The organism is Marinovum sp. J2-8 (genome assembly GCF_055808435.1).
In genome coordinates, this window is record NZ_JBVVRZ010000009.1 from 1 (window position 1) to 56,277 (window position 56,277).

Sequence of the window (56,277 nt, forward strand, 5' to 3'; positions counted from 1 at the left end):
CGCGCTCGCTCATCAAAACCCATCCCATGCCCACACTCTCTGCCTGTTCTCATCGGGGCAGAGTGTGACACTTCTACTTTGCAGATGTGGGACACTTTAACTTTGCGGGTACATGCGCATATCCCATAATTAGGGTTATGTTAAGTGCGCCCAAAGCCAGACATGCGTCATCTCGGCGAACGCTTACCCCGCGCGCCGCATAAGATAGATATCCATCACCCAACCATGCCGGGCGCGCAGGTCTTCTCGGGTTTTGATGATCTGGGCCCCGACCGCATCCAGTTGACCGGCGACCAGCTTCTCTTGCGGCATTGCCACGCAGCCGCCCCACCAGATCGAAATCCCCTCCGGGTCGAGCGTCTCAAACGCGCCACCGCTGTCCAGCACGACAACCACGGTCTCGGCCTCGGGCGGCCACCCTTGCGCGCGCAGTTGACGCCCGGTGAGGATCGTGACCGACCCACCCACCGTATTGAGCGGGATCGCATGTGCGGCGCATAACGCCTGAATCGAGGTAATGCCGGGGATCACACGTGGCTCTAGCGGCATCCGCCGCCCCAGCCGTTCGGCTATCCGCAGGCTGCTGTCATACAACATCGGATCGCCCCAGATCAGCAAGGCAACCCGCCCGTTTGGATTTTCCCCCAGCACTGTGCGGATCTGCTGTTCCCAGGATGCGGCAATGGCGTCATGCCACTGTGACACCCCGGTGCGATACGACGGATTGTCGACATCACGCTGCGGCAGGTCGAATTCCACCACCTGTGTCTGTGCGTTGTCCAAATGGCGCGCCAAAAGATCGCGCCGCAAACCGGCGAGGTCGGTCTTTTCAGGCCCTTTCAACGGGATCAGGATCAGGTCAGCGGCATTCATCGCCTGCACGGCCTGCGCCGTGACGTGATCCGGGTTGCCGGTTCCAATGCCGATCAGATCAAGTTCGATCATCGCAGTGTTTCCAATGCCCGTACTCCCGAAAAAGGGGGCCGAAGCCCCCTTGGTGTCGTCTCAATCACATCTGGTGCTCAGGCAAAAAGCCGCGGGGTCACCCAGGCAGAGCCGTTCAGCCCTTGCAGCCGTTTTGCAGCGGCCAGAACGGCCAGATCGACCAGCGGCTCCAGCAGGATCACCAGCATGTAAGCCGCGCCAAATGCCATTACCTGGCCAACTTCGGCAAAGCCCTGACCATAGACGGCCCAGAACGCCACCCAGGCCACAATACCACCTTGGTATGCGGTCGAAAGAGCCAGCGCCTGGCTGTACTTCAGGTCAACATATGCGGTGCCCGGCGCGATCAGACGCCGCGCGAGATACTGCAAGCCGAACAGCGGCACCAGCAGTGTGGTCACGTTCATTCCGTATTGCGGCAGGTCAAACTGGGCAAACACAATGCCCTGAATCAACAGCCCCAGCGCCAGGCCGATCGCGGCTGGTGCGGCGCCCAACATCAGGAACAGGGTCGAGCCAAGGATCAGGTGCACTTCTGACACGCCAACCGGATAATGCGGCAGGATCTGGAAAAACACCAACACTGCCGCCGTCGCCACAACCGTGCGCAACGCGAGCGAGCCCAGCCCCTGCTGGCGCACCGCGTCAAAGGCGGTCTTGAGCGTATAAAGCCCCGCGGTTGTCGCGGTTGCGTAGCTGAGGATGAGTTTGGCGCCCGTAACGACGCCGGGTTCGATATGCATGTCTTTGATCTCCTTGCCGTCACACCCGACGGCGGGTTGAAATAATCCGATGGCCGGTTTCCTGGCTCGCGGGTCGAGGCAACGCTCTACCTTCCCAGAGGGCATCTCCCCCAGTGGTCTTTCAGAACGCGCTCTCCGCATACAGTCGCGGGGGCGGCCGGGGCTTTGGGTGCCGCAACTTGGTCCACCCTTCCCCGTTCCCGATTGAGCCCTGCGCTTTGCGTATGTCTGGGCACCAAACAGGGGTTCAGATAGACGTGAGCCGGCCCGCCAAGTCAAGCCCCGCATGTCGTCAACGCCGCTTTCGTTTCCGCCAATGGGCCATAAAGGATCACCGCCGGCTGGTCGGGACGCGCCTGGGCAAGCTGCTTGGCCAGTGTCGCAATCGTGCTGCGATGCAGGCGTTGTTCGGGATGGCCGACGGCCTCGGCCAGCAGGGCAGGCGTTTCCGGCGACAGACCGTGGGCAATCAGACCGGCCGCCAGTTTGGGAAAGGTGCGTTTCCCCATGTAAACCACTGTTGTGGCTTCGGAATCTGCCAGCGCGGGCCAATTCAGCGTCTCGGGCAATTCGCCCGTCACATCCGCCCCGGTCACAAATTGCACCCGCCGCGCGGTCAACCGCCGGGTCAATGGCAACCCCGCCGCCGCCGCCGCCGCACAGGCCGACGGCACGCCGGGAATGATTTCATAGGCTATTTCCGCAGCCTCCAGCGCAATCATCTCTTCTTCGAGACGCCCAAAAATTCCGCTATCCCCGGATTTCAACCGCACGACCCGCGCGCCGGTTCGGGCATGATCCACCAACAGACGGTTGACATGATCCTGCTTGACCGAGGGGCGGCGCGCCCGTTTGCCAACGGCAATCAGCTCGGCATTGGCCCCCGCATGGCTTAGGACCGGCCCCGAAGCCAGATCATCAAACAGCACCACATCGGCGCGTTGCAACCGGTCCACCGCCTTGAGGGTCAGCAGGTCCGGGTCGCCCGCACCGGACGACACAAAAGAGACAAATGCGCTCATTGGCTGGCCTCGGCGATAAGATGAAAGAAGGTTCCGCTGACCTGACCACCGCCCGCGGCATGGCCCGAAGCCGCGCTTTTGCGTTGCGATCCGGTTTGCGCCACGACAAGCCCGTTAGCATCACGCACTTCGGCAAGCGGGGCATCCGGCTGGCTCAGGATACGGGCATAATGGAACTCATGCCCGCGCAGGCGTGTGCCCACCTCGAACCCCGGCATCGGCGCAGAAAGCTCTGCCAGACGATAGCCCAGGTTCATTTTGCGCTTGGCAAAACTGGTCTCAAGCCCCAGCAACCCCAGCATCTGGTGCCGCTGCCCCTGAGCATCGACCAACCCGGCCCCCAGTGCCATATAGCCCCCGCATTCACCGTGAACGGCGCGGGTCTGGGCAAAACGGTGCAGACCGGACCGTAGCCGGTCATTGCCCGCCAGCCGCCCGGCGTGCAGTTCGGGATAGCCGCCCGGCAGCCAACAACAATCCGCGCTGTCATCCGGGCCCTCATCCGCCAGCGGGGAAAACGGCAGGATCGTCGCGCCGGCGCTGCGCCAGCCCTCTATCAGATGCGGATAGACAAAGGAAAAAGCCGCATCCCGCGCCAGGGCAATACGTGCCCCGGGTGGGCGCGTTGGCGGCGGCGGCGCGCTGGCATGGCCCGCCCCGTCCCGTGCCGCCGCAACAATCGCGTCCAGATCGCAATACTGCGACACGGCCTTGCCTGCCTCGCTCAGCAATCTTTCAAGATCTGCGGTTTCTTCGGCCTGCACCAGCCCAAGATGGCGCGAGGGCAGCTCGATCCCGACCTGACGCGGCAAGGCGCCCAGAACGGCAATTCCGGCCTGCGCAAAGCGGCCCGCACCAGCGTATCATGGCGCGGCGAGGCAACATTGTTCAACACCACCCCGGCGATGGGCACATCCGCGCGAAACCGCGCCAGGCCCTGCGCCACGGCGGCGGCGCTCTGGGCCTGTCCGGTCACATCAATTACCAGGATCACCGGCCAGCCCATCAGCGCCGCGATGTCGGCACTGGCCCCTGCGCCGGTTTCACCCGGCACCGCCACGCCGTCAAACAGCCCCATGGACCCTTCGGCCAACGCAATATCGGCTGTCCGATCCGCCAGCGCATGCATGCGCTCTGCTGACATCGCCCAGCCATCCAGATTGAACGAGGCCCGCCCAGACGCCACGGTGTGAAAGGCCGGATCAATATAGTCGGGACCACATTTGAACGGCTGCACCGCCATGTCGCGCGCCCGCAGCGCCGCCATCAGCCCCAGCGTGAACGTGGTTTTCCCCACGCCCGACGCCGCGCCGGAAATCACCAGACCGGGCGTCATGCGCCGGTCTCCGGAAAGCGGGGATCGGTGCCCACAGGACGGTAGCGGCGATCATAATCCCCGGCATAAAGACGGCTCTCGGCAAAGTCCTCTGCCCCGATCGACCGGCCAACCAGGATCAGCGCGGTGCGCGCCATTTCGGCGCCGACGGCGGTTTCCAACGTGGACAGGGTGGCATGCACCACCCGCTCATCCGGCCAGCTTGCGCGCCAGACCACCGCAACGGGACAGTCTGCGCCGTAATGCGGGCGCAATGTGGCGACCACCTTGTCCAGCACATGCACCGACAGATGGATCGCCAGCACAGCCCCGGTGCGGGCAAAGTTTTCCAGGCTCTCTGCGGCGGGCATTGCGCTGGCTCGCCCCGATACCCGCGTCAACACCACCGATTGCACCACGCCCGGCAGGGTCAGCTCTGCGCCAAGCGTCGCCGCGGCGGCGGCAAAGCTGGGCACGCCGGGGGTCACGTCATAGGGGATGTCCAACCGGCGCAAGCGGCGCAATTGTTCGCCCATTGCTGACCAGACCGACAGATCCCCGGAATGCAGCCGCGCCACATCCTGACCCGCGCGATGCGCCTCGGCGATCAGATCTATGATCTCGTCCAGCGACAGCGGCGCGGTGTTGACGATCCGCGCGCCCGGCGGGCAATGCGCCAACAGCGCCTCGGGCACCAGCGACCCGGCATAAAGACAAACCGGGCTGGCCGCGATCAGATCGCGCCCCCGCAGGGTGATCAGATCCGCCGCCCCCGGTCCAGCCCCGATGAAATGCACCGTCATGTTGTCTCTCCTTGTGCGATTGCGACGCTGACGCCGCCAATAATCCTGCGTGTTTGACACAGCCGTGCGCCCGGTCCCGCCGCGATCAACGCCGCCGCTTCGGCCACGGACCCGGTGCCATAGGCGGCCAGCGCGGCCGATGATTGCGTGGGGGTTGCAACGCCGGCCACATCAACGCCGATCACCGGCGCATCGGGCAGAAGGGCGGCGAGTGTCTGTGCCTTGGCCTTGGCTGTGGCGACGCCATCGACCGGTCTGGCCTGATCTGCCGGTCCGGCCTGTGCCCCGACCTCGGCCAAAGCCGCAGCCAGGGCCGCAGTCAAAGCCGTTGTCAGGGCCTCGGCACTTACGGATTTGCGAAACCCAAGCCCAACGAACAAACCCGGCCCTGTCATCGCGTCACCGCCCATTGCACCAGCGGACGTGCATTGACCCAGCCACGCAACCGCCCCAAGGGCGCGGCCTGGGCAATGTCAATCCGGGTCAACGTCCCGCCATGTTGTGCCTGCATTGCCAGCAACAGGGTTTCGGTTTCCAGCGTGACCGCATTGACGACAAGCCGGGCACCGGGCATCAAATAGCCCCAAAGCGCGGCAAACAGATCCGCCGAGCCGCCACCGCCGACAAAAATCGCATCCGGTGTCGGCAGATCGTGGCTCAGCGCCTCTGGCGCGCGGCCCTGAAGCAGGGTGATCTGCCGCGACAAGGCAAAAGTCGCAATATTGGCACGGATGTTGGCACACCGTTCGGCGCGCGGCTCAATCGTGAGCGCATGACCGCCCGCCAGCGCCCATTCGACCGACACCGACCCGGAACCACCGCCGATGTCCCACAGCATTTCGCCGGGTCTTGGGGCAAGCGCTGCAAGGGTCAGCGCACGTTGCGGTGATTTTGTAATCTGCCCGTCATGGTGAAACAGATGCTCGCCCCGACCCGGCACACCGGACAGCCCGATCCCACGCGCAAGATCGGCCCCATCCAGCGCAACAGCCACCGGCGCGGCGATCCCGTCGAGCTGAAAGTCATCTGCGCGGGTCTGGCGGTGGCGTTCTTTTGGACCGCCAAGCCGTTCGAGCACATGCATCCGCACCGCGCCAAACCCCGCCGCTGTCAGCCATTGCGCCAATGCGTCTGGCGCCGCCTCATCCCGCAGGGTGGCCAGGATCTTTGCACCGCGATGCAGCACCGTAGAAAGGGCCGTGAACTCTGCCGCATGCAGGGCCAGCGCACGGGTCTCTTCGACCCGCCAACCCAGACGCGCACAGGCCAGCGACACCACACCCGCCACCGGATGGGCGCGCCATTCGTCGGGGGCCAGCCGCTGCGCGAGCATACTGCCGGCGCCAAACCAGAACGGATCCCCCGAGGCCAGCACCACCACAGGCTGTCCGCGCAATGCCAGCACCGGCGCCAGATCAAACGGCACCGGCCAGGGCCGACCGCGCGTGCCGGCCTGCACCAGATCAAGATGGCGCGGCCCGCCAAAGATCACCTGCGCCTGCGCGATTGCATCGCGGCTTGCATCCGACAGCCCGCACAGGCCATCTTCGCCCAGACCGATCACATTCAGCCAAGGATCAGACATGACCCGCCTCTTGCTGCTTGGCGGCACCAGCGAAGCGAGCCAGCTGGCCCGCCGTCTTGCCGACACGCCGATCCCGGCGACCTTCTCTTATGCCGGACGTACATTGGCCCCGGCGGCCCAACCGCTGCCGACGCGCATTGGCGGATTTGGTGGCAGCGCCGGGCTGGCCGCCTATATCCGCGCCCAGAACATCAGCCATGTGATCGACGCGACCCATCCTTTTGCCGCCCGGATCAGCCAGAATGCGATTGCCGCCTGTGCCGAGACCGGCACGCCTTTGCTGGGTTTTGAACGTGCGCCGTGGCAACCGGGTGCCGGGGATCGCTGGCGGCATGTCCAAAGCGTGCAGGACGCGCCAAGCGCCCTGCCGCCGCCACAGACACAGCCCGCCGCGCGGGTGTTCCTTGCCATCGGCAAGCAGCAGCTTGATCTGTTTGCCGCGCAGACGCATCACCACTACCTCGTGCGGTTGGTGGATCCACCCGCCGCGCCCCTGCCCCTGCGCCATGCCGAGGTTGTCATCGCCCGCGGCCCCTTTACCGAGGCTGACGACAGCGCCCTGTTGCGCCGTCATGCGATCAGTCACATCGTGGCAAAGAATTCCGGCGGCACCGGGGCCGAGGCCAAGTTGTTGGCGGCGCGGGTGCTGGGGATCGAGGTCATCATGATAGACCGCCCCGACCTGCCTGCGCGCGCCACCTGCGACACGACGGGTGGGGTCTTTGAGTGGTTGCGCGATCATGGGGTGACCCCGGACAATGTGGCCCCGCGCGGCGTATAGACCCAATCGCCGGTGCGGCGCGTGGCGCTGTTGCCGACAAGAACCACCGTGCGCATATCCGCCATCTCCGGCGTCGCCTGATCGAGGGTGACAACCTGCACCGCCTCCTGTGCGGTCGACACCGCCCGCGCAAAGATGATCAGCCGATCCGGCCCGCATTCCTCGCGCAGGATGTCCAGCACCCGGGCAAATTGATGCGGGCGGGCCTTGGATCGCGGGTTGTAGAACGCCATCGCGAAATCACCACGCGCCGCATGGCGCAGGCGATGTTCAACCAGCGCAAATGGCTTGAGGTTGTCGCTGAGGTTGATTGCACAGAAGTCATGGCCCAGCGGTGCCCCGACCCGCGCCGCCGCCGCCAGCATTGCGGTGATGCCCGGCAGAATACGGATCTCGGTCTGCGCGGCCTCCGGGCTGGCCTCCACCTGTTCGAACAGCGCCGAGGCCATGGCAAACACCCCCGGATCACCCGAAGACACAATCACCACGCGCAGCCCCTGTGCCGCCATCTCCAGCGCATGACGGGCGCGGTCCAGCTCGACCCGGTTGTCCGAGCTGTGCAACCGCAACCCCGGACGTGGCGCGATGCGGGCGACATAGGGAATATAACCCACAATATCCGTGGCTTGATCCAGCGCGGCGCGCACCTCTGGCGTCACCAGATCCTCTGCCCCCGGTCCCAGCCCGGCCACAACCACCCAGCCGCTCATTGCGCGGCCTCGACCAGGGTCGGACGGCGGCCATGACCATGCACCAACACAATTGCAAAATACGGGCAATCGCCATCGTCGGTGTCGATCAGCCGCGCGATGCGTTGATCGGGCATTGTGCCGCGCTCGACCAGCCAAGCCTGTGACAGCCGCCCGGCGCGGTCCAGCGCGCGCTTGATCTTGGGCAGATTGCGCCCGGTTTTCATCACCACCACTGCATCGGCCCCCTGCATCTGGGCGGCCAATTGATCTTCTGACATCGACCCCATGAGCACGGACATCACGTCGTCGCCCCATGTCATCGGCTCGCCAATCGCGGTCCAACAGCCCGTCATGCCCGTGATGCCGGGGATCACTTCGATCTCCAGCCGGTCGCGCAGGCGGGTGTAAAGATGCATGAACGAGCCGTAGAAAAACGGATCACCCTCACATAACACCACCACATCGCGGTCTTGCGCCAGCGCGGTCAGCCGCGCCGCCCAGTCATCATAAAACCTTGCCAGCAGCTGGTTGTATTCCGGGCTGTCAAACGGGATTTCGGTGGTGACAGGGTATTCCATCGCATGTTCACGAACAGCGGTGTGCAGCATCCCCTCGACAATCCGGCGGGCCTGACCAAATCGCCCTTTCTTGCGAAAATAGGCGATATCGCTGGCGCCACGCACCGCGCGGTCGGCGCGGCGTGACATCAGGTCGGGATCGCCCGGCCCAAGACCGGCACAGATAATACGTCCCATGTCGCTTACTCCTTGCGCGAGGCCAGCGCATTCAGCGCCGCCACCGTGATCGCTGAACCGCCAAGCCGCCCCTGCACAATCACCGCAGGCACCGGCGGGGCCGCGATCAATGCGGCCTTGGATTCCGCCGCGCCGACAAACCCGACCGGACAGCCGATGATCGCCGCCGGACGTGGACACGCCGGATCTTCCAGCATGTTGAGCAGATGAAACAGCGCCGTCGGGGCATTGCCGATGGCCACCACCGCCCCCGCCAGATGCGGGCGCCACAGCTCCAGCGCGGCGGCCGACCGGGTATTGCCCATGTCGCGCGCACGTGTGGGCACCTCTGGGTCATGCAGTGTACAGATCACCGGGTTGTCGGCAGGCAGGCGCGCGCGCGTGATCCCCTCGCTGACCATACGGGCGTCGCACAGGATCGGCGCCCCACGTTCCAGCGCGGCACGAGCCGCACTCGCCATGCCGGGGCTGAACCGCACATCACGTTCCAATCCGACCAGCCCCGCCGCATGGATCATGCGCACGACCACCGGCTCTTCTTCGGGCGTGAACCGGGCCAGATCGGCCTCGGCGCGGATGGTGGCAAAGGATTGCGCATAGATCGTTGCGCCATCCGTTTCATAAACATGGGCCATCACGAAAACTCCGGTAATTGCAGGATATCAGGGGTCGTCAGCCCACGTCGGACCGGCGCGTCACCCGCGCGCCCGCCCCGGACCAGATCAACCCCCGCAGGGGTAGCAACAAGCGTCAGGTCGGCGTGCCCCGGCCCGGCACAGCCTTTGGTGCAACCAGACAGATGCAGAACCTTGTCCGGGGCCAGATCGGGCGCAAGGCGGCGGGCCAGCGCACGCACATCGCCCTGCCCCTGCAAACACCCCGGCGCGCCGGTACAGGCAAAGACACGCAGCCGCGGATCGCCCGGATCGGTGATCAGACCGCCCAGATCGGGGCACAGTGGCATTGCGCACAAGCCCTCGATCAGCAGCATCCGCCACGGCGTCAGACGCAGCGGGCCAAGCGCCGCCAGTCGGTCCAGCGTGTCGGCATGCAGCAGGCCAAATTCCAATCCCACCAATGCGCCCTGCGGGACCAGCCCCGGCACAACAGGCGCATTCGCAATCGTTGGCTCCGGCGCGGGGGTGTGGGTGGGACGCAGCGCCGCGTCGGGGCGCGCGCCGCGCGCGATCACCTGTGCCATACGGCCCCTGCCGTCACAAAGCCCCCCGACCTCGACAAACCAGCGCGCCAAATCGCACATCGCTTCTGGCGCTTGCGCCTCGGTGACGGCTGCGCCCTGCTCCAGCCCGGTTGCACGCAGGATCAAACCGCCATCGGCAGCACGTTCAAGCCGGATATCAGCCGAAATATCGCGCATGACCGGGGCAGGCCCGGAATCCAGCATGAAGCCGAATTTATGCGACAGATCCGGCACCGTGACCAATGCGCGCCGCAGCGCGTCAGCCAGCGCATAGGTCGCCGCATCCGCGAAAGGCGTGACAAGGATGTTGCGCGGCACCAGCGTGCCTTCGGAACCCTCTGGTTCGATCAGCCCCAGTGGCACCAGCGCGTCAATCAACGCCGCATGGCTTTCTGTGCGCACCCCGCGCAGTTGCAGATTGGCGCGGGCGGGCAAGTCGATCATGCCGTTGCCAAAACGCCGCGCCGCCGCCGCAATGGCATGCGCCTGATCGCGGCTTAACCGATTGTTCCGTGGTCGCAGCCGCACCACCAACCCATCACCGCTGACCATTGGATGCCGCGCGCTGGGACAGCGGCCATAGATGCGCGCGGTCATGTGGCGCTCTCCAGCCGGGCGATGATCGAATTGCTCTGGGTGACCCAAAGACCCGCTTCGCGCAGACGGCGAAACAGATCCTGCAGCGCGGCCAGCGCTTCGGGTGCGTCACGCGCCATGAACTCGACCACGGCGTCACGTCCCAACGTCGCCTCGAAATAGAGGTCAAACAGATGCGCCGGCACGGTCTGTGCCAGATGCGCAAAAGCGGCAAGGTGATCCAGCGTCGCCGCAATCTCGGCCCCGCCGCGAAACCCGTGCCGCATCATGCCCTCGGCCCAGGCTGGATCAGCGGCACGGGCGCGGACAACGCGGGCGATCTCTTCGCTTTGGTTGCGGGCGCGTGGGCTGTCGGGGCGGGTGGCATCCAGATGATAAAGCGCCGGACGCGCCTGCCCGAGATTGGCCAGAGCGGCGGCAAAACCGCCCTCATGCGCGGCATAATCCGACGCCAGAAGCAGATCGGTTTCCGCCAGATCCTGCACATGCACGAAACTGTCCGCACCGCGCAAACGGGTCTCAAGCGCGTCACGATCGGGGCGCAGGCTGCCATCCTTGGCAATTGCATGGCTGGAGGCCGCGATCCATGCCTCGCCCGCCGCCAAACGCGCCTCTGGCGTGAAATCATCCAGCGCCGCCCCCATGTTCAGACCGTATTGGCCGGGGCGGGGCGCAAAGACACGGGCAATCCGCGTGGCATAGGGATTGTCCGCGCCGCTTTCCTCGCCCGCGACCAAACGGGCGGTCAGCGCCTCGGCCCCGGTTTCGAACAATTGCGCCAATCCGGGGAAAATATCGCGAAACAGCCCCGACACGCGGAGGGTGACGTCAATGCGCGGCCGCCCAAGCAAGGCCAGCGGGATCACCTCGACCCCGGTCACCCGCGCCGCCGCATCGTCCCAGACCGGCTTGAGCCCGGCAAGATGCAGCGCCATGGCGAATTCCTCGCCTGCGGTGCGCATCGTTGCCGACCCCCAAAGATCAACCACCAACCCCTGAGGCCAATCCCCGTGGTCCTGCAAATGTTTGCGCAGCAGCTCTTCGGCCAGTTTCACGCCCTGGGCATGGGCCGCACGGGACGGCACGGCCCGTGGATCGACGGAATACATGTTGCGCCCGGTCGGCAGCACCTCGCGGCGTCCACGCGCGGGACTGCCCGAAGGGCAGGCGGCCACCCGCCGCCCTGCCAGTGCGGCGAACACCCCGGCGAGTTCTTCTGTGCCACATTCCCCCTGGCCAAAGACATGCAGCCCGTCGCCGAACTGGCTCTCCTTGATGTCACAGACAAACCGGTCGACGCGGGTGATCACCTCGGCCGGGCTGGCGGCGGCAGGAATGCCAAGATCGGCGCTGACACCGCTGGCATCCGCCTCGTCACGGATGGCCCCGATCAGCCGCGTGCGCCGCGCCGGATCCAGCCCGTCGGCGGTGGAATATTCATCCAGCAGGCGTTCAAGCCGCGCCATCCCGACCGGCAGCTGCGCGGCACGCATCGGCGGCGGCATATGGCCCAATGTCACCGCGCCAATGCGCCGCTTGGCCTGTGCGGCCTCGCCGGGGTCATTCACGATAAACGGATAGACAACCGGCAAGGCCCCGATCAGCGCCTCTGGCCAACAGGTTGCCGACAGCGCCACCGACTTCCCCGGCAGCCATTCCAACGTGCCATGTGCCCCCATATGGATCAGCGCGTCGATCCCCATGGCGCGCAGCCAGAGGTAAAAGGCGACATAGCCATGGCGCGGCGTGCGGGCGAGATCGTGATAGATCTCTTGGCGATTGTCCTGCGCCCCGCGTTCGGGTTGCAGCGCCAACAGGACGCCCCCCCGGTCAATCGCCGCAAAACGAAAGGCCCCCGCGACACAGGCGGGGTCGTCCTCGGGCGCGCCCCAGACCGCGGTCAGGTCGTCCCGCAATGCGCTTGGCAAAGCGTCCAGCGCGGCGCGATAGGCGGCCAGCGGCCAGCTGATCTGCGCCGTGTCCAGATCCCGCGCCGCGGCGCCGGGGGCCACGGAATACCCCTGATCCGCCAGCGCGGTCAGCATCCCGTCGCTTGAGGCCAGCGCATCCAGACCCACCGCATGCGCCATCTGCCAATCGCGCCCCGGATAGGTCGACAACACCAGCGCCAGTTTGCGCTGCGCCATCGGAGTTTGCCCCAGCCGATGCCAGGCGCAGATCCGATCCAGCGCGGCCGAAATCCGCGCGGGATCGGCACGATGGGCAAAGCGCGAATATTGCAGATCCGGGTCCCGCGCGCCGGGGGCCTTGAACGACACGACGCCCGCATGCAGCCGCCCGTCAACCTCGGGCAGGACAACATGCATCGCCAGATCAGACGGCGACAACCCGCGTTCCGACTGTGCCCAGTCCTTGCGTTGCGCGGTCGAGAGTGCAACCTGAAACACAGGACAGGCATAACGATCAAACGGCGTTGCGCCATCGGCCCCCTGCATCGAAAATGCGGTGGCATTCACCACCAGATCCGGCTGGCGTGGCCCCAGCGCCGCATGCAGCCAATCCGCCATACCCGCCGCCTTTAGCGAGGTCGCGAAAACCCCATAGGCCTGAAACCCGCGCTGGTCCAAACCCGCGATCAAACCATCGACCGGCGCCATATCCGCCGCACTCAAGTAAGACCGATAGAAACTGACCAGCGCCAACGGTCGTTTGTCCTTGCCCCGGGGCTCCAACGTGTCGAGCGGGCCAAGATCGGGATGATAAAACCCCTGAGCCGGCAGGCGTTTGTCGCCAGACACCGGCCCTGCATAAAACCCGGAGGCCAATGCCATTTGCGCCAGCGCCGCCTGCGCCGCCACCGCGCCCCCCGCATCGCACAGCGTCTTGAGCCGCCGCAGGGTCGATACCGGGAGGGTCGACAGCGCATCAAGACGTGGATCGTCGCGGCCATCGGCGGGCAAAACCGCCAGCGCAATCCCCTTACGCCGCGCCAGATCCTGAAGCGAGGCCAAGCCATAGGGCCAATAGGCCTCGCCACCGATCAGACGCACCAGAATACCCTTGGCCCCGGCCAGCGTGGACTCGACATAGGTGTCCACCGAAACCGGATGCCGCAGCGCCACCAGATTGGCCAGCCGCAAACTGGGCAAGCCCCCATTGGCGCGATGCCAGCCCGCCGCGAAAGCCCCAAGATCACTGTCCGAAAAGGACAGCGCCACCAGATCGGCGGGGGTTTGCCCCAGATCCATGGGCGTCTCGGTCTCTTCCAGACCGTGGCTTTCGCGAAAGACGATATGCATCAGGCAGGCAGAGCCTGGCCCAGGGCCGTGCGGATCGCATCCGGGTCAAGATCGTCATGTTCGGCGATCACCACCAGCGCCGACCGGCGCGGATCGCTGCCCCAGGGGCGGTCGAACTGATGACGGACCCGCGCGCCGACAGCCTGCACCAACAGCCGCATCGGCTTGCCCGCCACCGCCACATGGCCCTTGACGCGTAAAATCTTCTGCTCCTGCGCCAGACGTGCGATTGCCGCGACGAGGTGCTCTGGATCTTCGATCTCGCCCAGCTCGATCACCACGGTGTCGAAATCTTCGTGCTCGTGGTCATCGGTGCCATCATGGTGGCTGGGCCGCGCCGCCAGATCATCCTCGGCGGCGGCACCCAGACCCAGCACGACGTCGGGATCAATCACCCCTTCGGTCAGCGCCAACATCGGCAACTTGCGCGGCGCCTCGGCCTCGATCACGGCGCGGGCTGCGGCCAAACCGGCCTCTCCGGCCAGATCGGCCTTGGACAACAACACAAGATCGGCGCAATTGATCTGATCCTCGAACACTTCTGACAATGGCGTTTCGTGATCCAGACTGTCGTCAGCTTGCCGCTGCGCATCCACCGCCGCCACATCCGGTGCGAAACGCCCGCTTGCCACAGCTTCGGCATCGGCCAGGGCAATCACGCCGTCGACCGTGATCTGCGACCGGATCGCAGGCCAGTCAAACGCCTTGAGCAAAGGTTTGGGCAACGCCAGACCAGAGGTCTCGATCAGGATATGATCCGGCTTCTGCGGCCGCGCCATCAGCGCCCCGATTGTGGGAATAAATTCATCCGCGACGGTGCAGCAGATACAGCCATTGGCCAACTCAACGATGTTTTCGTCGGGGCAATTTTCATCAGCACATTGGCGCAAGATATCGCCATCGACGCCAACGGTGCCAAATTCATTGACCAGAACGGCCAGCTTGCGCCCGCCCGCATTGGCCATCAGATGACGGATCAACGTGGTTTTCCCCGCGCCGAGAAAACCGGTGATGACTGTGACGGGAATCTTGGTCAGATCGGACATGATCTACTCCTGTGGATCGGGCTGTGCCAAAAGCGGCGGAATACGTGCGAGACTTTGTTTGCGAAAGATCACCGGGCGCTCACGCCAGGGCACCAAACCGTCGGCCGCGGCCGCATAGGCGGCGGATCCTTCCAGAATGTCGGCGGCGTTTTCGGGGCTCATATGGCTATAGACATAGCTCCACTTGCCCGGCGCCGAGAGCGCGACAGCACAGCCGTTCTTGCAGGCAGACAGGCATTCCACCGCGCGGATCTCTACCCCTTCGGGGCATTCAAGCGCCTCAAGCCTGTCGCGCAAATGCGCGCCCGGGCGGATGCCGTCCTCGGGGTCGGACCCTGCCTCTCGGCAGGTCACACAGACACTTAGAATGGCCGTCATCGCAACTTTCCTTCTGTAGGGCATCAGGGGAAAGTCCAGAGGATAAAACCGAGCGCACAAGACACGCGACCAGAGTCACCCATCCGGTCGCAGAAACACCCCGTCTGCCCGTAAACATCAACGCTGGCAGGTCTCCCGGCTTGCGGATATCGGGGGGAACCCCCATGGTCATCCACCTTCCCGGCCTGTGTGGGCCAGTGGCTTGGATGACCTCTCCGGTCACGGTCGCGGGGGCGGCTGCGCTTGGACGGGCGATCTTTCAAATCGCAAACCCTGTCGCATTCCCTCTTCGCCTGCCATAAGGACAGGAACCAACGTGCGCCCTGAGTGCGCGAGCGCATCCCTTTTGTCAAGCACGAGGACAGACCGTCATGCCCGACCAGACCGACAGCCCCGAAACTCTTGCCCGCCACAGCGCCAAAATGGCCAAGAAAAAGGCCGCGCGTGACAAGATCATGGCAAAGAAAGAAGGTGAGAAAGGGCTGATAATTGTCCACACCGGACCGGGAAAGGGCAAGTCTTCGTCCGGGTTTGGCATGATTCTGCGTTGTATCGCGCATGGCATGCCCTGCGCTGTTGTCCAATTCATCAAGGGCGCGTGGGACACCGGCGAGCGCAGCCTGATCACCGGGCATTTTGGCGATCTCTGCCAGTTTTACGCAATGGGCGAAGGCTTCACCTGGGAAACCCAGGACCGCGCCCGCGACATCGCCGCCGCACAGGCCGGTTGGGAAAAAGCCAAGGAACTGATCCGCGACCCGGAAATCCGCATGGTGCTGTTGGACGAAATCAACATCGCGCTGCGCTATGACTATCTGTCGATCGACGAGGTCCTGACGTTCCTGCGCACAGAGAAACCGGAAATGACCCACGTTGTTTTGACCGGCCGCAACGCTGCGGAACCCCTGATCGAGGCAGCCGATCTGGTGACTGAAATGACCCTCGTCAAACACCCGTTTCGATCCGGGATCAAAGCGCAGGCCGGCGTGGAATTCTAGGCGAAATATGGGGGCTCTGCCCCCGGCGCCCTGCGCCTCCCCGGGATATTTTCACCAAGAAGAAAGTAAGGGTTTCTTAAGGATGAAATGCTCAAATGTCTCTGCGGTACAGGGAGGGATCCCGATGACCGCCCAAGGAGAAAGCACCGCGTCTCCCCCGGTTGTCCGGCCCGAGGCGCGGTGCCACACTTTGGCTTTCTTCTTGGAAAAAAATATCCCCGCCGGAGGCAATCCCGGCCTCTCCAGATGTCGCGGCGGGATCTGATGGGCGCGCTGATGCTGCAGGGCACGGGATCAAACGTCGGCAAATCCATGCTGGTCGCGGGATTGTGTCGTGCGGCCCTGCGGCGCGGATTTTCGGTCGCTCCGTTCAAGCCGCAAAACATGTCCAACAACGCCGCCGTAACTGCGGATGGCGGCGAGATAGGGCGTGCGCAGGCCTTGCAGGCCCTGGCCTGCGGGATCGAACCCCTGACGGATATGAACCCGGTTCTGCTCAAACCCGAAAGTGACACGGGCGCGCAGGTGGTGGTTCAGGGGCGACATCTGACCACGGCACGGGCCCGCGATTACAGCGCGTTGAAGCCACAGTTGATGGGGGCGGTGCTGGAGAGTTTTGCCCGGTTGACGGCGCGCCATGATCTGGTGATCGTGGAAGGCGCAGGCTCGCCCGCCGAGGTGAATTTGCGTGCCAATGACATCGCCAACATGGGCTTTGCCTGTGCCGCGGGGGTGCCTGTCGTTTTGGCTGGTGATATAGATCGCGGCGGGGTGATTGCACAGCTTGTCGGCACCCAGGCGATATTGGACCCCGGCGACGCCGCGATGATCGCGGGATTTCTGATCAACAAATTTCGCGGCGATCCGACCCTGTTCGATGATGGCTATCGTCTGATCGCGGCGCGCACCGGGTGGCGCGGGTATGGCGTGCTGCCCTGGTTTTCGCAAGCGCATGTGTTGCCCGCCGAAGATGCTTTGGATCTGGCCCGTGCGCCAAAGCAGGGCGGGGTGAAAATTGCCTGTCTTATGCTGTCCCGGATCGCCAATTTTGATGATCTTGATCCGCTTGCCGGTGAGGCTGGGATCGATCTGGTGATGGTCCCACCGGGCAGTGCAATTCCGGGCGACGCCCAACTGGTGATCCTGCCCGGCACGAAATCGACCCGTGCCGATCTGACATTTCTCCGCGCTCAGGGGTGGGATATTGATCTGATGGCCCATTACCGGCGTGGCGGGCATGTGTTGGGGATTTGTGGCGGTTATCAAATGCTGGGGCATGCCATCCGCGATCCCGAAGGGATCGAAGGGGCCCCCGGCGCGACCGAAGGCTTGGGTCTGTTGGATATCGAAACCGAGATGCAGCCCAACAAGCAATTGTCGCAGGTCACGGCGCGTCATGCGGCCTCGGGCCTTGCGGTTGAGGGGTATGAGATTCATATCGGCCGTTCGGACGGCCCGGATCGCGCCCGGCCATTTGTCCATATCAACGGTGCGCCCGAAGGGGCGATTTCATCCTGCGGTCGGGTGACCGGCACCTATTTGCACGGGCTGTTTGTCGCGGATGCGTTTCGCGCGGCCTACCTTGGTGCCATTGGTATCGCCACCTCGGGTGACAGCCATCAGGGGCGGGTTGAGGCCGCGTTGGATGCGCTGGCCGATCATCTGGAGACGCATTTGGATGTTGCGGGGCTGTTGGATCTGGCGCGCTGAACCGGTCAGGGCCCTGTTCGGGCCTTACAGGGTCAAAGCCTGTTCCAGCCGCGCCCATTCCACCGGCGTTCCCGGCAGGCCAAGGCGAATCCATTGCGGCGCATAGGGAAAGATCCGGCTCCAGATCCCGGCGCGGGCAAGGTGGTCGCGGGCGGTCTCGGCGTCTGGCGTAACGTAGGTACGAAACAGATGCGTCCCGCCCAGCAGGGTCCAACCCGCGCCCGCCGCCAGGGTATCAAGCCGACCGGTTTCCTGTGCCAGCCGCGCCACCGTGGCACGATGCCAGTCGTGATCGCCCAAGGCCGCGCGCCCGATTTCCAGCGCCGCCCCCGAAACCGGCCAGGGGCCAGCCAATTCGGACAACCGTGCCACGGTGGCGCGATCCCCGAAGGCAAAGCCAAGCCGCAGCCCCGCAAGCCCCCAGAACTTGCCGAAGGAGCGCAGCACAATCAACTGACCGCCGTGGGCAAGCGATCCAGCCTGCGCCGCCAGGGACAGCTCTGGCACCGGATCGGCAAAGCTTTCATCGACGACGAGTTGGCCGACATCGCGGGCCAAATCACAAAGCGTCTGGCGGTCGTGATGGCGCCCGTCGGGGTTGTTGGGATTGACCACAACCGCCAGATCCGCCCCAGCCAGATCCGCCAGTGCAGAGACCTCCTGCACCAGCCACCCATTGGCCGCCAGTGCCGCGCCATGTTCATTATACGTCGGGCCAAGGATGCGCGCCCGCCCCCGCGCCGCCCCCGGCGCCGTGAGCTGCGGCACCAATTGGATCGCCTGTTGTGCGCCCGACAGGGCAACACAGGGGGCATCGCTGCCAAAGGCGCGGGCGGCCTCCGCCAGCAGGGCCGACTTCGCCGCTTGGGTGGGCAGATCGGTCCAGACCGATGCGGGCAGCGCGGGCACCGGCCAAGGCTGGCGGTTGATGCCGGTGGACAGGTCAATCCAATCGCTGCGGCCCCAATGTGCCTGTGCAAAATCGATATTGCCGCCGTGATCGCGCATCAGAAACTCCAGATTATCAGCGCAGAACACGCCAGCCCAAGCGCCCCCAATCCCATGGCCCGCCGATAAAGCGCAAGCCCCCGGCGCAGGTCGTCCCCTTTTGGATCGCGGGCATCGGCATTCAGCCAGGGTTCCCGGGCGATATGATCGCCATAGATTCGCGGCCCGGACAGGCGGACATCCAGCGCGCCTGCCATGGCCGCCTCGGGCCAGCCGGCATTGGGCGACCGATGGGCCCGCGCATCCGCCCCCATCACCCGCAGCGCCCGCAGACCAAAACGCCCCGCAGCCAGTGCAAACAATCCGCCACACAGACGCGCCGGGATCAGATTCACCAGATCGTCGATCCGCGCCGCCGCCCAGCCAAACGCCTCATACCTTTCGGTACGGTGGCCAATCATCGAATCCAGCGTGTTGATCGCCTTGTACGCGGCAATGCCGGGCAGCCCGGCCACGGCCCCCCAAAACAGCGGCGCGACAATCCCGTCCGAACTGTTCTCGGCCAGACTTTCCAACGCCGCGCGGCTAATCCCAGCGGTGTCCAATTGTGCGGGATCGCGTCCGACGATCATTGACAGCGCGTAACGCGCCTCGGCCAGTGCGTCTGCGTCCGGGGGGGCGGTGCTCAGGGCGGTATTCAGCGGGTCGGCGACGGCAACAACATGTTCATGCATCGCGCGCAGGGCCACCAACGGCCATGCCAGCACACCGCCGATCACGATCCCAAGCCAGCCCGAGGGCAGCAGGCTTTGCAGCAGCGCGCCGCAAAGCGCCGCCAAGGCAATCACCAGCAGCGCGGCCAGCGTGCCGCGCGCGCGCCGCCCTGCGCCCGGATGGTTCAACCGCCGTTCAAGGCCGGAAATCGCAGCGCCAAGCCATGTCACCGGGTGGCCGATCCTTTGGAACACCGGCTTTGGCCAGCCGATCGCCACATCCAGCGCCATCGCAATCAACATCATCGCGGCAAAGTTCATCACGCGCCTCCACGAAATTGCAGCACATGGCGCAACCCTGCGGCACGCAGGGTCTCTGCCCCGGTCGACGGCACGGTGCCGGGCGAGAAGATCAGCCCCCGCGCACAGCCGGTATGGGCGCGCAGCCAGCCAAGCGCGCCCAAGTCGCGCGCCAAATCCGGGGTTGGATCGCCCACCGGACCGCGCATCGCCTGACACCGCGCGGCGCTTTCGCTGGCCAGGGCCGCGATATCAGGCAGGTTACGCGCCAGCCTCCATGGTGCGATCAGGTCGGAAATATCGGGAAAGGCCTGATCCTGTGGCTCGGTCCAGCGCGCACCACCCCAAAACCCACCCAGAATCTCATATCGGGGTTGGCCCGGCAGATCAGCCAGACAATCGCCCACCCGCGACGCCCATAGCAGACGCGACGGGGCGGCAAAGGCCAGCGGATCCGATGCACCTTCAAATCGGACGCAGGCCCGCGCCAGATCCAATGGCCGGCCCGCCACCCGGCAAGCTGCGCCAGCGCCACCAGTCGCGCGCTGGACACACCGGTGCCAAAGCCAAGTTGCGCCAATGCACGCATGCGGACCGTCCCCCGCAAGCGCAGCCCAAGCGGCGTCAGGAACCGACGCACCTGTTGTGCCGTCAGACCCACCCCATATAGCCGCAGACCCTGCGCCGCCGGATAATGCCACAGCCGCACGCCAAGTGCCGGACAGGGCAAGGTGACCAGCGCAACCGGCCCATCGCGGCCAATCCGCCCCTGCATCCATTCGCCGAAATGGCCCGCGACACATAGATCTGTCATTGCGCGCCCGGATTGACGTCAGCCACAGAATTGACGCAAGCCACGGACCAGCCCGCCGCGCCCGGCGGCACGACAAGCCGCGTGATCGACAACGGCGCCACCTGAAACGCCAACGCAGCCGGGATCGAGCCCAGGGCATGGGCCAGCCCGGCGCGCACCACCCCGGCATGGGCGACCACCGCGATCCGCCCGCCCTGCCCGGCCAAGTCTGTCAGCGCGGGTTGAACCCGGGCACAGAGATCGGCGAAACTTTCGCCCTGCGGCGGGCGATGCCGGGCCAATTCAGACGCCGCAAGCGGGCCAAGATCGGGCAGATCGCCATAGGCCACGCCCTCCCATGATCCGAAATCCTGCTCCCATAGGCGGGCATCCTGCGCTGGTGTTTGATCGGGCCAAAGCGCCGCGGCGGTTTGCAAACAGCGCAATGCCGGACTGGCCACCAGCCGCGCCGCGCCAATGCGCAGACGCAGATCGGCCAGAACCCTGTCGGGCGGAATGCGGGCGCTGACATCACGCCGCCCGGCCAGACAACCGCCGTCACAGGCCTGGCGCATGGCGGATCAAAATCAATTCGGTCCCGGCGCTGGCATCCATCACGATATTGTCCCTTTCTCACTCCGGCTGTTTCTGCTTTATCGACCGGCGGGGAACAAGAGGCAGGATGCAGATCACCAATGGCGCGCATAGTTCTGATCACCGGCGGGGCGCGGTCCGGCAAAAGCGTCCTGGCGGAAAAACGCGTTCTAGAGACCGCCTCCAAGGCCCATTACATCGCCACAGCCCAGGCATTCGATGCGGAAATGACGGCGCGTATTGCCACCCACCGCGACCGGCGCGGCCCCGAATGGCACACGCATGAGGCCCCGCTTGATCTGCTGGCGGCCTTGCGCGACACCGATGACGCCCCGCGTCTGGTTGACTGCCTGACATTATGGCTGAGCAATCTGATCCTTGCAGAAATGGACTGGGAAAGCCGGGCGCGTGACATGCTGGCCGCCCTTCCCGATCTGCACCATCCGGTTGTCTTTGTCAGCAACGAACTGGGCATGGGGATCGTGCCGGACAATCCGCTGGCGCGGCGTTTTCGCGATGCGGCGGGCACGCTTAACCAATGGGTCGCGACCCAAGCCGACGAGGTGATCCTGTCTATCTCCGGCCTGCCACTGAAAGTGAAGTAACCTATGAAACTCAATAAACTATCCGAGGTCGCAACCCTTGCCGACCACCTGCCCGAAGCCGACACCGCCCAAGAGGCCGCCGCACGCGCCCACCAGGACGCGCTGACCAAGCCGCCCGGTGCGCTGGGACGGCTTGAGGATCTGGCGATCTTCATGGCGGGATGGCGCGGCACGGATCGCCCCGACATCACCAAGGCGCAGGCCCTTGTTTTTGCCGGAAATCACGGCATCTGTGCCCAGGGTGTGAACCCGTTTCCGCAAGAGGTCACCGCGCAGATGGTGGTGAATTTTGAACAGGGCGGCGCAGCAATCAATCAGCTGTGCCGGGCAAATGGCGCGGATCTGGATGTGATCGCGCTGGATCTGGATCGGCCAACCGCCGATTTCACCCAAGGCCCCGCCATGACCGAGGCCGAAACGCTGGACGCGATGAACCGCGGTGCGGCGGCGGTCGATCCGGGCGCGGATGTCGTGTTGCTGGGCGAAATGGGGATCGGCAATTCCACCATTGCCGCCGCATTGGCCTGCGCGCTGTTCAAAGGCACAGCCGCCGATTGGGTGGGGCCGGGCACGGGATCGGATGCGGCCGGGGTGGCACGCAAAATCGCCGCTATCGAGGCCGGGCTGGCCCTGCATGGTGCCAAGTCACCGATCGACGTTCTGGCCGCGTTTGGCGGGCGGGAACAAGCCGCGATCTGTGGTGCGGTTCTGGCCGCGCGCAAACAGGGCATTCCGGTGATCCTCGACGGGTTCATCTGCACCTCGGCGGCGGCGGTGTTGTATGCCGTTGACCCACGGCTGCTGGATCATTGCCTGGTGGGGCATATGTCGGCAGAACCGGGTCATCGCCGTCTGCTGAAGGCGCTCGACAAACGGGCTGTGCTGGAATTTGACATGCGCCTTGGCGAAGGCTCGGGCGCGGCGCTGGCGCTTGGCATCCTGCGCTCTGCGCTGGCCTGTCACAATGGCATGGCGACCTTTGCACAGGCCGGGGTCAGCGCGGCATGATCCGACGCGAGGCCCATCTCGCGCTGGTATTGATGACACGGCTGCCCCTGCCCCGATTGGCCGAACCTGTGCCGGCAATCGGGCGCGCGGCCTGGGCCTTTGCGCTGGTGGGTCTGGTGGTCGGCGGGCTAAGCGCCGCTGTGCTGGTTGTGTTGCTTGGCCTTGGTCTGCCGCCGTCGCTGGCCGCAGGTGGGGCGCTGGTGGCGCAGGTTCTGCTGACCGGCGCGCTGCACGAAGACGGGCTGGCCGATATGGTCGATGGCGTCTGGGGCGGGCAGGACCGGGCCCGGCGGCTGGAGATCATGCGCGACAGCCGGATTGGCAGCTACGGCACGCTCGCGTTGGTTCTGTCGGTCGGGTTGCGTTGGCAGGCGCTGGCGGTGCTGGCGGCCAATCCCGCGTTTACCTGTGGCGCGATCCTTGCCGTTGCGATGAGCAGCCGCAGTTGCGTCACCTTGGCGCTGGCGCTTTTGCCGGCGGCACGCGCCGACGGTCTGGGCCAAAGCGCAACCGGGGTGGGCCGTTCCGCCGTATTTCTGGCGCTGATCCTGGGGCTTGTTCCGGTGCTGGCGCTGGCCTTTTTCGGCGGATCACCCGCCCCACTATTTATCCTGCCGGTTCAGGCGCTGGCGCTGTTCATCATCGCCCGGCTCGCCCTGACGCGCCTTGGCGGTCAGACCGGCGATGTGCTGGGCGCAACCCAGCAGGTGACCGAAATCGCCGGGTTGCTTGCGCTGGCGGCACGATAGGCCACCGCCAGCCTGCTGTTTTACTTGCGTCAGAACATCCGCGGCGCGCGATCCTAACGTTTTTTCATCGCATCCAGCAAAGCCGCGCCAAGCGCGCTTTGGCCTGGATCGGCGGGCTTGTTCCGGTCGTGGCCACCAGCATTATGCGGCTTGCGCCCCTTTGGCCCGGATGGCCCACGGGAATTCTGATCAGGCTTGCCGCGACCTGAACCGGATTTTTGTCCGGCTCTCTGGCCCGCATTCTGGCCACCCTCCTGACCGGCACCGCTATCCTTGCGCATGCTGAGACCGATGCGTTTGCGGGCGACGTCGACCTCAGTCACGCGAACACGCACCACATCGCCGGCCTTCACCACCTCATGCGGGTCTTTGACAAACCGGTCGGCCAATTGGCTGACATGCACCAGACCGTCCTGATGCACGCCGACATCGACAAAGGCACCAAAGGCCGCCACATTGGTCACCGTGCCCTCCAGCGACATGCCGGGTTTCAGATCGGTGATCGCGTCAATACCTTCTGCGAAGCTCGCGGTTTTGAAGGTCGGGCGCGGGTCACGGCCCGGCTTTTGCATCTCAGCCAGAATGTCGCGCACCGTCGGCAGACCGAAACTGGCATCGACGAAATCCTCGGCCCGCAGACCGGCCAAAAGCTGCTCCTCCCCCATGATCTGGCGAATGTCGCGGCCACAGGCTTTTTCAATCCGACGCGCCACATCATAGGCTTCGGGGTGCACGGACGACGCATCCAGCGGTTCCGCCCCGTCGCGAATGCGCAGGAAGCCTGCGCATTGCTCAAACGCCTTGGGGCCGACACCCGCCACCTTTTTCAATGCCTTGCGCGAGGCAAAGGCCCCTTCGCTGTCGCGATGCGCCACAATATTGGCCGCCAATGACGGGCCAAGCCCGGCGACATGTGCCAACAGCGGCGCAGACGCCGTGTTCAGATCCACGCCAACCGCGTTCACCGCATCTTCGACCACCGCCTCAAGCGCCTTGCCCAATTGCCGTTGGTCAACATCGTGCTGATATTGGCCGACGCCGATGCTTTCCGGCGTGATCTTGACCAATTCCGCCAGCGGATCTTGCAGACGGCGGGCAATCGACACCGCGCCACGAATGCTGACATCCAGATCGGGGAATTCCTTGGCCGCCAATTCCGACGCCGAATAGACCGAGGCCCCGGCCTCGGACACCACAACGCTGGTTGGTTTGGGACCGGCGGGCAGCCGTTTCAGCGCATCCGCGACAAAACGTTCGGTTTCGCGGCTGGCGGTGCCGTTGCCGATGGCGATCAGCTCGATGTTATGTTTGCGGATCAAGTGCAGGACCTGTTCCTCGGCCCCGCGCAAATCCCGCTTTGGCGGGAAGGGATACATCGTCGCATGATCCAGCAGCTTGCCGGTGGCATCCACCACCGCCGCCTTGACCCCGGTGCGAATACCGGGATCGAGCCCCAGGGTCGCCTTGCTGCCCGCAGGGGCCGCCAGCAACAGATCCTTCAAGTTGCGGGAAAACACCCGGATGGCTTCGTCATGGGCGCGGCGACGAAGATCGGTCAAAAGATCCATGTACATTGTCAGGCTCAGCTTGACCCGCCATGTCCAACCCGCCGCATCGCGCAGCCAGGCATCCCCCGGCCCATCGCCGGGAATGCCGATGGCATGGGCGACAATGCCGACCGCACGCTCTGGCCCGGTCTCGGGCTCTGGCTCGATCCCGAGGCTGACAATTTCCTCTTTCGCGGCACGCATGATCGCCAGCGCCCGGTGGGCGGGGATATTGGCCCATTTCTCGCTGTGATCGAAATAATCGGAAAACTTGGCGCCGACCTCTTCCTTGCCCTTCTGGACCTTGGCGGTGATCACCGCCTCTTTCATCATGTAATCGCGCAGACGGCCAAGAAGGTCGGCGTTCTCCGTCAGCTCTTCGCCCAGAATGTCGCGCGCGCCGTCCAGCGCCGCTTTGACCGTTTCGACAGTCTCGCCCAGATAACCCTGTGCCAGAGTTTCCGGCGCCGCACCGCGATTGGTTTGAATGGCGCGCAACAGCGGCTCCAGCCCGTTTTCGCGGGCGATCATCGCCTTGGTGCGCCGTTTGGGTTTATACGGCAGATAGATGTCTTCCAGCGTCGCCTTGCTGGTCGCGCCTGCAATCGACCGCGCCAGCGCATCGGTCAGCTTGCCCTGCGATTTGATCGAATCAAGGATGCTGGCCCGCCGCTTTTCCATCTCGCGCAGATAGACCAGCCGGTCGCCCAGCGTCCGCAATTGCGTGTCATCCAGCCCGCCGGTCATCTCTTTGCGATACCGCGCGATAAACGGCACCGTCGCGCCGCCGTCCAACAATTCGACCGCGCTTGTCACCTGGGTCGGGCTGGCGGCGATTTCGGTGGCAATGGTGCGGGCAATGCGGTCTGCGATCTGGTCCAAGGTCAGGCTCCTGTCATGCGGGACCATAGTGATACCGGCCCCGCCCGGCCCGCGCCAGCCCCTTCGTTGATCTGGCGGTGATCTGGCAGACAATCTGGCGCGCTGTGCCGACCTCCACTTTCTGCGCCCTCGGCAATCTGCTAGGGGAAGGTGGCATTGGCTGCTGATAAGGGAAAATCATGACGAAAAAGCTTGCTGCCGGAAACTGGAAGATGAACGGATCCAACGCGTCAGCGTCCGAGGTTGCGGCCTTGCTGCCGGAGATTGCGGATGTCAGCTGTCAGGTGTTGCTCTGCCCGCCGACAACGCTGGTGGCGGCCATGAAAACCTGGGCTGACGGGGCGAATCTTTTGGTGGGCGGGCAGGATTGCCATGCCAACAAATCCGGCGCCCATACCGGCGATGTGTCGGCACCGATGCTGGCCGATGCCGGGGCAAGCCATGTTATTCTGGGCCATTCCGAACGCCGCGCCGATCACGGCGAAACCGACAATATGGTTGCGGCCAAGACGGCCGCCGCCCATGCCGCCGGTCTGGTGGCGATTGTCTGTGTCGGGGAAACCGAAGAGGAACGCGATGATGGCCGCGCGCTGGATGTTGTCGGCGCACAGATCGCCGGATCGCTGCCAAAGGGTGTGACCGGCAAAAACACCGTCATCGCCTATGAACCCGTCTGGGCCATAGGCACGGGACGCACGCCGACATTGGAACAGATTGGCGAAATGCATGACTTCATGCGGGATGCGCTGTCACAGCAACTGGGGGCCGAGGCCGCCAGCCTGTCGCTGCTCTATGGCGGGTCGGTCAAACCGGGAAATGCGGCGGAAATCTTTGCGGTTTCAAATGTTGACGGCGCATTGGTTGGCGGTGCTTCGCTCAAGGCCGCGGATTTTTCCGGCATCGTCAAAGCGCTCGACGCCGCGTCCTGATGTCAGGCGCTGAGCGGTCTTTTGTCGAAAAGCATTTCGCAATCGCTTCGGACAGGCTAAAGGTGTGAGCGCTAACATCACAGCCATGCCGAACCAGACAAAGAACGCCCCCGTGTGCAGTTCGACCGGGGGCCTTCCACACCAAAATCGCGCCCGCATTCGCGCAGAGGAGACGTAAAATGACCACTATTCTTGATCAACTGAGGGACATGACCGTTGTGGTCGCTGACACCGGAGAAGTCGAAGCGGTCAAAACCCATGCCCCGGTAGATTGCACCACCAACCCGTCATTGGTGTTGGGCGCATTGAAAGACCCGGCCTCCGAGGCGCTGATCGTGCGCGAAATCGAAGCCGGGCAAAAGGCCGGTCTGAGCGCCGCCCAGATCTGTGACACGTTGACCGTGGCCGTTGGTGTTGAACTCTCGAAACTTGTTCCGGGCCGCGTATCGACCGAGGTTGACGCCTGTCTGTCGTTTGACACCGAAGCGTCGCTGACCCGCGCCCGCGCCATCATCGCCGATTACGCCGCACGTGGCGTCGGCAAGGAACGCATCCTGATCAAACTCGCCTCGACATGGGAAGGCATCCGCGCCGCCGAAGTGCTGCAAGACGAAGGCGTCGATTGCAACCTGACGCTGCTGTTTTCCATGGCCCAGGCCGTGGCCTGCGCCGATGCCGGGGCGTTCCTGATTTCGCCTTTTGTCGGTCGGATCACCGATTGGTACAAAAAATCCGAAGGCGTCGAAAGCTATGCCCCGGACGAAGATCCCGGCGTCAAATCGGTGCGCAAGATCTATGATTATTACAAATCCAACGGCATCGACACCGTGGTCATGGGCGCATCTTTCCGCAACACCGACCAGATCAAGGCGCTGGCGGGCTGTGACCGGCTGACGATCGCGCCGAAACTTCTGGAACAATTGGGCGCGGAAACCGGCACCCTGCCCCGCGCATTGTCGCCTGACAACGCCACCGGCGGCAGCAAGATTGCGATGGACGAAGCGACCTTCCGCTGGGAGATGAACGCAGACGCCATGGCGACCGAAAAACTGGCCGAAGGCATCCGCAACTTTGATGCGGACCACAAGAAACTGATCGCATTGATCGCGGATCGCATGGCCTGATCACCCGCTGAGCCGTCGCTGACGGCCGGCCTGTAAAACAAAGGCCGCCAGAGAACCAAGGATCATATCCAACGGTTTTCTGGCGGCCTTTTCACAACGACGCAACCGCCGCTGCGGCCAATTTTACAGGGCTGCGATCCGTTGCCGGAACCGCGCGGCCCCCTGTTGGATGTGGTCCAGGTTCACATCAATCGCCCAATGCCGCTCTGCCATGTCATAGCTGATGGTGCGGGTGTGTTCCGACGCAAAAGTGCCCAACCGGACATGGAACCGCTTTGCCAGTTTGGGATAGCCGAAAGCCTCTGACATTGCAGACAAAACCAGGAAATTGTCCAGCTCTGCGGCCAGCTCTGGATGGGCCGCGCCCTGGTCATAGATCCAGCGATAAAGGTCGGGGTGGAAATTGTTCATCACCCCGGAAAACCCGCGCCCGCCCGCCTGCATCACCGGCCAGGCCGTCGCGGCATTGGCGTTGATGATCTGCAACGGGCTGCCTGCGGTCAGGGCCAGCCGCCGTTTGACGTGCTCGAGATCACAAGCGACATCCTTCAGAAATCCGAACCGGCCACTGTCGGCGCACCATTTGACCTCGTCATCACTCAGCAACCGACGATACGGTGCGGGGCATTCATAAAACCCCAGCGGCATGTCTCCAGGCAGGGCCGTCATCACATCCTGCATCCGCGCCAGCAAGGTGCCCGCCGGATCATCCGCTGCGGCAAATCGGTTCGACACAAACACCACCGCATCGACGCCGGTTTCGGCAATCGCCCGCAATTCGGCTTTTTGGTCGGCGATATCGTCCGAGATATGACCAGAGGCCACAACCGGCACCCGCCCCGCCACATGATCCACGGTGAAACGCGCCAAATCGCGCCGCTCCGCGAGCGACAAAAAGAACATCTCTGACGATTGGCATACGGCAAACAGCCCATGCACCCCATTGGCGATGTACCAATCAATCAGACGCGCATAGCCGTCCCAATCAATGGTGTTGTCCGCATGGAACGGCGTCAGAACGACGGGATAGATCCCGGTGAATTCAGTTTTCATGGCTTACTCCGGTATGGCGGGCTCTGCCCCTGCTTGCCCGCCGACATATCCAGGGAACTGGACCGGGGTTTAGGCAAAATCTGGGGGCTGTGGTTTCAAAATTCGGGCTGGCCGAATTTTGGCATACCAAAATCGACCAATGGACGACGAACTAACATGTCACTAACATGTCAGCAAATCCTTTTTGCAGCCAGGTGACAATGCCCCCAGCTTCTCGGCCTTTTAATGATCCGGCGCATGCGCAAAGCCCCGACACCGACGGCAAAAGCCTGCGGCAACAAGCCTATGAAAAGGTGGAATATCTGCTGAACTCCGGGCGGCTGAAACCCGGTCAGTTCCTGACGCAACGCACGCTTGTCGCCCAGACCGGTGCCACGCTTGGCGCGATCCGCGAGGCGATTCCGCGTCTCGAATCAGAGGGGCTTCTGGTCACGGTGCCCAAGCGCGGGTTGATGATTCCCCATCTGGATGTGGATTTCGTGCGCGACGCCTATCAGGTGCGGCGAATGATCGAATATACCGCCGTGTCGGCCATGATTGCCCATCTGAGCGACGGCGAAATCGCAGCTCTGCAAAGCCGTCAGGATCAACTTGAGACGGCCCTGCATGCCGCCCCGACCGCGGCGGCAACGACAGAGTTGGTCGATACCATCCAACGCGAAGACTGGGCCATGCATCAACGGTTTGTCGCCTGTCTTGGCAACCAATTGCTGGACAATATCTACCGGGTGACCGCGATCAAGATCCGCATGGCCGTTCAAGCCCGGCTTCAAGTGACCAACGACAATGCGCAACGGGTGATTCAGGAACACGCCCGGATTCTGACCGCGCTGGCCGCCCGCGACGCCGCCGCCACGCAACAGGCGCTGTGCTGGCATATCGACAATTCACAATCCTTTGCGCTTGGCCTGCCACGGCCCGCCCCACCGTCGCGCCCGGCCCCGTAACTAAGCCCCTTACCAGATGTGTTTATAGCGAAGCGCAGTGAACTCTGTATCGTCCACAGTTAGAGTTATTCGACCTGTGGACGATACAAAAGAAAAGCCCCGGCCTGTGGCCGGGGCGTAAATTGGTGGTGCGGGGTGGCGGATTCGAACCGCCCGGCGGCTTCCGGCTTTGGACCTTAGGCTCTTACACTCGATATGTCGCTTGTCCGTAGCACTCTATCGTTTCCAAGGCCCCGCAGCGCCGCCAGAGTATCCAGTCCAGTATTGATTGTAGCTGTCATGAGTTTATCCATGTTTCCTCCCAGATGCGAAGTGATGACCTTGAACCAGTCGATGCAGAGCCAAGAAACGAAGAGCCACGTTGCGACATCCCCGAGAGGGATACCCAGAGTCACGAGAGCCGAACTCTGAAACTCAAAGTATATTTGGGCAGGGCATGAGGGAAATGCAATACGCTCTCGCAGAAATCTGCGAGAGCGATGTGAAAATGGCGTCTTGTCGTGTGGTACTGCGCGAGTTGCAATCCACACATCTGGTAAGGGGCTTGCCCCGTAACGCCCCCCCCATTTTGAAATGCTCATTCGGCGGCCCGGTGTCGACCGGTGTCGGCGGGGCTGCGCCCCTGTGCGGGGGCTCTGTGGTCGGCTCATGACATACACGGTCATCATACCACTTGACAACACGATGATTAACTCACACCCTCTCGGCGACGGCGGGAGATAAGCCGTACATCAGGAGGAGAGATTTTCATGACCATCAATCGCCGCATATTCATGTCCGCCATGGCCGCCACTGCGGTGCTGCCCGTGGCCCGCCCGGTCTTTGCCCAGGGCAAAGGTTTGATCGCAATCATCACCCCCAGCCACGACAACCCGTTTTTCAAAGCCGAGGCCGTCGGCGCCGAAGCACGTGCCATTGAACTGGGCTATGAGACCCTGATCATGGTGCATGACGATGATCCCAACAAACAATCCGAGCTGTTCGACACCGCCATCGCACGCGGCGCGCATGCCATTATCCTCGACAATGCCGGTGCTGATGCCACCGTCGCCCCGGTGCAACGCGCCAAGGATGCCGGCATTCCGTCGTTCCTGATCGACCGCGAAATCAAGGAATCCGGCATCGCCGTCAGCCAGATCGTGTCCAACAACTATCAAGGGGCCCAGCTGGGTGCCGAAGAATTTGTCATGCTGATGGGCGAGACCGGCAATTACGTCGAATTGGTCGGCCGCGAGGCGGACACCAACGCCGGCATCCGGTCGTCCGGCTATCATGACATCATTGATCAATATCCCGATCTGGTCATGGTCGCACAGCAATCGGCCAATTGGTCCCAGACCGAAGGCTATGAGAAGATGGAAACCATCCTGCAGGCCAATCCCGACATCAAGGGCGTGATCTGTGGCAATGACACCATGGCCATGGGCGCATGGGCGGCGCTTGAGGCTGCGGGTCGCACCGATGTGATTGTGGTCGGCTTTGACGGCTCGAACGATGTGCGCGATTCGATTCTGGCGGGCGGGATCAAGGCGACGGTCCTGCAACCGGCCTATCGTCAGGCCCAGATCGCGGTCGAACAGGCCGACAAATATCTGACCGACGGCACCACCGGCATGGATGAAAAACAGCTGATGGATTGCGTGTTGATCAACGCCGACAACGCCGCACAGCTGGAAACCTTCGCGCTCGAAGGCTGAGACCACCCCTGAAGTCAACGGGCCTTGATGCGCCTCTGCAATGAGGCCCGTTCAAGTTACCAAAGGAAGCGCCTTATGCGTCCCATTTTGACGTCCATGGCGGTCTTGGGCTGTGCTGCCCTTACGCTGAGCGGTTGCAAGATCGTCAAGACCCCGGACCCGGATTCGGAATCCGCCGCCGCCGAACAACAAACGGACGAAGCGCGTATGGCCGCCTTTGCCGATGAAATCTGGCAACCCAAGGTTCTGCCGACCATTTCCGAACATCTTGTCGACATGGCGACGTTTCGCGCCGCGCTGGCGGATGGTCTGGATGTGGCCGGCCCGGCGCATGGTCTGCGCCCCGAGGGCGAGGCCAACCCGTGGAATTTTGCCCTGTCCGGCAGTGGCATGATTGTCGAGGCCAACACCGAAAGCCGCGCCGCCAAATTGCTGGTGGACACGGATGCGGATGGCACCGCCGATGTGACGGTTCAGCTTGGCCCGGTGATCCGCGGCACGGCGCTGCGCGATGCCATGCCCTTCCTTGTCTTTACTGATTTCCGCGATCAGATCGAATTTGCCAAACTGGCACGCGCCCTGAATACGATCGCCCACGAGGCCGTGACCCTGCCATCCGGCGACCTGACCGGCAAAACCGCCACATTCGAAGGCGTGTTCACCCTGCGCAACAAGGGTGACAAGATCGAATTGGTGCCAACCGGGTTGCAGGTGGACTGATGGCAGAGGACGCACATCCCATCGGTCTCAGCATTCGGCAGGGCACAAAGGTCTACCCCGGCACGGTCGCGTTGAAGGCGGCGGATTTTGATCTGCGCATGGGCGCGGTCAACGTGTTGGTCGGCGAAAACGGCGCTGGCAAATCCACCATGATGAAGGTGATCGCCGGGGTCGAGACCCTGACATCCGGCACGATCACGATGGCGGGCGAGGAAGTGCGCCTGACAACAACAGAAGAGGCCGCCGCGCGCGGCATCGGCATTGTGTTTCAGGAATTGAACCTGTTTCCCAACCTGTCGGTGGCCGACAATATCTTTATGGCGCGCGAAAAGACCCGGTTGCGCATCGACATCGACAAGGCCGGTCAGCGCGCCGCCACCCGCAAGCTGATGCAACGGTTGGAACATGACATTGATCCCGACGCTCTGGTCGGGGAATTGAAGGTCGGCCAGCAGCAGATTGTCGAGATTGCCAAAAGTCTGGCGCAAGATGCCCGCATCCTGATCCTGGATGAGCCGACATCGGCGCTGTCGGCATCCGAGGTCGAGATCCTGTTCCGGGTGATCGACGATCTGAAACGCGATGGCGTTGGTATCGTCTATATTTCGCACCGGCTGGAGGAGCTGATCCGCGTTGGCGACTATATCACCGTGCTGCGCGATGGCGTGATCACCGGCGCGCGGTCGATGCAGGGCGTCGATGTGCCGTGGATCGTGCGCAACATGATCGGCGACGCAAGCAAGGATTTCCCCAAAACGCTGGACCAGCCTTTTGGCGAGGAGGTGTTTCGCGCCACCGACATTCGCCTGCCCAACACCACCGGTGGTTTCACCGTCGATGGCGTGTCGATGTCACTGCGCGCGGGCGAAATCCTTGGGGTTTATGGTCTTATGGGCGCGGGGCGCACCGAATTTGTGGAATCCGTCATGGGCCGCTATCCACATGCCACCGGCACGGTGCATGTCGCCGGTGAACCGGTGAAATCGCGCCATGTGGCGGACCGCATCGCCAAGGGTCTGGCCCTGATCCCCGAGGATCGCAAATCCGACGGTCTGGTGCAGATCCTGTCGATCCGGGAAAACATGACATTGTCCTCGCTCGGCGATCTGTCGAATTATGGCCATCTGGACCGCCCGCGCGAAAAGCGCACGGTGGCGGATTACGTCAAACAGCTGGTGATCAAGATCGCCTCGCCGGAAAATCCGGTCTCGTCCCTGTCGGGGGGCAACCAGCAAAAAGTGGTGATCGGCAAGGCGCTGATGACCAAACCCAAGGTGCTGTTGATGGATGAACCATCGCGCGGCATCGACATCGGCGCCAAGGCCGAGGTGTTCCGCGTGATGCGCGAACTGGCGGCGCAGGGTCTGGGCATCGTCTTTGTCACCTCGGATCTGGAAGAGGTGCTGGGCCTGTCCGACCGGATTGTCGTCATGTCGAACGGCCGGATCACCGGCGAATTCACCAAAGACACCGCCACCGACACCGCATTGATCGCCGCATCGGCGATTGGCCACGCGCCGGTGGCCCATTCTGTACATGAAAATACTGCCGGACCATCACCGGTGACCCCACATAAGGAACCCGCCACATGACGGATATCAGCGCTTCGGCCCCCGCCAGCAGCACCAATGCGCTGCTGGTCCTGCTCAAGGCCCGGACATTCATCGCCCTGATCCTTGTCGTGGTGTTCTTTTCGATCTTTGCCCCGAACTTCCTTTCGGCGGCGAACATGGTGATCATGTCGAAACACGTCGCGCTGAACGCGTTTCTGGCGATTGGCATGACCTTTGTGATCATATCCGGCGGCATTGATCTTTCGGTGGGCTCGATCGTCGGGTTGTGCGGCATGGTCGCGGGGTATCTTCTGTTGAACGGCATAGATCTTGGCCTTGGCTGGTCGATCCAGTTCAACACCCTGGAAATCTGTCTGATGGTATGTGTGGTCGGGGTGTTTATCGGGGCGATCAATGCGTTTTTGATCACCCGGTTGAACGTCGCGCCCTTCATTGCCACGCTTGGCACGCTTTATGTGGCGCGCGGCGCGGCGATGCTGTCGTCGGATGGCCGCACCTTCCCCAACCTGAACGGAAACGCGGATTATGGATCGGACACGTTCCGTTTTATCGGCTCTGGCGATGTGCTGGGCATTCCGGTGTCGATCTGGATGCTGATCGCTGTCGGCCTGATCGCCGCCTATATCGCCACGCGCACGCCGCTGGGGCGGTTCATCTATGCGGTTGGCGGCAATGAACGCGCGGCGGGGCTGTCGGGGGTCAAGGTCAATCAGGTCAAATTCTTTGTCTATATGTTCTCTGGCCTTTGTGCCGCGCTGGTCGGCATCATCATCTCGTCGCAGCTGGTCGCGGCCCACCCCGCCACCGGCAACACATTCGAGCTGAACGCCATCGCCGCCGCTGTGCTTGGCGGGACATCCATGGCGGGCGGACGCGGGCGGATTGGCGGCACGATTGTGGGCGCCTTTGTGATCGGCGTCTTGTCCGATGGGCTTGTGATGATGGGCGTGTCCAGCTTCTGGCAAACCGTGATCAAAGGTCTGGTAATCATTGCCGCCGTGGTCATCGACCAGGCCCAGGAACGGGTTCAGGCCCGCGTCGCCCTGCAACAACAGGCCGCGATCAGCTAGGGTCAGGCAAACGGGTCGATCACCCTGGCCCCGGTCGGCAGAAAATCAGAGGTATTGCCCGTGACAACCGCACCGTCGCGGGCAATCGCCTGGGCGGCAATCATCAAATCCGCACCGGGATGTCCCAGCCGCGCCGAAAGCTGCCCCCAGATCAGCGCATCTTCGGTGGTGAAATCCAGTATCCGGTCGGAAAACACCGCAACCGTGCGGTCCAGCCAAAGCCGAAGATCATGGGCAAATTCCGGGTTTTTCGGTTCTTGCAGACAGATGCCGCGCTCAATCTCGCCCAGGGTGATGACACTTAGGTACAATGTGCTTTCAGCGGCCTGTGACAGCCATGCCGCCACCTTTGGCGCGCGTTCGCTGCGGCGTAGGGCGGAAATCACATTGGTGTCGAGGATATGAATCAAAACGCCACATCGCGCGGGCGCACCTTGGCGCGCGGCACGTCGGTCTCAGTGTCAGGATGGGTGCCGGGAAAGGCCAGCAGGTGATCGGCAAAGCTTTCGCGTTCGGCCTTGGCCGCGGTGACCAGCCGGTGATATTCCTCGGCCGAGATCACCACAACCGCGGGCTTGCCCCGGCGCGATACGGCCTGGGGGCGACCGGACAGCGCCGCTTCGACCACCGCGCTGAATCGGTTTTTGGCATCTTGCAATGTAAGCATTCCGGCCTCCTGCGCGTCAACAACTGGCTAGCTACCTGTCGAGATAGGCGCAAAGCGGCAGAATTTCAAGCCCCGTGTGTCAGCCGGTGTATCAGCCAATGTGTCAGCAATTGTGCCGACCCAAGGGCCAGCTTGCGCACCTGCCCGCTTGCGCATTGCCGACAGATCACGGAATGTCGCGCCGAGAAATCATTCACTCTGTCTTTAATAGCTGAAAGTACCGCAATGTCTTCTACTGATCATTTCGCGACCGCCCTGATTGACGCCCGCCGCACCGGCGACCGCGTGACACCGGCCTTTGAACCCAATTACACCGAGGCGCTGGAAATTCAGGCCAAGGTGCAAAACGCGATTGGCGAAGTGTCCGGATTCAAGGTCGCCCGTCAGGAAGATGGCCCGCCGATCATGGCGCCGATCCCGGCCAATGCCACGATAGAGCCCGGCACATCGGTGACGACCCGCGATCAAATGGGGATCGAGCTGGAAATCGGTTTCGAATTGATCGCCGATTACACCGCTGACGCCCTGACCCGCCCGCAGGATTTCTTTCGCCCGCGCGTGATGATCGAACTGGTCGACACCCGCATGAGCGGCGTGCTGGCCCCGATGCAGAAACTGGCGGACATGCAATTGAACTGCGGGCTTGTTGTTGGCCCCGCGCTGGACGCTTGGGACGGCAGCGATTTCGGCACCGTCACCGCCAGCCTGCGCTGTGGCGACAAGACGATTGTTGACGGCGATGCAACCGTCCCGTTTGGCGCCTCGGCTTTGACCAACCTCGCCCTGCTGTGTGACAATCTTGGCGACCATTGCGGCGGCTTGCAAAAAGGCCAGATCGTGATCACCGGGTCGCTGTCGGGCTGTGAATTCTTTCCGGCGGGCACCGATGTGGTTGGCCATATCGCCGGTTTTGGCGAGGTCAGCTGCCGTTTGATATAACCCGCGTTGCGCGCGGCCCGCGACGATAATCATGGGCCGTGCGCATCCGAAATGCCGATAAAAACACAAGCCGCGACGTCAGCCACGGTTGGCCAGCTCGACCTCCAGCAGGTCAACCAGCCGCTGACAGATCGGCGTGATCGGGCGGTCGCGCTTGCGCACCAATTGATAGGGCGACAGAACCAGGCTCTCCTTCATGTTCAGCGTCGCCCATCGCCCGCCGCCCCCGGTGTCCAGCAGGTTCAGAACCTCTTTTGACACGGCGGCAACTGCGTCGCTATCGTGCAAACAGGCCAGAGCCACCAGCAAGGATGCGGTGTCGACAATGTCCTTGGGCATGGCCAGCCCACCGTTCAGGAACGCTTGTTCCACCGCCTCGCGGATTGGCATCCCACGGCCCTGAATGACCCAGCTGAACTCTGCCAGTTCGCCAAGGCCAAGCCCGGTGCGATCCGCCAGCGGGTGACCGGCCCGCACCAGATATCCAAGTTCCTCGACCCGACCGGGGCGGACCTGCAACAGCTGGCTGTCCATGTCGCGCGACATGCGGCACAACACAACGTCCAGATCCCCACGCAACAGGCGTTCCATCAAATCGACACTTGGCGCGACATCAATGCTGACCGTGGCGGATTTGGCCGTGCGCTTCAGATTCTGCACCGCCGGCACCACAACGCCAACCGCCGCGCCGGTCACCGCCCCGATCCGCACCACCCCGGCCCGGCCCCGGCGATAGGCCTCGACCTCTTGTGCGATGCCTTCCAGATCGCCGACCACGGTGCTGGCATGGCTGGCGACCACCTCGCCGATCAGGGTCAGCCGCATCCCCTTGGAGTGACGATCAAACAGCGGCTCCCCCACCAGCCTCTCGACCTCGGACAGGGTCCGCGAGGCCGCAGGTTGCGTGATGGCCAGCCGCTGCGCCGCAAGCGAAATCTGGCCCGTTTCGGCGATGGCATGCACCAACCGCAAATGCCGCAGCCGGAAATGGGAAATCGGTGTCTTCATCCCAGCATTATACCAGAAAATGCATGCAAGACGTCACAGGTATCATTTGACGGTTATGCAAAAAACGCCAAACTGCGACATGTTCGACACCAAGTCGGATTCCAAAGAACAAGACGCACAGATCATTTCACGTGCGCAATGGGAGGATACCATGAAGACTTTCACAACGGGGCTCAGCGCCCTGGCCCTTGGCGTTGGACTTCTGACCGCGCCCGCAATCGCCCAGGACAAAGGCACAATTGGCATCGCCATGCCGACCAAATCCTCGGCGCGTTGGATTTCCGACGGCACATCCATGGTCGAACAATTTGAAGCGGCCGGATACACCGCCGACCTGCAATACGCCGAAGATGACATCCCGAACCAGCTGAACCAGATCGAAAACATGATCACCAAAGGTGTGGATGTTCTGGTCATCGCGGCCATCGACGGCACCACATTGTCGAACGCGCTGGAAAACGCGCATTTCGCCGGGATCAAGACCATCGCCTATGACCGTCTGATCCGTGACAGCGAATATGTCGACTATTACGCCACCTTCGACAACTTCAAGGTTGGCGTGCAACAGGCAACCAGCGTTGTCGATGGCATGAAGGCGCGGTTCCCGGATGTGAAGCCGTGGAATGTCGAGCTGTTCGGCGGCTCGCCCGACGACAACAACGCCTATTTCTTCTATGATGGTGGCATGTCGGTGCTGCAACCGCTGATCGACGACGGCACAATCAACATCGTGTCGGGCCAGATGGGCATGGACACTGTCGGCACGCTGCGCTGGGATGGTGCGGTCGCACAGGCCCGTATGGATAACCTGTTGTCGGCACATTACACCGACACCACCGTGCATGGGGTGCTCAGCCCCTATGACGGGCTGTCGATTGGCATCCTGTCGTCGCTCAAAGGTGTCGGATATGGCTCTGGCGATCTGGAAATGCCGATTGTGTCGGGCCAGGACGCCGAATTGCAATCCATCAAATCCATCATTGCGGGCGAACAATATTCGACCGTCTTCAAGGACACCCGTGAACTGGCCCGCGTAACCGTGGGCATGGTCGAGGCCTTGCTGCAAGGCGGCGAGCCGGAAATCAACGACACCGAAACCTATGACAACGGCGTCAAGGTTGTCCCCTCTTACCTGCTGGAACCGGTCTCGGTTGATGGCTCCAACTACGAGGCGATTGTCCTCGACTGGGGCTATCATTCCAAAGACGACCTGTAATCGCATTATCCAAATACCGCCTGGCCCGCGCTTCTGCGGGCCGGGCGCCACCAAACCTTGGGAGGGGGCCGCTCGTGCAGACGCTGCTGGAAATGCGCAACATCACCAAGACCTTTCCGGGGGTCAAGGCGCTGGACAATGTGAATCTGAAGGTCGCGCAAGGCGAAATTCATGCACTTGTCGGCGAAAACGGAGCCGGGAAATCCACGTTGATGAAAGTGTTGTCCGGGGTTTACCCGCAGGGCAGCTATGACGGCGAAATCCATTACGATGGCCAGATCGCCGGATTTGGCGGGATCTCTGACAGCGAAAAGCTGGGCATCATCATCATTCACCAGGAACTGGCGCTGGTGCCGCTGCTGTCGATTGCCGAAAACCTGTTTGTCGGCAATGAAAACGCCAAGGGCGGGATCATCAACTGGCCGGAAACATTCCGAAAGACCGAGGCGCTGTTGAAAAAGGTCGGGCTGGCCGAACAACCCTCTGCCATGGTCGACAGTCTGGGGGTTGGCAAACAACAGCTGGTCGAGATTGCCAAAGCGCTGTCCAAGGATGTGCGCCTGTTGATCCTTGACGAACCCACCGCCGCCCTGTCGGAATCCGACAGTCAGGCGTTGCTGGATTTGCTGCTGGAGCTCAAGGAACAGGGCGTGACCTCGATTGTCATCAGCCACAAACTGAACGAAGTGCGCCGCATTGCCGATACCATCACCGTGATCCGCGATGGCGCAACCGTGTCGACGCTGGACGCGAAAAAGGAACCGATCACCGAAGACCGCATCGTGCATGACATGGTTGGTCGCGATATGTCGGCGCGCTATCCCGAACGGGAACGCCGCGCCGGGGACAAGCTTTTGGAAGTGCAGAACTGGAACGTCTGGCACCCCGAACATGCCACCCGTCAGGTGATCCGCGACATCAATTTCCATGTCCGCGCCGGCGAGGTTGTCGGCATTGCCGGGCTGATGGGGGCCGGGCGCACCGAACTGGCGATGAGCCTGTTTGGCCGCAGCTATGGCCGCAACATCACCGGCAGCGTCAAGCTGCGCGGCAAGGACATCGACACATCCACCGTCGCCACCGCGATCCGCAACGGGCTGGCCTATGTCACCGAAGACCGCAAGGAACTTGGCCTGATCCTCGAGGACAGCATTCAACGCAACATCACCCTGGCCAATCTGCCAGATGTGGCGAAATCGGGCGTCATCAACGAAGCCGAGGAAACCAAGGTCGCCGAACAATATCGCGGCGCAATGCGCATCCGCACGCCCAGCGTGTTCCAGAAGGTAATGAACCTTTCTGGCGGCAATCAGCAGAAGGTTGTGCTGTCGAAATGGCTGTTCACCGGGCCAGAGGTGCTGATCCTGGATGAGCCAACCCGCGGCATCGACGTGGGCGCGAAATTCGAAATCTACGGCATCATCAACGATCTTTCTGCCGCTGGCAAAGGCGTGCTGATGATCAGCTCTGAAATGCCGGAACTCTTGGGCATGTGCGATCGTGTCTATGTCATGAACCAAGGCGGTTTCGTCGGCGAGCTTTCCGCCGAAGACGCCAGCCAAGAGCGCATCATGTCGCTGATCGTAACCGAATAGGAGGTCCGTGAAATGACCAATTCCGCCCCTCAGGACCAGGCCGCAAAACCCGAAAACGGGATTGCCGGCTATCTCGCCGGACACCTGCGCGAATATGGGCTTTTGTTCGCGCTGATTGCGATCATGGTGTTTTTTCAGATCGTGACCAACGGCACGCTTTTGAAGCCGGTGAACATCACCAATCTGTTTCTGCAAAACAGCTATATCATCATCATGGCGCTTGGCATGTTGGTGGTCATTGTGGGGGGCAATATCGACCTCTCGGTCGGCTCTGTCATGGGATTTATCGGCGCGCTTGCGGCGGTGATGATCGTCAACTGGGAGGTGCCGGTCGGCCTGACCATTCTTGCCTGTCTGGTGGTTGGCATCCTGATCGGTGCGGCCCAGGGGTATTGGGTTGCCTATTGGAAAATCCCCAGCTTTATCGTGACCTTGGCGGGCATGTTGGTGTTTCGCGGGCTGTCGCTTTGGCTGCTTGAGGGCCAGTCGGTTGGTCCCTTTCCGAAAACCTTTCAGCTTCTGTCGACGGGGTTTGTCCCTGATGTCTTTGGCGTCGGGCGGCCCAATGCCACGGCCCTTGCCGTCGGGATCATTGCCGCCGGCGCCAGCGTCTGGATGGGTCTGCGCAAACGCGCCCGCAACAAGGCCTATGGGATCGAAGACGAACCGACAGCGTTCTTTATTGCCCGCAATGTGATTGTGGCCGGCGCGCTTTTGTTCGTGATCTACAAATTGTCGACCTTTCGCGGACTGCCAAACGTGCTGATCACCATGGGCATTCTGACAATCATCTATGCCTTTCTGACCGAACAGACGACAATTGGCCGCCGGATCTATGCGCTTGGCGGCAATGAAAAGGCCGCGAAACTTTCGGGCATCCCCACCGAACGGCTGACGTTCCTGACCTTCGTCAATATGGGGTTGCTGGCGGCGCTGGCGGGTCTGATCTTTGCTGCGCGGCTGAACACCGCAACGCCCAAGGCCGGTTTCGCGGTCGAGCTGGACGTGATCGCGGCGGTGTTTATCGGCGGCGCGTCGATGTCCGGCGGCGTGGGCAAGATTGTCGGCGCGGTTGTCGGTGCCTTTATCATGGGCGTGATGAACAACGGCATGTCGATCATGGGCATTGGCATTGATTATCAACAGGTGATCAAGGGCCTCGTGCTGCTCGCTGCCGTGATCTTCGATGTCTACAACAAACAAAAACAAGGCTAAAGGCAGCGGTGCGCCGTCGAGGCGCACCCTCCCCGCCCGCCTTGGGCTGTGCTCTCTGGGCGCATCCCGGTCCGGCCCCCGCGCCCGAAAGAGGAAGATATGACCTTTACCCCCGCCAATTGGCCCCGAAAACTACGCTCGCAGGAATGGTATGGCGGCACCAGCCGCGACAATATCTATCACCGGGGCTGGCTGAAAAATCAGGGCTATCCCGACGATCTGTTTGATGGCCGCCCGGTGATTGGCATTCTCAACACCTGGTCGGATCTGACGCCCTGTAACGGGCATCTGCGCGATCTGGCAGAAAAGGTGAAGGCCGCGTCTGGGAGGCCGGGGGTTTCCCGCTTGAGGTGCCGGTGTTCAGCGCATCCGAAAACACATTCCGTCCGACGGCGATGATGTATCGCAACCTTGCCGCCCTCGCGGTCGAAGAGGTCATGCGCGCCCAGCCGATTGACGGCGCGGTCCTGCTGGTCGGCTGTGACAAGACCACGCCAAGCCTGATCATGGGGGCGGCTTCGACCGATCTGCCGTCCATCGTCGTCACCGGCGGGCCGATGCTGAACGGCTGGTTCCGCGGCGAACGTGTCGGCAGCGGCACCGCGCTTTGGCAGATGTCCGAGGACATCAAGGCCGGCAAGATGTCACAAGAAGATTTCCTTGAGGCCGAACAGGCGATGAGCCGGTCCTCTGGCACCTGCAACACCATGGGCACCGCCAGCACCATGGCCAGCATGGCCGAGGCGCTTGGCATGGCGCTGTCCGGCAATGCCGCGATCCCCGGTGTCGATGCCCGCCGTCGGGTGATGGCGCAGCTGACCGGACGGCGCATCGTGCAGATGGTCAAGGATGATCTGAAGCCTTCGGATGTGATGACCCGCGCCGCGTTCGAAAACGCGATCCGGGTCAATGGCGCGATTGGTGGGTCGACCAATGCGGTCATTCACCTAATGGCCATGGCTGGGCGCGTCGGCATTGACCTGACGCTGGACGATTGGGACCGGCTGGGCCGCGACGTGCCGACCATCGTCAATCTGATGCCCTCGGGCAAATACCTGATGGAGGAATTTTTCTACGCCGGCGGCTTGCCCGTGGTCATGCGCCGACTGGCCGAGGCCGGGATGTTGCACAAGGATGCGCTGACCGTGTCCGGCGGCGCGGTCTGGGACGAGGTCAAGGATGCCCGGAACTGGAACGAGGACGTGATCCTGCCTGCGGAAAAGGCGCTGACCCAACAGGGCGGCATTGCTGTTCTGCGCGGCAATCTTGCGCCCGATGGCGCGGTGCTCAAACCTTCGGCCGCCAGCCCGCATTTGATGGCGCATCGCGGTCGCGCCGTGGTGTTCGAGGACATCGACGACTACAAGGCCAAGATCAACGATGACGCGCTCGACATCGACGAAACCTGTGTGATGGTGCTGAAAAACTGTGGCCCGCGCGGCTATCCCGGCATGGCCGAGGTCGGCAATATGGGCCTGCCGCCCAAGGTGCTGAAAAAGGGCATCACCGATATGGTGCGCATTTCCGACGCGCGCATGTCCGGCACCGCCTATGGCACCGTGGTGCTGCATACCGCACCCGAGGCCGCGCGCGGTGGCCCGTTGGCGGTGGTGCGCGATGGCGACATGATCGAACTGGATGTCGCCAACCGCCGTCTGCATCTGGAAATCTCCGACGAAGAATTGGCGCGCCGTCTGGCCGATTGGACCGCGCCCGACAACGTGCCGGTCAACGGCTATGAACGCATGTTCCACGACCATGTTCAGGGCGCCGATACCGGCGCGGATTTCGACTTTCTTGTCGGCAACCGCGGCAATGCCGTACCAAAGGATTCACATTGATGACCCATAAAATTGCAATCGTAGGCGTCGGCAAGATCGCCCGTGACCAACATCTTCCGGCGATTGCCGCCAATAGCGATTTCGATCTGATCGCCACCGCCAGCCGCAATGCCCAGGTTGGTGGCGTGGCGGCCTATGGCAATCTTCAGAGCCTGCTGGCGGCGCATGACGATGTCACCTGTGTGTCGCTGTGCACGCCGCCGCAGGCCCGGTACGACGATGCCCGTCTCGCGCTTGAGGCCGGCCGCCATGTCATGATGGAAAAACCCCCCGGCGCAACCCTGAGCGAGGTGCATGATCTGATCGACCTTGCGGCGGCAAAGGGGCTGACCCTCTTTACCACCTGGCATTCGCGTCACGCGCCGTCGGTGGCTGCGACCCGTAGCTGGTTGGCGGACAAGGTCATCACCCGCGTCGATATTCAATGGAAAGAAGATGTGCGCCATTGGCACCCCGGTCAGGACTGGATCTGGCAAGCCGGCGGTCTGGGTGTCTTTGATCCCGGCATCAACGCGCTGTCGGTGCTGACCGAAATCATGCCGCGCGGCATTTTCCTGTCCAAGGCCGACCTGCATTTCCCCGAAAACCGCGATACGCCAGTGGCCGCTGATCTGACGTTTCATGATCCGGGCGGGGCACAGGTCACCGGCACCTTTGACTGGCTGCATCCCGGCCCGCCGTGCTGGGATATTCATATCGAAACCACCACCGGCAAGGCCACCCTGTCCGAAGGCGGCGCAACCCTGTCAATGGACGGCGCCGCACAGGAGGCCGGGAAAGCACTTATCGGCGAATACCCGTCGCTTTACGTGCGCTTTGCCGATCTGCTCGCCGCCGGAGAGAGCGACACAGACCTCTCCCCGATGCGCCATGTCGCAGATGCCTTTACCCTTGGCCGCCGGGCCAATGTCGCGCCATTTGAATGGTAAGACCCGAATATCAGGAGACCCACCAATGACCCAACCTTTGACCGGGATTTTGCCCGTCGCCCCCACCCCGTTTCTGGCCGATGGCACGGTCGATTACGACGGCATGCGCCGGGTGTGCGATTGCCTGATTGATCAGGGCGTAGATGCGATTTGTATCCTTGCCAATTATTCAGAGCAATTCGTGCTGTCCGACGACGAACGTGCCCAGCTGATGCAGGTCAGTCTGGAACATGTGGCCGGGCGGGTGCCCGTCATCGTCACCACCAGCCATTTTTCCACCGGCATTGCGGTCGAACGGGCCAAAGCCGCCGATGCCATGGGCGCGGCCATGGTGATGATGATGCCCCCCTATCACGGCACCGGTCTGCGTGCCGATGACGAAGGTATCGTTGAACATTTCCGCGCTGTCAGCGACGCGATTTCGATCCCGATCATGGTACAGGATGCGCCATTGTCGGGCGTGACCCTGCCGGTGCCGCTTTTGGCGCGTATGGCGCGGGAATTGGAAAACGTCAGCTATTTCAAGATCGAATGCCCGTTTGCCGCCGACAAGCTGGCCGCGCTGATCGAGGCCGGTGGCGAGCATATTCTGGGGCCATGGGACGGCGAAGAGGCGGTGACGCTGCTGGCCGATCTGGATGCCGGGGCCACCGCGACGATGACCTCCGGGCTGCAATGCGAACAGATCCGCCCGATTGTCACCAGCTATCTGGCGGGGGATCATGACGCGGCACTGGCGCAATGGACAAAATGTCTGCCGCTGATCAACCACGAGAACCGGCAATGTGGCCTGCGGGCCTGTAAAACCGTGTTCATGGCCGGCGGGGTGATTTCCAGCGACCATGTGCGCCACCCGCTGCGCCCGATGACCGAACGCACGAAGGACCGTTTGCTGTCCTTGGCGCGCGATCTGGACCTGATTGCCCTGCGCTGGGGCAAATAACCCGGCGCCACATTATGCGTTTTCCGGCGGGGTTCAGGCCCCGCCGGAAAACTTTCGCTCAGGCCGCTTTGCTTCAGGCCGCGCGATGCGACAACCCGGCAATCACGCCACGCAGTTCCGCCAGTCCCTTGAGCCGCCCGACCAGCGGATACCCCGGCTGGGCGCGCCGCCCCAGATCGTCGACAATGTCCTGGCCGTGATCCGGCCGGAACGGGATTGACCAATCCGCACGCCCCGCCGCACGCCGCCGGGCTTCTTCATCCAGAACCGCCGCGACAAGCGCCACCATATCGGTGTCACCGCCCAGATGCTCCGCTTCGTAGAACGAGCCAAAGATGTCGTCGCTTTGCCGTTTGACATTGCGCAGATGCAGGAAATGCACCTTGTCACCCAACCGTTTCATCATGCCCGGCAGATCATTGTCGGGCCGTGCGCCCAGCGACCCGGAACACAGCGTGACGCCATTGGCCGGGCTGTCGACCGCCGCCATCACCGACGTATACTGCGCCTCGGTGGACATGACCCGTGGCAGGCCCAGCAGCGGCACCGGCGGATCATCCGGATGGCAGCACAGCCGCACCCCCAGACGTTCGGCGGTGGGCACCACTTCGCTCAGGAAATCTATCAAATTCTGGCGCAGCTGGTCTTCGCTGACGGCGTCATATTCCGCCAGATGGGCGCGCACATCGTCCAGCGTGAAATTCTCGGCCGCGCCGGGCAGTCCGAACACCACGTTTTTCGCCAGTGCCGCCTTGGCGGCATCATCCAATGCAGCAAACCGGGCCGAGGCCGCCGCGCGCTGTGCTTCGGTGTAATCGTCCTGCGCCGCCGGCCGTTCCAGAATGAACAGATCAAACGCCGCAAAATCCACCAGGTCAAACCGCATGCAGGTCGCCCCGTTTGGCAAAGCATAGGCCAGATCCGTGCGCGTCCAATCCAGCACCGGCATGAAATTGTAGCACACGACCTCGATCCCGGCAGAGGCGAGGTTTTCCAGGCTGGTGTGGTAATTGGCAATATGGTCGCGCCAGTTGCCTTTTTGCTTTTTGATGTCTTCCGACACCGGCAGGCTTTCCACCACGTCCCAGGCCAGACCCGAGGGCGCACCGGACGACATGGTGGCAATCTCTTGCTGGCGTTGGGCAATATCCTTGGGGGTCCAGACGGTGCCGGTCGGCACCTGATGCAGCGCGGACACAACCCCCTGCACCCCGGCCTGAAGCATGTCATCCACCGACACCAGATCCTTGGGACCGAACCACCGCCACGTCTGTTTCATCGCTTGCCTTCCTTACCAATTTGCCACGTACTTAGCACCTTGGAAAAGTTGTGACTAGTATGCAAGTGCACCGTGCCGCGGTTCGCCCCCTGTTCCGCCCTAAGCTGTTTCCAAGGTGTTTGCCTCTGTGGACATGTCTGCCCGCCGTTGCGCGGCGCGCTGGTGCTCCAACCGTGGCACCGCCGACAAAAGCCGCTGGGTATAGGGATGTTGTGGCGCGGTCAGGATTTGTTGCGTTGGCCCGGTTTCGACGATCTCGCCTTTCAACATCACCGCAATCCTGTGGCTGACCCGTTCGACCACCGCAATGTCATGGCTGATGAACAGCATCGACACCCCGTCACGTTGTTGAATATCCGCCAGCAAATCGGTCACCCGCCGGGCGTTTGACACATCCAGCGCCGACACGGCCTCGTCCGCGACAATGATCCGGGGCCGCACCGAAAGCGCGCGGGCAATGCAGATCCGCTGGCGTTGGCCGCCGGAAAACTGATGCGGATAGCGGTCAACCGCATCCGCAGGCAGCGCCACACGCTCCAACAGATCAACCGCCAGATCGCGCCGCGCCTTGCCCGCGACCATCCCGCGCAGATACGCCGGTTCGGTCACCGCGTCACAAATCGACATGCGCGGGTTGAGCGAGGCATAGGGGTCTTGAAACACCATCTGGATATGGGCGCGATGCGTCTTGAGCGCCGCGCGGGACAGGCCGTCGATGCGAGTGCCCAGCAGGGCAATTTCACCGGCCGACGGTTCGACCAGCCGCATGATTGACCGCGCGAGCGAGGATTTTCCGCACCCGGATTCCCCCACCAGGCCCAATGTTTCCCCCTGCCCCAGCGTGACGGTCACGTCCCGCACAGCCGCCACGGACCCGGCCCGCGAAAACATGCCGCCGCCATAGCGCGTGGTCAGGTTTGTGACCTGCAACACCGGTTTTGCCCCATCCAACGGGGTTGGCGATCCTTCCCCCAGCCGCGGCGACGCCGCCAGCAATTGCCGGGTATAGGGCGCGCGGGGGTGGGCAAAGAGATCGGCGGTATGGCCTTCTTCGACCTTTACACCATCCTTCATCACCACCACCCGATCGGCGATTTCGGCGACAATTCCCAGATCATGGGTGATAAACAGCACCGCCATGCCCATATCGGCCTGCAAGGATGCAATCAGCCGCAGGATTTCGGCCTGGGTGGTGACGTCGAGCGCGGTTGTCGGTTCATCCGCAATCAACACCTCCGGCTCACAGCTCAGCGCCATGGCGATCATCACCCGCTGGCGCTGGCCCCCAGAAAGCTCATGCGGATATTGATCCAATCGCTTTTCGGGATCGGGCAGTTTGACCCGTTCCAATGCGGCACGCGCCGCATCCCGCGCCGCACCGCCGCGCAATCCCCGATGCAGGCGCAATGCCTCGGCAAGTTGCGCGCCAATGGTCATCACCGGATTGAGCGAGGTCATCGGTTCCTGAAACACCATCGCGATCCGGTCACCGCGCAGGGCCCGCAGCGCCGCCGGGGGCAATGTGGTGATCTCTTCTGGCGTGGTGTCGCCCAACCGAATGGAGCCGCCGGTGATCTGCCCGCCTTCGCGTTCGATCAGGCGCAGGATCGACAATGCCGTGACGCTTTTGCCCGACCCGCTTTCCCCGACCAGCGCCAGGGTTTCACCACGGTGAATGTCAAAGGACAGACCATGCACCGCCTCGGTCTCACCGAAACCGACCCGCAGATCGCGGACCGATAACACAGGGGGATTGAGGGGCGTCATCATCATTCCGCCGCAAGCCGGGTGACAAAGGGCGCCAGCGGCGTGGTCCAGCGTTGGCGCGCCGGTGTGACCCGGGCCTCGAACGGATCATCGCCAAACACCTGCCAATGCAGGGTATCGCCCAGCTCCAACATACCCCAGGCCCGCGCCGGTTCGCCACCGGTGGTGAAGCTTTCGGTCAGGCTTTGCTGGGTCAGATGCGGAATACCATTGACGGTGGTCAGGGTGTTCCAATGCACATGGCCCGCAATACAGGCCAGTGGCACCCGCGCCTGCCCCAGAACATCGCGCACCCGCTCGGCCTGGGGATAGGTCGACACGCTGGCATTGCGTTGAAAGTAATAATTGCCGATCTGGCTGTGACCGGACACCGGCACATGGCTGGCGACCAGCGTGGGTTTGTCGGCGCGTTGCACCATATGCGACAGCCACAGCAAATCCGCTTCTGGCAGCTCAAAGCCGACGGGGGCCTGGGCGCGATGAATCCTGGCATCCGCGCGCCACAGCGCCAGCTGCCAATCGCCAAGGTCCACCACCTGATTGCCAAGCGCGACCCCAAGAATGTCTTCGTTGTCCGCCACGCTCAGGTGGTCGCGGTCATGATTGCCGCAGATGTGATGCACCGGCATGGTCAGCCGTTTGAAAACTTCGGCGACCTCGCGTTCAAGCCGCAAATCGGTTTCGGTGTCGATATCGGAAATGCGATCCCCGAGATCCAGCACAAGATCCGGCGTTTCGGCATTGGCCCAGTCACAGAACTGGGTCAGCAGTTCAATCGCGGTATCGCCGCGTTTGGTGTGGGACGGCGTGCCGTGGTGAATATCGGTGACAATGGCGATCCGGGTCATGGATTTGGCTCCTGGGGATGGGGACAGGCCGGGCGCGAACGCCCGACCCTTTTGGGGTGACGCAGCTTAGCTGCCGACCAGCGTGATGCTGCCCGCGCGGAAGTCGAGCACATAGGGGATGTGACCCGGCATCGGCGCCCAGTTGATGGAATTTTTCATGCCCCAGCTTTCAAAGGGACGATAGAGCGGCAGAACCGCAGGATCGGCTTTGACCCGGTCCATCAGCTCGACATAAGCGGCCTTGCGGATTTCGACGTCGGTGGAATAGCGGAACCGATCCCACATTTCGGCATATTCCGCATCGGTGTTGAACCGGCCTTCGCTTTGCGATGGCCCATCCGGGGCCCACATCACGCCAAACGATCCAAAGGGGTCCGCGAAATACATCGGGTTGGACCAGTTGCGCGCCATCATCTCGGGATCATTGCCGGACCACTGGTCCTGTACGTTGACCTTGCCCTTGATGCCGACATTGGCCCACATTTCCATGATCGCCTGTGCCGCCAACAAACCGTTGGTGTAATAGGTCGGCGCGGTGTCGAACTGAATTTCGAACCCGTCATACCCGGCTTCGGCCAGCAATGTCTTGGCCCGTTCGGGATCATATTCAAAAGTCACCAGATCCGGCTGATGCAACGCACCCATTTCCGCCATGGTGTGGGTCGATGGCACAACCGCCTTGCCCAGCCACAAAGCTTCGTTCAGCGCGTCGCGGTCGATGGCCAGGCTCATCGCCTGACGGATGCGCGGGTCTTCCAGTTTGGGGTGGTTCTGGTTCATGATCATCACATGAAACAGCGCCGTCGCCGAACCTGCGGTTTTCATCGCCGGGTCATTGTCGATCAGCGACAATTGGTCAGGCGCGATATTGGTCACAATATCCGCTTCGCCGGTTTTCAGCGCGGTAATGCGGCTGGCGGTTTCGGCGATCTGAACCACGTTCACCCGTTCCAGCGGCGCGGTTTCGCCCCAAAAGTCGTCAAACCGTTCCCAAACCAGCTTTTCGCCCGGCTGAAAGGTTTCAACCTTGTAAGGGCCAGTGCCGACCGGGGCCAGGGCGAACGCTTCAAAGTCGCTGTCTTCGGCCACTTCGGGATCGCCGGTCAGCGCCTTGGTGTAAGCTTCGGGAATGATCATGACCTGCTGCAAGGAAATCAGCGTTTCCCAAAGCGGCTCTTCGCGGTTGGCATGGATGCGGATCGTGGTTTCGTCGATTTTTTCCGCCATGGGAAAGTTTGCCAGACGGTCCTTGGCCCGCACGACATAGGGCGGGAACGTCGCCTGCATCATCCGGTTCAGCGAAAAGATCACATCGTCGGCGGTCATCGCGTCGCCATTGTGAAATGTCACGCCCTGACGCAGTTTCAATTCCATGATGGTCGGTTCAATCAGCTCCCACGACGTGGCCAGCGCCGGCACCCACTCCGGGTCCAGTTTGCTGTGGTCGCGGTCGATCAGCGTGTCAAAGCTGTTGTAATAGAACTGCGATCCGACGTTGGAATGGTCGCGGCCGGGATCAAGGTAAGAAGACACATTGGCGGCGCCAACGGTGATTTCCTGTGCAGCAACCGCCAGCGGCAGTGCAGCAGCAAGGGCAGTGGTCAGCATCAAACGGTACATGGGATTTCTCCGGTTTTGGGTTTCGTCTGGTCTAGGTCAGCATTGGGCCGCTTTGGCGCGGCTCTTTGATGTTGTTAACGGTCGTGCAGGCGGACATCGGCGCGGTCACGCAGCCAATCGCCCAGGATCTGCACGGAAAAGGTCAGCGCCACGATCAGCACCGCAGGTGTCAGCACAATCCACGGCGCGGTGGGCATGTAATCCCGCCCCAGCCCCACCATCGAGCCAAGCGAAGGTTGCGGCGGTTGCACGCCAAGCCCAAGAAAGCTGAGCGTGCTTTCCAGGATCACGATATTCGACAGCGCCAGGGTGAACTGTACCACCAGGGGCGACACCAGATTGGGCAGGACATGACGCCATGCGGCATAGATCGGCCCTGCCCCGGCGGTCCAGGCGGCCTCGATAAAGGGCAACGCCGACAGACGGCGCACCTCGGCCCGCACGATCCGGGCATATTGTTCCCATCCCGCGATGCCCAGCACCATGACCAGCACCGTCAGGCTTGACCCCAGAAGCGACAGGATCAACAGCGCGACAAGAGTAAAGGGGATCGCGATCTGCATATCGACCAGCGACATGATCGCATCTTCGACCCAACCGCGCCGCAGCCCGGCAATCAACCCCAGCGTGCCGCCGATCACCAACCCGATCAGCGCCCCGGCAAAGGCCAGCATCAGCGTCAGTCGCAAACCATGCAAGGCCCGCGCCAGAACATCCCGGCCCAATTCATCCGTGCCGGCAAAATGCCCGGACAGATAGCGCTCAAACCCCAATGGTGGGCGCAGACGGCTGAGCAGGCTTTGATCCAGCGGACCAAAGGGCAGGATCACCGGCGCAAACACCGCCAGGGCGACCAACAGCACCGCCAGCCCAATGGCGATTTTCTGGATGAAATCCGTGCGTCCGGTCTTGCGCCGGGGGCGCGTCATCGGATCTGCGAGAATGGCCATTTTGTCTCTCCTCAGCTGCGGGCAAGTCGGATGCGCGGGTCTGCCAGCGCATAAGACAGGTCCGTGACGGCATTGATGATCACGACCGCGACGGCCACGGTGATCACCCCGAATTGCAACACCGGGTAATCCCGGATCAGCGCGGCATTGACCAAAAGCTGGCCAATGCCCGGCCAGGAAAAGATGCTTTCGACCACGACGCTGCCCGCAGCGGCCAATCCCGCAACCTGAAGGCCGATGACCGAAATCACCGTGACCCCGGCATTGCCCAGCCCGTGGCGCAACACGACACGCGCCTCGCGCAGGCCCTTGGCACGGGCGGTGCGGATGAAATCCTGGCCCAGCACATCCAGCATTGCGTTGCGGGTGAACCGCGTCAGCGCCGCAATCAACACCCCCGACATGGCAATGGTCGGCATGATGAAATGTGCAAAGGTGGCATTGCCCACCACCGGCAACCAGTTGAGCCAGTAGGAAAATACCAGGATCATCACGATCGACAGGATAAAGGACGGCACCGCATAGCCGGTAAAGGCCAGCATCATCACCGCCGATCCGACCCAGCTTCTGCGATAAAGCGCCGCCAGAATGCCCAGCGGGATCGACAACGCCACCGTCAGCCCGACCGAGGCCAGCAACAATTGCCCCGATGCCCAAAGCCGGTCGCCGACAACCTCGGTCACGGGGCGACGATCCACAAAGCTGAGACCGAATTCCCCCGACAGCGCCCCGCGCAGGAACGCCAGATATTGTTGCCACAGGCTGCCATCCAGCTGGAAGTATCGGATCAGCTCTGCCCGCCCTTCGGTGGTCAGCCCGTCGCCCAGAAAGGTGTCGATCGGATTGCCCGACAACCGGGTCGCGATGAAGGTCACCGTGGCAATGGCAAACAGCGTCACCACGGATTTCACCAGAATACGCGTCACATAAGGGATCATCGGCGGGGCCTCCTTTCAATGTGAATGAATTTCATCCCAAGCCGCGCGGCGGCGCGGCCATCGGTCAGGGCATTGTCACCGACAAACACCGCGTCGTCGGCGGTCAGACCGCTGCGCGCCAATGCCATGGTCAGCATCATCGGATCGGGCTTGCCCAGGCTGCGCCATGTCAAATCCGGCTTGATCGCGCGCAGCGCCGCCAGCAGGGCCCCGGTTTCGGCCACTGGCTGATTGTCCTGCCCGGGATGGGACAGATCTTCGTTCGCCACCCAAAGCGGCACGCCGCGCGCAACAAGCGCCAGGATCGGCCCCATGGTGTCGACCGTCACACTGCTGTGGCGACACAACAAAATCGCATCCGGGTCTTGCGCATCCGGGTCAATACCCAGAGATTTTGCCAAATCTATCAATGTATTATCGGCAAACAGCGCAATGCTTTTGATCTCTTCCACCCGCGCGAGGTAATCCAGCGCGGTTTCCCCCGCCAAAAGAATGCGCGCAGGCGGCACCGCTATGCCGATGTCGCCCAGCCGTTGCGACAATGCGACCGCCGTGGTGTCCGATGCATTCGACACGATCCACAGCCGCGCGCCGCAGGCCGCGACAAAATCCGCGGTATCCGCGAAACGACGCCCTTCTGAAATCAAGCAGCCATCCAGATCACACAGAACCAGATCCGCCTGCGCCACCGCATTGGCATCCAGCACCGGATAGCGTTCCGTCAATGGAACAAGCGTCGTTACATCGTCCAAGTCATTGTCTCCTGACGGGTGCAGGGCAACGACCCCGCTTCTTGCGGTGACATCTGACGGCGCTTTGTAATGTTCCTGCTACAAAGCAAAGCTAGACTTGGAGAGAAGCAAAGTCAGACTTTGGAATCTGTGAAAATGACCCTGAGCTCGACCCGATTGGCCGCCATTCGTGCGGTGGCAGAGACCGGATCTTTTTCCGCGGCGGCCCGTGCCCTGGGGGTGACGCAACCCAATGTGTCCGGGCAGGTGCGCGCGCTGGAGGCCGATTTTGCGGTCCGGCTGTTCCTGCGCGAAGCCGGCCAGCTTTTGCCGACGGCGCTGTGCCTGAAAATCTGTGATCTGGCGGAACGCGCCGCCGAGGCCCAGGGCGAGGCAGAGCGGCTGTTGCGCAGTCGGTCGTCGCTGCGCGAGGGGCGGATTGCCATCGGGCTTGGCAATGCGATGCCCGGCATGGCGGTGATCGCCGCCTTTCACCGCGCCTATCCCGGTGTCACATTGGACGTGGAAACCGGATCACATCAAAAAATCGCCCGCGCGGTCCGCACCCATGAATGTGAAATCGGGGTGCTGCCGGATGTGCCGAATGATCCACGGTTTCGCCGCGAACATCTGACCCGGTCCGAGGTGATCGCCATCGCCCCGGCCGCGCATCCCCTGGCGCAGAAATCCATGGTCACCGCCGCCGACCTGGCGCAAGAGCCGCTGATCTTTCGGTCGTCCGGGTCATCAACCCAACGTGCGGTGGAAAAGATGTTTGCCCAGGCGCGGCTGACCCCTCAGCCGTTCCTGACCCTTGATGCGCGCGATGGCCTGTACGAGGCGGTGGTGAACGGCCTTGGCATCGGTTTCATGTGGCGCGCCAGCACCAGCCGCACAGACGGCGTTGCGCGGCTGCCGATCGTCGAGATGCAGGGCATCGCCACCCATGAAACGGTGTTCAGCCTGAAGGACAGCCAAAACCCGATCATCGAGGCCTTTTTCGCCACCGCCATGGGGTTCGACATGCCACGTGACGCGCACTAGCGCGGGGCGGTGTTTGCATTCGGGATCGGGCTATTGCGCCGGTGCCGCCTCGGCCTCGGCTTCTGCATCGGCGTTGAACACGAACAGCGCCTCGCCGTTGATCTGATAGCCGTCGATCAGCGCCTTTGCCCGGTCGGACACCAACCATTGCTCCAGCTGTTCAGCCAGGTCATGTTTGACATGCGCATGCCGGTCCGGGTTCACCGGCAGATAGGCATATTGGTTGAACAGCACCGGATCGCCGGCATAGGCCAGCGCCATGTCGCCCTTGTTGCCAAAGTTGAGCCAGCTTGCCCGGTCCGACAGAATGTATCCATTCAACCCGACCGCAGTGTTCAGCGCAGCCCCCATGCCCGCGCCCACCGCCCGATACCAATCGCCAAATTCCTCGGGGTCAAGCCCGGTATTGGACCACAGGCTTTGCTCTTTTTTATGGGTGCCGCTGTCATCGCCACGTGACACAAAAACCGCCTCGGTTTCTGCAATTCGCCGTAGGGCCGCGGTGGCGGAAAGGGCGGTGCCAATGGCCGCCGGATCATCCGCCGGACCCACAAAGATGAAATCGTTGTACATGATTTCGCGCCGATGGGTGCCATAGCCCGTGGCGACAAAACCCTCTTCTGCGGCACGGGAATGCACAAGGATCGCATCAACATCCCCCGCCTCGCCCAGGCGGATCGCCTGTCCGGTGCCCACAACAAGCAGATGCACATCCAGATCCAGATCGGCCTTGATCTCTGGCAGCAGAACCTCTGCCAACCCGGAGTTGTGAAAGGAGGTTGTGACCGCCATCTTCATGTCTTCTGCCGCAAACGCGCCGCCGCCCAACAGGGTGAACGCAAACCCCAACACCAAATGTCGTTTCATTCGACAATATCCCCTTCTAGAAATGCCTTCGCCTGCGGCGTGGCTGGTTGGTTGAAAAAACCCTGCGCGGCGCCGGTTTCATGCACCCTGCCCCGCAGCAGAAACACCACATCATCGGCCAGACGCCGGGCCTGGCCCATATTGTGGGTGGCAAGGATCAGCCGCATGCCCTTTGCCTTGGCGGTGTGCAGAATATCTTCGATCTCGCGCGTGGCGCGACCATCCAGCGCGGCGCAGGGCTCGTCCAGGAACAGTAGCGCCGGATCGGTGATCATCGCCCGCGCCAGCGCCAGTTTCTGGCGCTCGCCGCCGGACAACATCGGCGCCGGGCGGTCCAGCATATCCCCCAGACCAATACGCGCCGCCCAATCCCGCGCCTGATCCTCGGCCGCACGTCGGGGGGTGCCCCGCAAGGCCAATGGATAGCAAAGGTTCTGCAAGACCGTGCGGCGCAACATCACCGGATGCTGGAACACAAAAGCCTGATGGTGGCGGGCCTCTTCGGTGCTGCAATGCCAACGGATCGTACCAGAGCAGAGCCGCTCTGTACCATGCAGCAACCGCAGGAACGTTGTCTTGCCTGCGCCATTGGGCCCGATCACCGCCGTCACGCCGGCCCCACCCAGACCAAGATCAATCGGCCCGACCAGCGTCTTGCCATGGCGCTGTGCGCGCGCCGCAGTCAGCGTGACGGGGAAAAGGGTCACCAGCGGCCCTCGCGCTCTGTGCGGCTAAGGACATGAATGGCCAGGTTGATCAGGATGGCCAAGGCGATCAGCACAAAGCCCAGCGCCAG

General features: G+C 62.7%; 53 protein-coding genes, 2 pseudogenes and 2 riboswitches (1 of these 57 only partly in view). Of the genes and pseudogenes, 21 read left to right on the forward strand and 34 right to left on the reverse strand.

What is annotated here, in order from left to right; genetic code table 11:
• Positions 1-183 precede the first annotated feature (183 nt).
• From cobF to cbiE, 7 genes and pseudogenes are all read right to left on the reverse strand, one after another.
• Positions 184-945 (reverse strand): precorrin-6A synthase (deacetylating), encoded by a 762-nt coding sequence (gene cobF, locus AC0L4F_RS20020; RefSeq protein ID WP_244691147.1) that lies wholly within the window; start codon positions 943-945, stop codon positions 184-186.
• A gap of 77 nt (positions 946-1,022) precedes the next feature.
• Positions 1,023-1,688, reverse strand: coding sequence for an energy-coupling factor ABC transporter permease (locus tag AC0L4F_RS20025; protein ID WP_244691148.1), 666 nt, complete (start codon positions 1,686-1,688; stop codon positions 1,023-1,025).
• A 34-nt stretch (positions 1,689-1,722) separates the two neighbouring features.
• Positions 1,723-1,944, reverse strand: a riboswitch (cobalamin riboswitch).
• A gap of 19 nt (positions 1,945-1,963) precedes the next feature.
• Positions 1,964-2,710, reverse strand: coding sequence for a uroporphyrinogen-III C-methyltransferase (gene cobA, locus AC0L4F_RS20030; RefSeq protein ID WP_244691149.1), 747 nt, complete (start codon positions 2,708-2,710; stop codon positions 1,964-1,966).
• A pseudogene (locus AC0L4F_RS20035) lies at positions 2,707-4,046 on the reverse strand (cobyrinate a,c-diamide synthase). The gene cobA and the pseudogene AC0L4F_RS20035 overlap by 4 nt, the downstream one beginning before the upstream one ends.
• Positions 4,043-4,828 carry a precorrin-4 C(11)-methyltransferase gene (gene cobM, locus AC0L4F_RS20040; RefSeq protein ID WP_244691150.1) on the reverse strand — a complete coding sequence of 262 codons (786 nt, stop codon included), beginning with the start codon at positions 4,826-4,828 and terminating at the stop codon, positions 4,043-4,045. Before cobM ends, AC0L4F_RS20035 begins: the two are co-directional and overlap by 4 nt.
• Positions 4,825-5,223 carry a cobalamin biosynthesis protein gene (locus tag AC0L4F_RS20045; RefSeq protein ID WP_244691151.1) on the reverse strand — a complete coding sequence of 133 codons (399 nt, stop codon included), beginning with the start codon at positions 5,221-5,223 and terminating at the stop codon, positions 4,825-4,827. The genes cobM and AC0L4F_RS20045 overlap by 4 nt, the downstream gene beginning before the upstream one ends.
• Positions 5,220-6,413 (reverse strand): precorrin-6y C5,15-methyltransferase (decarboxylating) subunit CbiE, encoded by a 1,194-nt coding sequence (gene cbiE, locus AC0L4F_RS20050; protein WP_244691152.1) that lies wholly within the window; start codon positions 6,411-6,413, stop codon positions 5,220-5,222. The genes AC0L4F_RS20045 and cbiE overlap by 4 nt, the downstream gene beginning before the upstream one ends.
• On the opposite strand from cbiE, the gene AC0L4F_RS20055 reads away from it, so the two are divergent.
• Positions 6,412-7,194, forward strand: a complete 783-nt coding sequence (locus AC0L4F_RS20055) for a cobalt-precorrin-6A reductase (protein WP_244691153.1) — start codon at positions 6,412-6,414, stop codon at positions 7,192-7,194. The genes cbiE and AC0L4F_RS20055 overlap by 2 nt on opposite strands.
• Here AC0L4F_RS20055 and cobJ read toward each other — a convergent pair.
• Genes cobJ through AC0L4F_RS20090 form a run of 7 tightly spaced genes read right to left on the reverse strand, consistent with a single transcriptional unit; the run spans position 7,152 to position 15,123 of the window.
• Complete coding sequence (gene cobJ, locus AC0L4F_RS20060; protein WP_244691154.1) at positions 7,152-7,904, reverse strand: precorrin-3B C(17)-methyltransferase; 753 nt, start codon at positions 7,902-7,904, stop codon at positions 7,152-7,154. The genes AC0L4F_RS20055 and cobJ overlap by 43 nt on opposite strands.
• Positions 7,901-8,641 (reverse strand): precorrin-2 C(20)-methyltransferase, encoded by a 741-nt coding sequence (locus AC0L4F_RS20065; protein WP_244691155.1) that lies wholly within the window; start codon positions 8,639-8,641, stop codon positions 7,901-7,903. Before AC0L4F_RS20065 ends, cobJ begins: the two co-directional genes overlap by 4 nt.
• A 5-nt stretch (positions 8,642-8,646) precedes the next feature.
• Complete coding sequence (locus tag AC0L4F_RS20070) at positions 8,647-9,276, reverse strand: precorrin-8X methylmutase (protein ID WP_244691156.1); 630 nt, start codon at positions 9,274-9,276, stop codon at positions 8,647-8,649.
• Positions 9,276-10,439: a precorrin-3B synthase gene (gene cobG, locus AC0L4F_RS20075; protein ID WP_244691157.1), complete on the reverse strand. Its 1,164-nt coding sequence runs from the start codon at positions 10,437-10,439 to the stop codon at positions 9,276-9,278. The genes AC0L4F_RS20070 and cobG overlap by 1 nt, the downstream gene beginning before the upstream one ends.
• Entirely contained in the window at positions 10,436-13,699 is a 3,264-nt protein-coding gene (gene cobN / locus AC0L4F_RS20080) for a cobaltochelatase subunit CobN (RefSeq protein ID WP_244691158.1), read from the reverse strand. Before cobN ends, cobG begins: the two co-directional genes overlap by 4 nt.
• On the reverse strand, positions 13,699-14,745 hold the full coding sequence (gene cobW, locus AC0L4F_RS20085; protein ID WP_244691159.1) for a cobalamin biosynthesis protein CobW: 1,047 nt from the start codon (positions 14,743-14,745) through the stop codon (positions 13,699-13,701). Before cobW ends, cobN begins: the two co-directional genes overlap by 1 nt.
• 3 nt (positions 14,746-14,748) lie before the next feature.
• Positions 14,749-15,123 (reverse strand): DUF1636 family protein, encoded by a 375-nt coding sequence (locus tag AC0L4F_RS20090; protein ID WP_244691160.1) that lies wholly within the window; start codon positions 15,121-15,123, stop codon positions 14,749-14,751.
• Positions 15,124-15,231: 108 nt separating this feature from the next.
• Positions 15,232-15,454, reverse strand: a riboswitch (cobalamin riboswitch).
• A 40-nt stretch (positions 15,455-15,494) separates the two neighbouring features.
• Between AC0L4F_RS20090 and cobO the strand changes: the two genes are divergently transcribed.
• Both cobO and AC0L4F_RS20100 read left to right on the forward strand, forming a co-directional pair.
• Positions 15,495-16,121 (forward strand): cob(I)yrinic acid a,c-diamide adenosyltransferase, encoded by a 627-nt coding sequence (gene cobO / locus AC0L4F_RS20095; protein ID WP_244691161.1) that lies wholly within the window; start codon positions 15,495-15,497, stop codon positions 16,119-16,121.
• A 264-nt stretch (positions 16,122-16,385) separates the two neighbouring features.
• Positions 16,386-17,831 carry a cobyric acid synthase gene (locus AC0L4F_RS20100; protein ID WP_244691259.1) on the forward strand — a complete coding sequence of 482 codons (1,446 nt, stop codon included), beginning with the start codon at positions 16,386-16,388 and terminating at the stop codon, positions 17,829-17,831.
• 24 nt (positions 17,832-17,855) lie between these two features.
• Here AC0L4F_RS20100 and cobD read toward each other — a convergent pair whose 3' ends face one another.
• From cobD to AC0L4F_RS20125, 5 genes are all read right to left on the reverse strand, one after another.
• Positions 17,856-18,839, reverse strand: coding sequence for a threonine-phosphate decarboxylase CobD (gene cobD / locus AC0L4F_RS20105; RefSeq protein ID WP_244691162.1), 984 nt, complete (start codon positions 18,837-18,839; stop codon positions 17,856-17,858).
• Entirely contained in the window at positions 18,839-19,813 is a 975-nt protein-coding gene (gene cbiB / locus AC0L4F_RS20110) for an adenosylcobinamide-phosphate synthase CbiB (RefSeq protein ID WP_244691163.1), read from the reverse strand. Before cbiB ends, cobD begins: the two co-directional genes overlap by 1 nt.
• Positions 19,813-20,001 (reverse strand): hypothetical protein, encoded by a 189-nt coding sequence (locus AC0L4F_RS20115; RefSeq protein ID WP_244691164.1) that lies wholly within the window; start codon positions 19,999-20,001, stop codon positions 19,813-19,815. The genes cbiB and AC0L4F_RS20115 overlap by 1 nt, the downstream gene beginning before the upstream one ends.
• Positions 20,002-20,078: 77 nt before the next feature.
• A complete protein-coding gene (locus AC0L4F_RS20120; RefSeq protein ID WP_244691165.1) occupies positions 20,079-20,606 on the reverse strand; it encodes a hypothetical protein in 528 nt (175 codons plus the stop codon).
• Complete coding sequence (locus AC0L4F_RS20125; protein WP_348524138.1) at positions 20,603-21,160, reverse strand: histidine phosphatase family protein; 558 nt, start codon at positions 21,158-21,160, stop codon at positions 20,603-20,605. The genes AC0L4F_RS20120 and AC0L4F_RS20125 overlap by 4 nt, the downstream gene beginning before the upstream one ends.
• A 120-nt stretch (positions 21,161-21,280) precedes the next feature.
• Between AC0L4F_RS20125 and cobU the strand changes: the two genes are divergently transcribed.
• Genes cobU through cobS form a run of 3 tightly spaced genes read left to right on the forward strand, consistent with a single transcriptional unit; the run spans position 21,281 to position 23,541 of the window.
• On the forward strand, positions 21,281-21,784 hold the full coding sequence (cobU, locus tag AC0L4F_RS20130; RefSeq protein ID WP_244691166.1) for a bifunctional adenosylcobinamide kinase/adenosylcobinamide-phosphate guanylyltransferase: 504 nt from the start codon (positions 21,281-21,283) through the stop codon (positions 21,782-21,784).
• Between the two features lie 3 nt (positions 21,785-21,787).
• Positions 21,788-22,792 carry a nicotinate-nucleotide--dimethylbenzimidazole phosphoribosyltransferase gene (cobT, locus tag AC0L4F_RS20135; RefSeq protein WP_244691167.1) on the forward strand — a complete coding sequence of 335 codons (1,005 nt, stop codon included), beginning with the start codon at positions 21,788-21,790 and terminating at the stop codon, positions 22,790-22,792.
• On the forward strand, positions 22,789-23,541 hold the full coding sequence (gene cobS / locus AC0L4F_RS20140; RefSeq protein ID WP_244691168.1) for an adenosylcobinamide-GDP ribazoletransferase: 753 nt from the start codon (positions 22,789-22,791) through the stop codon (positions 23,539-23,541). The genes cobT and cobS overlap by 4 nt, the downstream gene beginning before the upstream one ends.
• 53 nt (positions 23,542-23,594) lie before the next feature.
• On the opposite strand, the gene AC0L4F_RS20145 is transcribed toward cobS, so the two are convergent.
• A complete protein-coding gene (locus AC0L4F_RS20145; RefSeq protein WP_244691169.1) occupies positions 23,595-25,970 on the reverse strand; it encodes a Tex family protein in 2,376 nt (791 codons plus the stop codon).
• 179 nt (positions 25,971-26,149) lie between these two features.
• Here AC0L4F_RS20145 and tpiA point away from each other — a divergent pair, with 179 nt between their 5' ends.
• Together tpiA and tal are read left to right on the forward strand one after the other, a co-directional pair.
• On the forward strand, positions 26,150-26,899 hold the full coding sequence (gene tpiA / locus AC0L4F_RS20150; protein WP_244691170.1) for a triose-phosphate isomerase: 750 nt from the start codon (positions 26,150-26,152) through the stop codon (positions 26,897-26,899).
• 179 nt (positions 26,900-27,078) lie between these two features.
• Positions 27,079-28,023 carry a transaldolase gene (gene tal, locus AC0L4F_RS20155; RefSeq protein WP_244691171.1) on the forward strand — a complete coding sequence of 315 codons (945 nt, stop codon included), beginning with the start codon at positions 27,079-27,081 and terminating at the stop codon, positions 28,021-28,023.
• A 123-nt stretch (positions 28,024-28,146) separates the two neighbouring features.
• Here tal and AC0L4F_RS20160 read toward each other — a convergent pair whose 3' ends face one another.
• On the reverse strand, positions 28,147-29,076 hold the full coding sequence (locus AC0L4F_RS20160; protein WP_244691172.1) for a dihydrodipicolinate synthase family protein: 930 nt from the start codon (positions 29,074-29,076) through the stop codon (positions 28,147-28,149).
• A gap of 200 nt (positions 29,077-29,276) precedes the next feature.
• Between AC0L4F_RS20160 and AC0L4F_RS20165 the strand changes: the two genes are divergently transcribed.
• The 5 genes from AC0L4F_RS20165 to AC0L4F_RS20185 all read left to right on the forward strand — a co-directional run bounded on the left by AC0L4F_RS20165 (position 29,277) and on the right by AC0L4F_RS20185 (position 35,084).
• Positions 29,277-30,023 (forward strand): GntR family transcriptional regulator, encoded by a 747-nt coding sequence (locus tag AC0L4F_RS20165; protein WP_244691173.1) that lies wholly within the window; start codon positions 29,277-29,279, stop codon positions 30,021-30,023.
• A 749-nt stretch (positions 30,024-30,772) separates the two neighbouring features.
• Entirely contained in the window at positions 30,773-31,720 is a 948-nt protein-coding gene (locus AC0L4F_RS20170; protein ID WP_244691174.1) for a D-ribose ABC transporter substrate-binding protein, read from the forward strand.
• A gap of 75 nt (positions 31,721-31,795) precedes the next feature.
• Positions 31,796-32,440: a DUF2291 family protein gene (locus tag AC0L4F_RS20175; protein WP_244691175.1), complete on the forward strand. Its 645-nt coding sequence runs from the start codon at positions 31,796-31,798 to the stop codon at positions 32,438-32,440.
• Positions 32,440-34,032, forward strand: a complete 1,593-nt coding sequence (locus AC0L4F_RS20180) for a sugar ABC transporter ATP-binding protein (protein WP_244691176.1) — start codon at positions 32,440-32,442, stop codon at positions 34,030-34,032. Before AC0L4F_RS20175 ends, AC0L4F_RS20180 begins: the two co-directional genes overlap by 1 nt.
• Positions 34,029-35,084 carry an ABC transporter permease gene (locus AC0L4F_RS20185; protein WP_244691177.1) on the forward strand — a complete coding sequence of 352 codons (1,056 nt, stop codon included), beginning with the start codon at positions 34,029-34,031 and terminating at the stop codon, positions 35,082-35,084. The genes AC0L4F_RS20180 and AC0L4F_RS20185 overlap by 4 nt, the downstream gene beginning before the upstream one ends.
• A gap of 2 nt (positions 35,085-35,086) precedes the next feature.
• On the opposite strand, the gene AC0L4F_RS20190 is transcribed toward AC0L4F_RS20185, so the two are convergent.
• A complete protein-coding gene (locus tag AC0L4F_RS20190; protein ID WP_244691178.1) occupies positions 35,087-35,494 on the reverse strand; it encodes a type II toxin-antitoxin system VapC family toxin in 408 nt (135 codons plus the stop codon).
• Positions 35,491-35,751, reverse strand: coding sequence for a type II toxin-antitoxin system Phd/YefM family antitoxin (locus AC0L4F_RS20195; protein ID WP_244691179.1), 261 nt, complete (start codon positions 35,749-35,751; stop codon positions 35,491-35,493). The genes AC0L4F_RS20190 and AC0L4F_RS20195 overlap by 4 nt, the downstream gene beginning before the upstream one ends.
• 225 nt (positions 35,752-35,976) lie before the next feature.
• Between AC0L4F_RS20195 and AC0L4F_RS20200 the strand changes: the two genes are divergently transcribed.
• The gene (locus tag AC0L4F_RS20200) at positions 35,977-36,690 is read left to right on the forward strand and encodes a hydratase (RefSeq protein ID WP_244691180.1); all 714 of its coding nucleotides are present in this window, start codon (positions 35,977-35,979) and stop codon (positions 36,688-36,690) included.
• A 78-nt stretch (positions 36,691-36,768) separates the two neighbouring features.
• On the opposite strand, the gene AC0L4F_RS20205 is transcribed toward AC0L4F_RS20200, so the two are convergent.
• A complete protein-coding gene (locus AC0L4F_RS20205; protein ID WP_244691181.1) occupies positions 36,769-37,698 on the reverse strand; it encodes a LysR substrate-binding domain-containing protein in 930 nt (309 codons plus the stop codon).
• 151 nt (positions 37,699-37,849) lie between these two features.
• On the opposite strand from AC0L4F_RS20205, the gene chvE reads away from it, so the two are divergent.
• From chvE to AC0L4F_RS20235, 6 genes and pseudogenes are all read left to right on the forward strand, one after another.
• Complete coding sequence (chvE, locus tag AC0L4F_RS20210) at positions 37,850-38,914, forward strand: multiple monosaccharide ABC transporter substrate-binding protein (RefSeq protein ID WP_244691182.1); 1,065 nt, start codon at positions 37,850-37,852, stop codon at positions 38,912-38,914.
• 74 nt (positions 38,915-38,988) lie between these two features.
• Positions 38,989-40,509 (forward strand): multiple monosaccharide ABC transporter ATP-binding protein, encoded by a 1,521-nt coding sequence (mmsA, locus tag AC0L4F_RS20215; protein WP_348524139.1) that lies wholly within the window; start codon positions 38,989-38,991, stop codon positions 40,507-40,509.
• 12 nt (positions 40,510-40,521) lie between these two features.
• Complete coding sequence (mmsB, locus tag AC0L4F_RS20220) at positions 40,522-41,724, forward strand: multiple monosaccharide ABC transporter permease (protein ID WP_244691183.1); 1,203 nt, start codon at positions 40,522-40,524, stop codon at positions 41,722-41,724.
• Positions 41,725-41,823: 99 nt separating this feature from the next.
• Positions 41,824-43,565: pseudogene (gene araD / locus AC0L4F_RS20225) on the forward strand (L-arabinonate dehydratase).
• Complete coding sequence (locus AC0L4F_RS20230) at positions 43,565-44,494, forward strand: Gfo/Idh/MocA family protein (RefSeq protein ID WP_280520703.1); 930 nt, start codon at positions 43,565-43,567, stop codon at positions 44,492-44,494. The pseudogene araD and the gene AC0L4F_RS20230 overlap by 1 nt, the downstream one beginning before the upstream one ends.
• Before the next feature lie 25 nt (positions 44,495-44,519).
• Complete coding sequence (locus AC0L4F_RS20235) at positions 44,520-45,437, forward strand: dihydrodipicolinate synthase family protein (RefSeq protein WP_244691185.1); 918 nt, start codon at positions 44,520-44,522, stop codon at positions 45,435-45,437.
• Positions 45,438-45,510: 73 nt separating this feature from the next.
• Here AC0L4F_RS20235 and uxuA read toward each other — a convergent pair whose 3' ends face one another.
• The 7 genes from uxuA to AC0L4F_RS20270 form a co-directional block, all read right to left on the reverse strand.
• Positions 45,511-46,716, reverse strand: a complete 1,206-nt coding sequence (uxuA, locus tag AC0L4F_RS20240; RefSeq protein WP_244691186.1) for a mannonate dehydratase — start codon at positions 46,714-46,716, stop codon at positions 45,511-45,513.
• 99 nt (positions 46,717-46,815) lie between these two features.
• A complete protein-coding gene (locus AC0L4F_RS20245) occupies positions 46,816-48,483 on the reverse strand; it encodes an ABC transporter ATP-binding protein (protein WP_244691187.1) in 1,668 nt (555 codons plus the stop codon).
• Between the two features lie 2 nt (positions 48,484-48,485).
• Positions 48,486-49,331 carry a metallophosphoesterase family protein gene (locus AC0L4F_RS20250; protein ID WP_244691188.1) on the reverse strand — a complete coding sequence of 282 codons (846 nt, stop codon included), beginning with the start codon at positions 49,329-49,331 and terminating at the stop codon, positions 48,486-48,488.
• A 66-nt stretch (positions 49,332-49,397) separates the two neighbouring features.
• The gene (locus AC0L4F_RS20255; RefSeq protein ID WP_244691189.1) at positions 49,398-50,951 is read right to left on the reverse strand and encodes an ABC transporter substrate-binding protein; all 1,554 of its coding nucleotides are present in this window, start codon (positions 50,949-50,951) and stop codon (positions 49,398-49,400) included.
• A gap of 74 nt (positions 50,952-51,025) precedes the next feature.
• Positions 51,026-51,901, reverse strand: a complete 876-nt coding sequence (locus AC0L4F_RS20260; RefSeq protein WP_244691190.1) for an ABC transporter permease — start codon at positions 51,899-51,901, stop codon at positions 51,026-51,028.
• A gap of 11 nt (positions 51,902-51,912) precedes the next feature.
• Entirely contained in the window at positions 51,913-52,839 is a 927-nt protein-coding gene (locus tag AC0L4F_RS20265; RefSeq protein WP_244691191.1) for an ABC transporter permease, read from the reverse strand.
• A complete protein-coding gene (locus tag AC0L4F_RS20270) occupies positions 52,836-53,591 on the reverse strand; it encodes an HAD hydrolase-like protein (protein ID WP_244691192.1) in 756 nt (251 codons plus the stop codon). Before AC0L4F_RS20270 ends, AC0L4F_RS20265 begins: the two co-directional genes overlap by 4 nt.
• Before the next feature lie 135 nt (positions 53,592-53,726).
• Here AC0L4F_RS20270 and AC0L4F_RS20275 point away from each other — a divergent pair, with 135 nt between their 5' ends.
• Positions 53,727-54,614 (forward strand): LysR family transcriptional regulator, encoded by an 888-nt coding sequence (locus AC0L4F_RS20275; RefSeq protein WP_244691193.1) that lies wholly within the window; start codon positions 53,727-53,729, stop codon positions 54,612-54,614.
• A gap of 30 nt (positions 54,615-54,644) precedes the next feature.
• Here the strand turns inward: AC0L4F_RS20275 and AC0L4F_RS20280 are convergent, their stop codons facing one another.
• The 3 genes in view from AC0L4F_RS20280 to AC0L4F_RS20290 are tightly spaced (each overlapping or abutting the next) and all read right to left on the reverse strand, a layout consistent with a single transcriptional unit that may run on beyond the window.
• Positions 54,645-55,481, reverse strand: a complete 837-nt coding sequence (locus AC0L4F_RS20280; protein ID WP_244691194.1) for an ABC transporter substrate-binding protein — start codon at positions 55,479-55,481, stop codon at positions 54,645-54,647.
• Entirely contained in the window at positions 55,478-56,191 is a 714-nt protein-coding gene (locus tag AC0L4F_RS20285; RefSeq protein ID WP_244691261.1) for an ATP-binding cassette domain-containing protein, read from the reverse strand. The genes AC0L4F_RS20280 and AC0L4F_RS20285 overlap by 4 nt, the downstream gene beginning before the upstream one ends.
• Positions 56,185-56,277 carry the final stretch of an ABC transporter permease gene (locus tag AC0L4F_RS20290; protein ID WP_244691195.1) on the reverse strand. It continues 612 nt past the right edge of the window, so only the last 93 of its 705 coding nucleotides appear in the window; its start codon lies off the right edge, out of view; the stop codon is at positions 56,185-56,187. The genes AC0L4F_RS20285 and AC0L4F_RS20290 overlap by 7 nt, the downstream gene beginning before the upstream one ends.

What these genes read in the sequence shown, in the direction of transcription:
- AC0L4F_RS20165 (WP_244691173.1), top strand. Translation starts at nt 29,277, where the DNA reads ATGCCCCCAGCTTCTCGGCCTTTTAATGATCCGGCGCATGCGCAAAGC.
- AC0L4F_RS20235 (WP_244691185.1), top strand. Translation starts at nt 44,520, where the DNA reads ATGACCCAACCTTTGACCGGGATTTTGCCCGTCGCCCCCACCCCGTTT.
- cobO (WP_244691161.1), top strand. Translation starts at nt 15,495, where the DNA reads ATGCCCGACCAGACCGACAGCCCCGAAACTCTTGCCCGCCACAGCGCC.
- cobG (WP_244691157.1), bottom strand. Translation starts at nt 10,439, where the DNA reads ATGACCGCGCGCATCTATGGCCGCTGTCCCAGCGCGCGGCATCCAATG.
- AC0L4F_RS20250 (WP_244691188.1), bottom strand. Translation starts at nt 49,331, where the DNA reads ATGACCCGGATCGCCATTGTCACCGATATTCACCACGGCACGCCGTCC.
- AC0L4F_RS20195 (WP_244691179.1), bottom strand. Translation starts at nt 35,751, where the DNA reads ATGCTTACATTGCAAGATGCCAAAAACCGATTCAGCGCGGTGGTCGAA.
- AC0L4F_RS20070 (WP_244691156.1), bottom strand. Translation starts at nt 9,276, where the DNA reads ATGGCCCATGTTTATGAAACGGATGGCGCAACGATCTATGCGCAATCC.
- AC0L4F_RS20100 (WP_244691259.1), top strand. Translation starts at nt 16,386, where the DNA reads ATGGGCGCGCTGATGCTGCAGGGCACGGGATCAAACGTCGGCAAATCC.
- AC0L4F_RS20170 (WP_244691174.1), top strand. Translation starts at nt 30,773, where the DNA reads ATGACCATCAATCGCCGCATATTCATGTCCGCCATGGCCGCCACTGCG.
- AC0L4F_RS20200 (WP_244691180.1), top strand. Translation starts at nt 35,977, where the DNA reads ATGTCTTCTACTGATCATTTCGCGACCGCCCTGATTGACGCCCGCCGC.
- AC0L4F_RS20265 (WP_244691191.1), bottom strand. Translation starts at nt 52,839, where the DNA reads ATGATCCCTTATGTGACGCGTATTCTGGTGAAATCCGTGGTGACGCTG.
- cobJ (WP_244691154.1), bottom strand. Translation starts at nt 7,904, where the DNA reads ATGAGCGGCTGGGTGGTTGTGGCCGGGCTGGGACCGGGGGCAGAGGAT.
- AC0L4F_RS20125 (WP_348524138.1), bottom strand. Translation starts at nt 21,160, where the DNA reads ATGCGCCAGGCCTGTGACGGCGGTTGTCTGGCCGGGCGGCGTGATGTC.
- AC0L4F_RS20065 (WP_244691155.1), bottom strand. Translation starts at nt 8,641, where the DNA reads ATGGGACGTATTATCTGTGCCGGTCTTGGGCCGGGCGATCCCGACCTG.
- chvE (WP_244691182.1), top strand. Translation starts at nt 37,850, where the DNA reads ATGAAGACTTTCACAACGGGGCTCAGCGCCCTGGCCCTTGGCGTTGGA.
- cobN (WP_244691158.1), bottom strand. Translation starts at nt 13,699, where the DNA reads ATGCATATCGTCTTTCGCGAAAGCCACGGTCTGGAAGAGACCGAGACG.
- AC0L4F_RS20185 (WP_244691177.1), top strand. Translation starts at nt 34,029, where the DNA reads ATGACGGATATCAGCGCTTCGGCCCCCGCCAGCAGCACCAATGCGCTG.
- AC0L4F_RS20175 (WP_244691175.1), top strand. Translation starts at nt 31,796, where the DNA reads ATGCGTCCCATTTTGACGTCCATGGCGGTCTTGGGCTGTGCTGCCCTT.
- cobA (WP_244691149.1), bottom strand. Translation starts at nt 2,710, where the DNA reads ATGAGCGCATTTGTCTCTTTTGTGTCGTCCGGTGCGGGCGACCCGGAC.
- AC0L4F_RS20120 (WP_244691165.1), bottom strand. Translation starts at nt 20,606, where the DNA reads ATGACAGATCTATGTGTCGCGGGCCATTTCGGCGAATGGATGCAGGGG.
- mmsB (WP_244691183.1), top strand. Translation starts at nt 40,522, where the DNA reads ATGACCAATTCCGCCCCTCAGGACCAGGCCGCAAAACCCGAAAACGGG.
- AC0L4F_RS20205 (WP_244691181.1), bottom strand. Translation starts at nt 37,698, where the DNA reads ATGAAGACACCGATTTCCCATTTCCGGCTGCGGCATTTGCGGTTGGTG.
- AC0L4F_RS20090 (WP_244691160.1), bottom strand. Translation starts at nt 15,123, where the DNA reads ATGACGGCCATTCTAAGTGTCTGTGTGACCTGCCGAGAGGCAGGGTCC.
- AC0L4F_RS20055 (WP_244691153.1), top strand. Translation starts at nt 6,412, where the DNA reads ATGACCCGCCTCTTGCTGCTTGGCGGCACCAGCGAAGCGAGCCAGCTG.
- cbiB (WP_244691163.1), bottom strand. Translation starts at nt 19,813, where the DNA reads ATGAACTTTGCCGCGATGATGTTGATTGCGATGGCGCTGGATGTGGCG.
- cobF (WP_244691147.1), bottom strand. Translation starts at nt 945, where the DNA reads ATGATCGAACTTGATCTGATCGGCATTGGAACCGGCAACCCGGATCAC.
- AC0L4F_RS20115 (WP_244691164.1), bottom strand. Translation starts at nt 20,001, where the DNA reads ATGCGCGGTCCGGTGGGCGATCCAACCCCGGATTTGGCGCGCGACTTG.
- AC0L4F_RS20255 (WP_244691189.1), bottom strand. Translation starts at nt 50,951, where the DNA reads ATGTACCGTTTGATGCTGACCACTGCCCTTGCTGCTGCACTGCCGCTG.
- cobT (WP_244691167.1), top strand. Translation starts at nt 21,788, where the DNA reads ATGAAACTCAATAAACTATCCGAGGTCGCAACCCTTGCCGACCACCTG.
- cobS (WP_244691168.1), top strand. Translation starts at nt 22,789, where the DNA reads ATGATCCGACGCGAGGCCCATCTCGCGCTGGTATTGATGACACGGCTG.
- AC0L4F_RS20280 (WP_244691194.1), bottom strand. Translation starts at nt 55,481, where the DNA reads ATGAAACGACATTTGGTGTTGGGGTTTGCGTTCACCCTGTTGGGCGGC.
- cbiE (WP_244691152.1), bottom strand. Translation starts at nt 6,413, where the DNA reads ATGTCTGATCCTTGGCTGAATGTGATCGGTCTGGGCGAAGATGGCCTG.
- cobU (WP_244691166.1), top strand. Translation starts at nt 21,281, where the DNA reads ATGGCGCGCATAGTTCTGATCACCGGCGGGGCGCGGTCCGGCAAAAGC.
- uxuA (WP_244691186.1), bottom strand. Translation starts at nt 46,716, where the DNA reads ATGAAACAGACGTGGCGGTGGTTCGGTCCCAAGGATCTGGTGTCGGTG.
- cobM (WP_244691150.1), bottom strand. Translation starts at nt 4,828, where the DNA reads ATGACGGTGCATTTCATCGGGGCTGGACCGGGGGCGGCGGATCTGATC.
- AC0L4F_RS20180 (WP_244691176.1), top strand. Translation starts at nt 32,440, where the DNA reads ATGGCAGAGGACGCACATCCCATCGGTCTCAGCATTCGGCAGGGCACA.
- AC0L4F_RS20275 (WP_244691193.1), top strand. Translation starts at nt 53,727, where the DNA reads ATGACCCTGAGCTCGACCCGATTGGCCGCCATTCGTGCGGTGGCAGAG.
- AC0L4F_RS20245 (WP_244691187.1), bottom strand. Translation starts at nt 48,483, where the DNA reads ATGACGCCCCTCAATCCCCCTGTGTTATCGGTCCGCGATCTGCGGGTC.
- AC0L4F_RS20230 (WP_280520703.1), top strand. Translation starts at nt 43,565, where the DNA reads ATGACCCATAAAATTGCAATCGTAGGCGTCGGCAAGATCGCCCGTGAC.
- tpiA (WP_244691170.1), top strand. Translation starts at nt 26,150, where the DNA reads ATGACGAAAAAGCTTGCTGCCGGAAACTGGAAGATGAACGGATCCAAC.
- AC0L4F_RS20260 (WP_244691190.1), bottom strand. Translation starts at nt 51,901, where the DNA reads ATGGCCATTCTCGCAGATCCGATGACGCGCCCCCGGCGCAAGACCGGA.
- AC0L4F_RS20045 (WP_244691151.1), bottom strand. Translation starts at nt 5,223, where the DNA reads ATGACAGGGCCGGGTTTGTTCGTTGGGCTTGGGTTTCGCAAATCCGTA.
- cobD (WP_244691162.1), bottom strand. Translation starts at nt 18,839, where the DNA reads ATGCGCGATCACGGCGGCAATATCGATTTTGCACAGGCACATTGGGGC.
- AC0L4F_RS20025 (WP_244691148.1), bottom strand. Translation starts at nt 1,688, where the DNA reads ATGCATATCGAACCCGGCGTCGTTACGGGCGCCAAACTCATCCTCAGC.
- tal (WP_244691171.1), top strand. Translation starts at nt 27,079, where the DNA reads ATGACCACTATTCTTGATCAACTGAGGGACATGACCGTTGTGGTCGCT.
- AC0L4F_RS20160 (WP_244691172.1), bottom strand. Translation starts at nt 29,076, where the DNA reads ATGAAAACTGAATTCACCGGGATCTATCCCGTCGTTCTGACGCCGTTC.
- cobW (WP_244691159.1), bottom strand. Translation starts at nt 14,745, where the DNA reads ATGTCCGATCTGACCAAGATTCCCGTCACAGTCATCACCGGTTTTCTC.